Source organism: Elusimicrobiota bacterium (genome assembly GCA_016706425.1).
Taxonomy (GTDB): Bacteria; Elusimicrobiota; Elusimicrobia; order FEN-1173; family FEN-1173; genus JADJJR01.
Genome location: JADJJR010000001.1, coordinates 921,067 through 978,737, shown reverse-complemented (window position 1 = coordinate 978,737; position 57,671 = coordinate 921,067). Strand labels below are relative to the sequence as shown.

Sequence of the window (57,671 nt, the reverse complement as noted above, 5' to 3'; positions counted from 1 at the left end):
TCCGGCCCAACACCGCCCGTCCCGGGTCGCTGAACAAAAGTCCCAACACACCGCGCCCCAAACCCGTTGAGAGATCCAGTTTTGTGAATCCCGTGATCGTCCCGGACTCCACGCCACCCGCGATCCCCTCCGCGAACGCCATCGCGTCTTCCGTGTTCAGCCCGTTCAACAGATCGATCGCCCGACTGACCCCCCGCTCGCCCGAGATCGCCTCGTTGGACAATCCCACCCCGAAGAAATCTTTTCCCCCGCGGACCACCGTAAGCTCGATGCCCGGGGTGCCGTCCTTCCCTCGCCCCCCCTCCAACACCATCCCGTTTTGGGCGTCGTGATCGTACCCGGGCATATAAAACCGGAACCCCTCGATCGCGCCGCCCGCGATCTGGTTGGCGCCCCACGTCCCCAACGCGTCCGGATCCGTCAGCGGCGCCTCGGAGAACATCGCCATCCCCGCGTCCACACTCGTCGTTTCCGACAACGTCAAAGTTCCCGCGGGCACCATCCCCGTTTTCGCGTTGCCGTCCTTATCCAATTCCCCGGTGGGGGTCTTGACGCTCAGGCTCAAATGCGTGGCCGTCCCGCCGCTCCCGTCATCCGCCAACGTCATCGTGTAGACCCTGTCCCCTTCTCCGATCTGCATCGAGACCGAGTCCAACCACGTGTTCCCGCCGGCCCGGAGAGCCGTCGTCATCGCCCGCGTCCCCTCGTAGTCGCCCGCCCGGATCAGCGACGTCAAGTCCTGGATCACCGATGTCGCGTTGGAGGGAAGAACCACGTTCACTTCGCCCGAATCCTCTTCGGACAACCCCAACGCCACCCCGATCGTTCCAACCGCCCGAGGCAGATTGATTTCCGGCGCCTCCTGCCCCGACCACGTCACGGTAACGCTCAGAGCCTCTCCCACCTTCACGGGCACGTCGAACACTTGAATGTCCGCCACCAATTGTCCGGCCCCGTTTATGGATATTCCCCCGACCCACCCGCCGGCCGTTTCGGCCAATTTATTAACAGTCGCCACCGCGTCCGCGCTCAAGGCCTGCCCGTTCAGACGCGCCCCGCCCTGCAACGACCCGTTCGTGATCGTGTAGTCCGTCATCGCGTTCCCTTTCGCGTCCTTCTGGTCCGACCACACGTGCGTGCTCGTGTTCATGATCACCGACACCGTTCCCCCGCTGGTCCAGTTGTCGGCGTTGTCCTCCGTGTGCAACAAAACCCCTGTGTCCGAATACGTGTTCACGGTCCGGCTCACGCCGCCGCCGTTGACCGTGCTGGTCGATTGCGTCGTCGATTCCGTGCGGCTGTTCATGGGCACTATTTTCCCGTTCGCGTCCTTTTCTCCCCAGACAGCGTCCGTCGTTGAATTCGTCGTCGAATCCTGTGTGCTCGTGTAACTTGAATCGCTCACGGACCTCAACACCTTGGCTTCGCCGGAATAAATCCCGTACCACACTTCCGAACGCCAAGTGGATGTCGTGTTTGTTGTCGTGGTGGTGGTGGTCGTCGTCGTTTCTTGTTTGCCCCCCGTCCCCGTTGTCGTCTCCGTCGTCGTCTCCGTCGTCGTTTCCGACGTGTTGCTGCTCCCGGACCCGCTCGCGTGCGCCCCGATCAACCGGTTCTCCGCGTCATACCGGTAGGTCGTCGTCACGCCTTCAAGAACGGAGGTGAGGAGGACCGCGTCGCCCCGGCGTATTTCATAGGTTTGCGTGCCCGAGCTCCCGCTCCCCGCCGCCGCGATCAAACGGCCCAGGGCGTCGTAACTGTAGACGATGTCTTGGGTTTCGGACTCGCTCCCGCTAAACTCGGTTTGTGAAATATCGGCCGTGGCCCCGACCAAAGGTCCCGACCGGCTCGTTGTCGTGTTTCGAATCAACGACAGTTGTCCTCCGATAATTGAGTAAACCTGATGGATCACACCCAAAGTCAACAGGGCGCCCTTCCCGCTGCCGTCTTGCGCCCCAGGGGTTTGTGTCCTGAACGAGCCTTCTCCCACGGCCCCGATCAAATCGCCATTGTCGTTGTATTGGTAAGTCATCTTCATGGTCTGTTGTTCTTGGGACCCGTCGGGTTTCGTTTCGTCCGTGGTTGTGGTCTGAGACTCCAGGCGCGCTTCCCCTTTGACCACCCCATATTCCTGCTGAATAACGGTGCCCGTGTGGTGGATCAATTGGTATTCGCCGACCCCATCCCCGTCCGGATCGTGCATCACGGTGTTCCAGGACTCCGACCAACCTTTCCCTTCCGCGTCCAGAAGTTCTCCCGTTTCGCTGTAGATGTAATTAACCTCCAGATGCGTGTGGCCGGAGTCCTCGCCGAGTTCCCCTCCCCGCGGGCCGTTGAATTCATCCGAGACCTCCGACCACAACACCGTCCGTCCCCCCACTTCTCGAAAGACCTTGTCGGTGGTTTTTTGTGCCGTTGTTGTATTTTCCAAATACTTTTGGCTGGGCTCATCCCAAACGCTTTGAGTGGTCGTCGTATTGTATTCCTGATGGGAGCCGATTAATTTCCCGGCTTCGTCGTAAATAAAATCCTCCCAACTGGTGAATTGCGTCGTGACCGCCCCCGTCACCGTTGTCCCATTCAATTCGGTCCGCGTCGCGACGTCTTTCCCATTGATTTGCCGATACCATGTGGTCGACTGGAGGGTGGTTGTGGAAATGGTTTTGGAGCCGTCCGTGTTGACGACTTCTTTTCGGGTCTCGCTGGTCCCCTCCCCGCGGATCAAATGGCCTTCCCCGTCGTAGAAATAATGCATCGTGTCCGTGCCGCCCTGCCCGTTGTCCCACACCACAAGCGCGTGCGCGATCGTGTCGTCGTTGTAAACCTGCATCGAAGCCGACTTTAACCACGATTCGCTCAGCCGGCGAAGATCCATCGCCAAGGCGCGGAACCCGTCCAGGTTCCCCGCTTGGCCCAGGGCAATCAAGGATTTCATCGCGCTCACGATCGAATCGGCGTCCGACGTGTCCAACATTGACGAGACGCCGTTCAAGTCGTTCGGTGTCAACAACACGCTCACACTTCCGATCGCACGGGGAAGATCCACCTCGTCGTCACCGGTCCCGCTCCAAGTCAAAGGGGCGCCCGCCGTCACGGCCCGGTCAAAATATTGGAAATCAACCACCAACCGTCCGTCCTCCCACCCCCCCAAACCCGACACCCATCCGCCCACTCCCGCCGCCAATCGATTGATTTGTTGAACCTGGGGCGAGGTCAATCCCACCCCATCAATTCGAGCTCCCGGTTGAAGAGACCCGTTCACCAGGGTGTAATCCGTTAACCGCGCCCCCGAGGAGTCGACCTCATCGGAGAAAGTGCGTGAAGTCACGGACAGCGATACGTTCACGCTCGAACCTTCCCAGGAATTGGAGGATTCGGTTTGGCGCAACAATCGGCCCGTTTCTTCATAGGCGTAAACGGTTGAACTGTGGCTCCCCCCCCACCCGGAGGAACTTGCCGTCAACACGGAAACCTCGGTTTTGGTTAAGTGTTGGGTCTCTCCCGATTCCTTGTCGGTCTCTTCCCACTTCGACACCGCGTTGGTGGTTGTTTCTGTGTTCGAGTAACTGCTGTAGGATGAACTAATTTCCGATCTAAGCGTCTTGGCGTTTCCATCGTAAATCCCATAGGTTGTTGTTCCGGACCAGCTGGAGGACCACGAACTGTTGTGAACCGTCGTCACGGTCGTGGTCGTCTCTTTACCGTTCTCGTCTTTTTCGGTTTTCGTATCGCTGGTGGTCCAGGAATCCCCGCCCGAACTCCCCCCCGCCCCCACGCTTCTCATCCCCACCAAGCGTCCGTTTTTGTCGTACGTGTACGTCGTCGTCCATTCCCCATCAACCGATTTCAGCACCAGGGCTTGCCCTTTGACGATCACAAAGGTTTTCCCGGCCGAACTCGCCCCGATCAAACGGCCCAAACTGTCGTAGGTATAGCTCGTGGTGACCGCGGGATCGCTCCCCGAAGCGGTCGTCGAGGTTGACATGAGCAGTTTCCCGTGAAGCACCGTGAACGTCTGCCGGCTCGTGCCCGTGGTGGTTTTCGCCGCCGCGCTTCCGTCCGCCGCCGCCGGTTCCGTCGTTGTAAAAGTCCCCGTCGATTCCCCCCCCGTCAACCGACCTTTCTCGTCATAAAAATACCGCATCGTCGTCGTCTGTTGTTCGCGAACCCCGTCCCTCCGCGTTTCGTCCGTCACCGTCGTTTGGGATGTGATCACCCCGCGGCCCTGCATCACTTTATAGGTCTGTGTGAAGCGCGTCCCATCCCGGTGGATCACCCGGTACTCCCCTTGGCCGTTTCCGTCCGGATCGTGAAACACCGTCGTCCACGATTCGGTCCACCCTTCGCCCCGCGCTCCGATCAATTGCCCTTTTTCGTTGTAGTCATAATACGTGGTGGTCCGCGTGTGAACCCCGTCCTCCCCGAGGATTCCACCTTGCGTTCCCGTATAGGTGTCCGTCACCGAGCGAACGATCACAGCCTGTCCGCCGATCACGGCGTAATCGTTTACGGTGATGTTGTGGGTCTTTTCCGTTTCAATGGATTGAGCCCAGTTTTCGCCGGCCGTGGTCGAGGTCGTCCATCCCCCCTTCCGCCAGTCGTAAGTGCGATTGCTTGTCGGGCCATCCTGGATCTGATTATTGTTGGCGTCTCCCACGATCGACCCATTGTCGTTCAGCGCCGTCGTTAGAACTTGGTCGGTTTGAAAAGATTCGGTCTGCCCCGTTGCTCCGACCAAGCGCCCCAGTGCGTCGTAGCTGTAATTCACCCAGGACCGCGAATAGGTATACCCGTGGGCGTTGGAATCCGTGATCAGCCTTCCATTCGCGTCCAGGGACCAGGCTTCCGTGACGGACCGCACGACCAGGGTTTGTCCCGCCACCACCGCGTAAACATGGCTGGTTAGGCTGTAGGTTTTTTGGCTTTCCCACGTGTTCCCGGATTTGACCTGAGTGGTTTCCCAGGTCTCCGCTCCCCCCTGGGCCCCCACCAAGATTCCCTGCCCGTTGTACTGAAACGTCGTCCAACTGGTTTGTTTGAAATACCCGTCCAACGCGTCGTTCCGGATCACATTCCCGTTGGCGTCCACCGCCAGGATCGTCGAATCCGCCCTGGACACCATCGCTTGCCCGTTCAAGACGATGTATTGATTCTCCGTGCGGGTGTACGTCGTTTTTCGTTCCCAGGAAAACACCGAAGAAGCCGGGTTGGCCGAGTCGTTCCGCACTTCTTGCGTCTGCCAGGTTTCGATCCATCCCTCCGCGCCTGTCACCTGCCCCAAATCGTTCAACGTATACAGGACAACGCTCCGGGACAAACTGTATCCATGTGTCCCTTCGGGGATCACCCGGCCCGCGTCGTCCAAAGCCCGCGTTTCCGTCTCCGATCGCACCACCACCGCCTGCCCATGGATCACGACCATTTGGTTCGTCCCGGTCACCGACACCGCTCGTATTTCCCACTTGCCTTCTTCATCCTCCGTGTTCGAGGGCGTCGTGTCCGTCCACACCGTCGTCACCTGCCGCCCGGTTACCGTCCCGGAAGCCCCCGTCATCCGACCCAGCGCGTCATAAAAATAATTAATTGTCGTCGTCATTACGCTGTAGCCGTGTTCGTTACTCCCGTACGCGGTCCCATCCCCCTTGACCGCGGTGCTCGTCGTCACGGACGTCACCACCACCGCCTGCCCATGGATCACCGCGTAGGTGTTCGTCCCGTTTACGAGCGTTCTTTGCGGCAACAATTGCCCCTTAGGGGAACCGTCCGGGTTTGTCACCACCCGTTCCTCCCCGTCCACTTCCTCCGTCTCCGCTGTAAACACATTCTGAACCTGGACACCCGTCACGCTGCCCACGGCCCCCGTCAATCGCCCCAGCGCGTCATAGGTGTTGTTCACCGTCGTCGTCATCACGCTGTAGCCGTGCTCGTTAATCCCATACGCCGTCCCATCCGCCTTCACCGCCGTGCTCGTCGTCACGGACGTCACCACGACCGCCTGCCCGTGGATCACCGCGTACGTGTTCGTCCCGCTCACCAACACCGGCGTCAGAACGGTTTCGTCCGCGTCCCAGGTGTTGTTCCGGTTTTTATCCGTCCACACCGTCGTCACCTGCCGCCCCGTCACCGTCCCCGTCGCGCCCGTCAATCGCCCCAGCGCGTCATAGGCGTTGTTCACCGTCGTCGTCATCACGCTGTACCCGTGCTCGTTAATCCCGTACGCCGTCCCATCCGCCTTCACCGCCGTGCTCGTCGTCACGGACGTCACCACGACCGCCTGCCCGTGGATCACCGCGTACGTGTTCGTCCCGCTCACCAACACCGGCGTCAGAACGGTTTCGTCCGCGTCCCAGGTGTTGTTCCGGTTTTTATCCGTCCACACCGTCGTCACCTGCCGCCCCGTCACCGTCCCCGTCGCGCCCGTCAATCGCCCCAGCGCGTCATAGGCGTTGTTCACCGTCGTCGTCATCACGCTGTAGCCGTGCTCGTTAATCCCGTACGCCGTCCCATCCGCCTTCACCGCCGTGCTCGTCGTCACGGACGTCACCACGACCGCCTGCCCGTGGATCACCGCGTACGTGTTCGTCCCGCTCACCAACACCGGCGTCAGAACGGTTTCGTCCGCGTCCCAGGTGTTGTTCCGGTTTTTATCCGTCCACACCGTCGTCACCTGCCGCCCCGTCACCGTCCCCGTCGCGCCCGTCAATCGCCCCAGCGCGTCATAGGCGTTGTTCACCGTCGTCGTCATCACGCTGTACCCGTGCTCGTTAATCCCGTACGCCGTCCCATCCGCCTTCACCGCCGTGCTCGTCGTCACGGACGTCACCACGACCGCCTGCCCGTGGATCACCGCGTACGTGTTCGTCCCGCTCACCAACACCGGCGTCAGAACGGTTTCGTCCGCGTCCCAGGTGTTGTTCCGGTTTTTATCCGTCCACACCGTCGTCACCTGCCGCCCCGTCACCGTCCCCGTCGCGCCCGTCAATCGCCCCAGCGCGTCATAGGCGTTGTTCACCGTCGTCGTCATCACGCTGTAGCCGTGCTCGTTAATCCCGTACGCCGTCCCATCCGCCTTCACCGCCGTGCTCGTCGTCACGGACGTCACCACGACCGCCTGCCCGTGGATCACCGCGTACGTGTTCGTCCCGCTCACCAACACCGGCGTCAGAACGGTTTCGTCCGCGTCCCAGGTGTTGTTCCGGTTTTTATCCGTCCACACCGTCGTCACCTGCCGCCCCGTCACCGTCCCCGTCGCGCCCGTCAATCGCCCCAGCGCGTCATAGGCGTTGTTCACCGTCGTCGTCATCACGCTGTACCCGTGCTCGTTAATTCCGTACGCCGTCCCATCCGCCTTCACCGCCGTGCTCGTCGTCACGGACGCCATCACCACCGCCTGACCCTGGATCACCGCGTACGTGTTCGTCGCCCGGACTTCCACTCTTTGGAGGGAATAATTACCCCGCGCGCTACCGTCGGCCGCCCCCGGTTTTACCTGTTCGATCCAATAAGTCTTGCCTCCCGCGTCAGGCGTTCTCCCCAGCGCGCTTTGATAAAGGGCATCGATCTTTTTTCCGATCACCGTGGCGTATTCGGGCGAAGCGACAAAATGGCCCAAAACCGTTTCCAAAGTCATCCCTTTCCCCATTTCCCCCACCCAATATTCCACTTCCGATGTACCCGCCGGCCTCCCTAAAAGGACCTCATAGGCCGCCCGCACTTGAAAGGAAGCGGGTTTCGATTTAAATTCCTCTGACCCCATGATTCCCGCGATAACCGCCCGCAGGCCCCCGGGTCCCGCCAACACCCCCATCCAAAACGCCCGTCCTTCCACATCCGCCGTGGCGTCCCGTCCCAGCAGAACGCGGTAAAGCGCGTCCACTTTCTTCCCCATCAGGTCCGAATATTCCCGCGAACCGTAAAACCCCGCCACCACGTTCGCCAGCGTCCCGCCGTTCTTGAGTTGGCCCACCCAAAACGCGAACCCCTCCGTGTCGGGTTCCCTCTCCAACACCGTACGGTACAAGGCCGCCACCTGCTCTTCGGGGGCCAGCGCCTTAAATTCCGCGGAATCAACAAACGACTTCTTCACATCTTCCAAGGACATCGTGGATTGGCCGGCGGTTGTGTCTGTGAAAACCTCTTGAACAAGGCTGCCTGTCGTCCATCCCGTCGCTCCCACCAGCCGGCCCAGAGCGTCATAGGAGTAATTCACCGTTGTCGTCATCATGCTGTACCCGTGCTCGTTGATCCCGTAGGCCGTCCCGTCCGCCTTCACCGCCGTGCTCGTTGTCTCGGATGTCACCACCACCGCCTGACCCTGGATCACCGCGTACGTGTTCGTCCCGCTCACCAGCACCGGTGTTATCACCGTCTCGTCCGCGTCCCAGGTGTTGTTCCGGTTTTTGTCCGTCCAAACCGTCGTCACCTGCCGCCCTTCGACAATGCCCGCCGCCGCCACCAGCCGCCCCAGGGCGTCATAGGTGAAATTCATTATGGTCGTCATCACGCTGTAGCCGTGCTCGTTCATCCCGTACGCCGTCCCGTCCGCCTTCACCGCCGTGCTCGTCGTCACGGACAGCTTCACCACCGCTTGCCCGTGAATCACCACATAGGTGTTCGAGCCCTTCACCTCCACCGGTGTCACCACCCATTCCCCTTCCTGGTCGTCCGCGATTTCGGGTGTCGTGTCCGTCCAAACGGTCGTCACCTGCCTGCCTTCCACGGTCCCCGCCGCCCCCACCAGCCGGCCCAGGGCGTCATATGTGTAATTCACCGTTGTTGTCATTACGCTGTACCCGTGCTCGTTCATCCCGTACGCCGTTCCGATCGACTTCACCGCCCTGGTCGTCGTTACAGACTGCTTCACCACCGCCTGCCCCTGGATCACGACGTACCTGTTCGTCCCCTTCACCTCCACCGGCGTCACCACCCATTCCCCTTCCTGGTCGTCCGAGATCTCGGGTGTCGTGTCCGTCCAAACGGTCGTCACCTGCCGCCCCTCCACGCTGCCTTCCACGCCCACCAGCCGCCCCAGATTGTCATAGGCGTTGTTCACAATCGTCGTCATCACGCTGTAACCGTGTTCGTTATACCCGTACGCCGTTCCGTCCGCCTTCACCGCCGTGCTCGTCGTCACGGATTGCGTCACCATCGCTTGCCCGTGGATCACCGCGTAGGTGTTCGTCCCGCTCACCAACACCGGCGTCACCACCCATTTTCCAACGGCATCGGTCGTGTTTTTCGGCGTCGTGTCCGTCCACACCGTCGTCACCTGCCGGCCGCTCAGCGTTCCGACGGCGCCCGTCAGAAGGCCGCCCGCGTCATACCGGTATTTCACCTCCGTCGTCATAAAGCTATACCCGTGCTCGTTGATCCCGTAGGCCGACCCGTCCGCCTTCACCGCCGTGCTGGTCGTCGAAGACCAGGTCACCACCGCTTGGCCTTGGATGATTCGATACCGGTTCTTGGTTTGAAAAGTTGTGGTTTGGTTGGACATTTCCGCGGCGTCCAATACCCCGTCTTGATTTTCGTCGTTCCAAACCATACCGCTGGTGGTGCCCGAAGCCCCGCCGATCGCCCCCACCAGGATGCCGCCCGCGTCGTACTCATACCGCATCCAACTGTCCATCAGGTTTTCCGACGCCCCCGACGTCGATTCCGCGTGGGTGAAGGATTCATACACCATGGCCTGACCGTAAATAATCCGGTAGGTGTTGGTGGTTGAAAAAGTCGAGGTCTGCTCAACCATTTCCCCCGCCCCCAACACCCCGTCTTGGTTCGCGTCGTTCCAGACGGTGGTGTCGGTGGTCCCGACGGTTCCCCCGGCGGCGCCCACCAGCAACCCGTCTTTGTTGTACTGGTATTTCACCCAACTGTCGGTCACCGTGGTGCCGGTGGCTCCCGCCGCTACCGCGTGGGTGGAGGACTCCACCACGACGGCTTGCCCGTGGAATATGCGGTAGGTGTTGGTGGTGGTGAAACTCGAGGTTTGGGACACCAATTCCCCGGGGTCCACCATCCCGTCCCGGTTGGCGTCGTTCCAGACTTGCTGGGTCGAAGTGCCCTTGGCTCCGCCCGTCGCGCCCACCAAAAGGCCTTCTTCGTTATACCGGTAATCCACCCACGAATCCGTCACGGTGGTTTTCGGTTGCGTGGTGATGGAGGACGTGGTCACATCGTCCAAGGCCCCGAAACCGTTGTCAATGGGCGACAAATTAACGTTTTCCGACGCGATGGTCGTGACCAAACCGGTGGTGATTCCGTCATCGATGCCTTTTCCAACCAATTCCCCAAGCCCGGCCGCATCCGCCGACTCCATATCTTTCAATAGCACCAAAACCGTGGTCACGGGTGCGCCTTTGGGTTCGCCTATCTTGGACAGCGGGACCCCCAACCCTTTGATTTCATCTCCGTCCACCATCTGCAAGACCGTGATGTGGGGGGAGCCGTTCCCGTCCAAAGATCCGCCCAAAGCGAACCCCGACCCCGTTTTCTTATCAAAGCCGGGGAGATTAAACCGGAATCCCAAAATTGCGCCGTCCTCCATCAAGTCTTTTCCCCAAGCCGCCAAGTTATCGGGGTTGACGACGGGCACCGCCTTTAACAAAGCCAAACCGCGCGCCACCGAAGCTTCACCGCCCAGGACCAGGTGGCCCAAGGTGTTGGCCAGGGTCGACTGCGCCGCCCCGGTCGCTGCACGATCGACTGTCAAGGAAAACGCTTTGTTATCCGAAAATACGGTCATCTGGGTGGATTCCAGCCATCCCCCCTCTTGATTAACCAACATCTCCGCCTGATTCCGGAATCCTTCGGCGTTTTTTGACCGCATCAACCCGGCCAACGTCCGGACCCCGGTGAGCGCCCCCTCCACGCGGTTGACGTAATCGTCGGCGGACAGCCCGATGGTGATGGACCCCAAAGCTTTGGGATCCATGTATTGCTGGCCCGGATTGATTTTCCAGGACAGCCCTTTTCCGGGCGTCAACACCTTGTCAAAAACGGAAAGGGTCACCTCGACTTCACCCCGGCTGTTCACCGCCAATTGGGAAATCCATCCGCCGGCGTTCGTTGAAAGGCGATTGATTGAAGCGGTTGATCCGGCGCTCAGGGAAACCCCCCAGACCCGGGCGCCGCTTTGCAGCGCTCCGTCCGTGATGGTGTAATTCGTGATTGGCCGCCCGTCTTTTCCTCTTTCCAAGGAGGTCACGGTGGTGGACGTATTCATGCCACCTTCCACAATTGCCGGGTTGTCCCAGGACTCCTCGTGTCGCCGTTCGCCGACCAATTGCCCCTGCGCGTCATACAGGAAGGTTTGGCTGCTGGTCCCGCCTCCGGAATAGTAAACGGACGACCAGGCCGTGGTTTTGGTGGTTCCCGTCATGTGGTATGTTTTTTCCACCATCACCGTTTCGGTCACAGTTGTGGTTGTTGTTTTGCCATCTTTTCCAGTGGTTGTGACGGTTTTGGTTCGGCTTTCCGGTTCCATTCGCTTCTCGATCCAGGACTCCGTCTTGTTGGTGACCACGTTGGTGGTCGTCTGGCTGGAATAGGACGAACGGGTGTCGGTCTTTGTCGGTTTCGCGGTTCCGTTGAAAATGATGTATGTCGAATTGGCCGTCCACCGCATTTCGTAATAAGAGTTGGTCGTGGAGGTCGTCACGCTGGTGAAACTCTTGACGATGCCGCCGGAGGTCGTGCTGCCGGATTCCGACCAAGAGGACGTGTAACTGGAGGACCAATAACGGCGCCCGGAAGCTCCCCCTGTCGCGCCGATCAACATCCCGCGGGCGTCATAACGGAATTCCATCCAGTTGTCGACTTCGGTGGTCGTCCCCCCCACCACCTCCACCGTGTGGGTCGTGGACCGCGAAACCACCGCTTGCCCCTGAAGGATCCGGTAGGTGGAAGCGGAGGTGAAGGTCGATGTGGTGGACGTCAACTCCCCGGCGTCCATGACGCCGTCGCGGTCCCGGTCGTTCCAGACGGTGGTGCTGGTCGTGCCCGACCCGCCGCCCGAGGCGCCCACCAGGAGGCCCTGCGCGTTGTATTGATAACGAACCCAATTGTCCGACACGGTGGTCGTCAACCCGGAGCTGGTGACGGTGTGGCTTCGGGCTTCCCAGACCACCGCCTGCCCCTGGACGATGCGGTAGGTGTTGGTGGTGGTCGTGGTGCTGGTCTCGGTCACCCGTTCCCCGGGGTCGATCGTTCCGTTTTGATTCGCGTCGTTCCACACGGGCTTGGTGGCGCGCGACGTGGCCCCCCCGGTGGCCCCCCACAAAATGCCCTGGGCGTTGTATTGGTACCGCACCCAACTGTCCGTCACAGTGGTGGTGTTGTCAAAGACCGATTCCGTGTGGGTGAACGATTCGTACACCACGGCCTGCCCCTGAACCACGCGGTAGGTGTTTCGCGCGCTGAAGGTTTGGGTTTGTAAGACGATCTCCCCGGCGTCGATTTGCCGGTCCTGGTCGGCGTCGTTCCACACCTCCGTCTTTGACGAACCGCTGGAAGCCCCGTCCGCCCCGATCAACATGCCCTGGTTGTCGTAGCGATAGGTCATCCAACTGTCCGTGACCGTCGAGGTTGTTCCCGCCACGCTTTCCGTGTGGGTGGTCGACGCCGTGACCACCGATTGCCCCTGCAAGACCCGGTACGTGTTTTGGGACGAAAAAGTCCCGGTTTGCACGACCATTTCCCCGCCGTCCTGTACGCCGTCCATGTCCACGTCGTTCCAGACCGTCGTGGCCGACGTGCCCGACGACCCGCCCGTCGTTCCGGTCAGGAGACCGTCCCGGTCGTAGGTGTTGGTCGTCCAACTGTCCGTGGTGGTCGTTGTCGTCCCGGCGACCGCCACCGTGTGGGTGGTGGACCGCAACACCACCGCCTGCCCTTGGGAAATCCGGTAAACGTTGCTCGTCGTAAACGTGCTCGTTTGGGACACCAACCCGCCCGATCCCCCGTCCGGTTCGTTTTTGACGAGGGTCGTCGTGGTGCCTTGGGTGCTTCCCGTCGCCCCGATCAGCACGCCCAACGCGTTGTATTGGTAATTCATCCGCGTGTCGGTCACCGTGGTGGCGGCCCCCGCCACCGCCACCGAATGGGTGTCCGACCGCACCACCATCGCTTGGCCCTGGAGAATCCGGTATTCGCTTTGGGTGGTGAACGTCGTGGTTTGGCCCACGCGTTCCCCGGCGTCCATGACGCCGTCAAGGTCCGCGTCGTTCCAAACGGTCGTGATGGTCGTGCCCGTGGACGTTCCGGTCGCGCCGATTAAAACCCCGTCGGCGCTGTATCGATACTGGGTGATATTCAGGGTTTCCGTCCGCACGTTCCCGTTGGCGGAAAGGGAACTTGTCCGCGCTTCCGACACCATCGCCTGGCCGGCCATGATGCGGTACGCGTTGGTGGTGTTGAAGGTCGTCGTTTGGGGAACCCGTTCACCCGGTTCCATCACCCCGTCCTGGTCCGCGTCGTTCCAGACCACGGTGGTCGTTGACCCCGTGGCCGTTCCGCCCGCCCCGATCAACTGGCCCCGCGCGTTGTACTGATACGACGTGACGCTCGTTGTGGTCGTTTGCGTCAAGGGGGTCCGGGTCGCCGATTCGGACCGGGACACCGACAACATCGCCTGACCGAGAAGGATTTGGTAAGAGTTAAAGGTCTCAAAAGTCGTGGTTTGGACAACCATCTCGTCCGCGTCCACCACGCCGTCCATGTCGTTGTCGTTCCAGAATTGGGTGGTGCTCGTCCCGGTCGCCCCCCCCGTCGCCCCCACCAAACGCCCCGCCGCATCGTACCGGTTCCGGGTCCAGGAAACGGTTTGACTCTCCCCCAGCGCCGTCGTGATCGACGAATTCGATCTCGACTCCAGCAGCACCGCCTGCCCGCGAATAATCCGAAACACGTTCGATGTCTCCGCGTGGGTCACCTGGTCGAGCATCTCGCCGTTGTCGACGACCCCGTCCGCATCGGCGTCGTTCCAGAATTTGGTGGTCGTTGTGCCAAAAGAATCCCCCACCGCCCCCACCAATCGACCCAACCGGTCGTATTCGAAAGCCATGGCGTTCACGGACGTCGAGCGGCTCGCCCCCACCGTCATGGACGACTGTGTCACCGACCGCACCACCTGCGCCGACCCCTGAATGACCACGTAATCGTTCTCCGTGGCCACCTCCGTCACCTGATCCATCATTTCGCCGGCGTCGATCACCCCGTCCATGTCCGCGTCGGACCAGACCTCGACATTGCTGCGCCCCTCCGACCGTCCGTCCGCCGCCGTCAACCGCCCCACGGCGTCATAAACAAATTCCACCCGGGTCAGCACCCGGCTGTACCCGTGTTCCCCTTCGGAGAGAACGCGCCCGGTCACCGGGTCCACCCCGCGCGTGGTCGTGTCGGAGCGTATCACCCGCGCCTGGTTGTTGATAATGGCGTAGGTTTGGCGTATTTCGGACAGCGTGCGGCCCGCGACCTCGAGCGTGTCGACCGTGCCGTCGTTGTTCGTGTCCGACCAACCCCTTTCAACGGAGTCCACCGTCCCCGTCCCTTGCGCCCAGGCCAGGTTCCCCACCGCGTCGTACCCGTAACGCACCGTCATGTCCGACGTGGAGACGCTTCCCGTTTCCGCGCGCAGGATTTGACGGGTCTTGTTCTCCTTGACCAACGCCGTCCCGTTCATCACAACATAAGTTTGCGTGCCGGAGATTTCCATGGTTCCCGCCGTTTCCCAGGCGTCCATGTCCCCGTCTTCGTCCAGGTCGGTCCAACCGTAATTGGTGCCCGTCCCGCTCACCACCGCCGACGCTCCCGTCAATCGCCCCGCGGCGTCGTAAAGATACGTTATGACGGTTGTCTGGTCCAAAACGCTCCCCTGCGCAATTTCGGAGTGGGTTTGGGTGGTGGAAATCGAAACCCGGGCTTCGTTCATCACGATCTGATATTCCTGCGTGATTCGACCGCGGACAAGGGAGGTTTCCACCACCTCCCGGACACCGTCCAGAATCGTCAAGCCCATCTCCGTCCCGTTAAAATGTCCCACACCGCGCGCGTTCAGCAGGGTTCCCGATCCGTCGTAGTTGAAAGCGGTGCTCAACACCGTGTGGTTGCTTCCACCGTCCGCCCCCAGCGTGACGGTCTCCGTCACCGACGACAACAGCTTCAAAGAAGACCCCGGCGCCCCGAACAGCTGCACCACCGCGCCCCCCGTTCGATTGCCGAACCCGTCGTCCGATCGGGTGTCCATCACGCCCAACGCCCCCATCAATCGGCCGTGGGCCCCGTATTGGAACACCATCGAAGACACCGACGCGGACGTCCCCCCGCCCACGTTCGCCGATTCTTGACGCGAGGATTGCCAGAGAGCTTGCGCCTGCCCGTTGAACACACCGTATTCCTGCACCGAAGACGCCCGGCTTTCCGGCAGGGTGGTCAACCGGTCCACCCGACCGTCTTGGTTCGTGTCCGTCCACACCGCCGTGACCGTCCGGGACGCCGTGCTGGAGGTTCCCCCCTGCAGCCGTCCAGCCGCGTCATACCGATATGTGAGCACGGTCTGGGATTCCGTCCAAGACCCATCCACATTGTCCAACCGGACATCGGAGGTTTGACGCGACGCTTGCCCCGCCCGGTTGTACTCAATGGCCACGGTCGACACCTGGAGGGCGATGTTGTTCGCCGGGTCCCGCCCGGTCTCCCGGTATCCCACCACCTGGCCGTTTTGGTTGTAGCGCATGTTTTCCCGCAGGGTCGTGATCGTCACGTCTTGCACCTTGGTCACCGCCAGCGTCGTCAAACGCCCCGACGTCAACCACTCCGTCATCAACCGCGCCGCCGTCCGCCCGCTGGATTGTTCTTGTTGGGCCAGAAGGGCGTCCAACGCCTCGGGGGTCAAAGTCGTTCCGTCCAAAACATACTCCGTCACCGGCACCACCCCGCCCAGGTGGATCGTCATCGTCATCCCGGCCGGCCGTCCCCATTGATCGTAACCGATGTCGCTCAACGTGCTGGTCGTGATCGAACCGTCCGCCCCGAAGGTGGTTTCCACCGACCGGATCACCCGGTTCAAATCGTCGTACACCAACCCCGACGTCACGGAAAGGGTCGTTTCGTCCAAAGCCTCCATGCGCGTTTCCTGGGTCAACACCCCGGACGCCAGCAACTCTTCCAACGTTTTTCCGGGATGCGCCATCAACAGCGCCGCCACTTCCGCGCTCGTCAACGTTCGACCGCCTTGCAAATAATAGACCCGCGATTCCATCCCGAATTGTCGTGTCAGCGTCCTCGACCCCGTCAGGCGTTCCTGATCATCGTAGGTCAAACCCGTCACGAATCGCTCCACGTTCAACCCGTTCAACACCGTCCGGTCAAAATATCCCGCCATTTGTCCGAATCGGTTGTATACCACACCGCTTCGCTCCAACGTCTCCAAAACGTCGAGGTCGAAACCCATTTTGCGGGTGAGAGCGTCAAAGCCGGCCGTTTGCCCGGCGGCGTTGTAGACCAGGCTCGTCACCTCCGAAAGGCGCACCACTTCCGGTTCGCTCGTGCTCGAGGCGGCCTCCTTATATCCCAGGGCCTGCTGGTTGGCGTTGAAAGACGTTCCCGCTCGCACCAAATGGGTCTCTTCCATTAACGCGGTGGTCCCGGACACCCCCGGCGCCATTTCGCTCTCCCCCCACCGCCGCGTCACCCGCGCAAACCCCGATTGGCGATCCGTCGCCGTGTAGGCTACCCCCGCCACCCGCGACACCTCCACCGTTTGTCCCGTCGGCGTTAAACTCCCCCCCAGAATCGATGCCCGCTCGCCCGCGCTCAAAGAATCCCACGTCCGCTCCGCCCCGCCGATCTTCAACGTGGTCCCGCCGAAACGCACCTCGTCATAGGCCGCCGCCCGGTCGAACCCGTCGTAAAGGTAATTCCCCAGCCAGATCGTCGTCGTCGTGTCCACCGCCCCATCCGGCCCGGTCCCGTTTTTCTTGATCGCCTGTTGCGTCCACACGGTCCGCTTCAACGCGTCGTGGCCGATTATCGTTTCCGTCACCGTCACTAAATCCGGCGCCGCCCCGTCCCGCACCGTTTCCGTATACGCCACCGCCAACGACCGGGCGTCGTACACGGTGCCGGCTCGATCCGTCACCACCAGCGCCTGGGTTTCTTTTTTCATCTCCTCGTGAAAACCCAAAACCCGGTCGTGGACGTCAAACCCCGTGCTCGTCCAATCCTGAACATACCCCACGCCGTTCTCGTCCCCCGAACGCTCGTAATGCTGAAGGGCCCCGTAACGCGAATACGTCATTTGATTTTGATCAAAGGAATGGGCCGTGGATTTTTCCCAGACAATCGTGGCCCCCGCCAACCGGAACGTTTCGCCGTTCAGCGTGGTTTGACCGCTCGACAACAACTGCACTTTTTGGGCCGAGCTTAAATCCGCCCAAGAAACGGCCATCCCGTTCGTCAGGCTCAGGCCCAGCTCGTCCAAGGCCATCTCCGCGCCCCCCACCAAGAACGTCAGGTTTTCCAACCACAACAGCCTTTCCTCCGGATGCAACCCCAATTCTTCCCAATTCGACGGAAGCACCAGCGTTTCCACGCTCCGCCCTTCTTCCGTCTCCTCTTTATGATAAGAGGCCATTTGCCCCAACCGGTTGTAGGTGGCTCCATTCAGGACCGACCGTTCGCTCTCCGTCAATCGGCCGTCCGGGCTGCGTCGGTCAATCAATGTCTCGTGGCTCACCGCCTGGCCCAGCCGGTTGTAAAGCGCGTTCGCGAAGGTTTCCGACTCCACTGTCTCCCGCGCCAAAGACCCATCCGTATCGTAAATCCGTTTGACCCGCTCCTCCTGCCGCAAAAACACACGTCCGGCCAGGTCGTACAAAATGGGCCCCTGCGTTAGAGTCCACTCCGTTCGAACACCCCCGCCGTCAACTTGGGTCCCTTTCTCGTCCATCCCACTCGCCAGGCCCGCGCGGTCGTAATGAATCCCTGTACGTTCGCTCACCGTCACCGTGTTCAACGGATCGTGCTCAATATCAACGACCGCGATCACCCGACCGGCAAAATCGTATTCAATGCCCTCTTGATTATGGTGAGTCGGGTTCCCTCGATCGTCAATTTCGATTTCCTCATACCCCGTCACCAGCCCACGCCCCCCGTAGACGGCCGTCCACACCCTTTCGTTCCGGTTCCCCAATTTGTCCAGCGTCTTTTCCGTGTAGCCCACCAGGTGGTTGCTGCCGTCATACGCCATCGACAGACGGTCGTTTTCTTCGTAGGTGGACAAAACCTGCCCCCCCGTCCCCAGGTCCGTGCTCCGCACCTTTTCCAAATAACGCGCCATCCGCCCCAGCGCGTCATAGGCCCCGTCCCATTCCGTCCCCGTCCAAAGATCCGGCCGGTCCGTTCCATTCTCCGTTTGGGTGTAGTGAAGCAGGTTCCCGGCAAGGTCGTACAACATGTTCGTCCGGGTCGTTCGCGTCTCCACATTGTACAGAGCCCCCGGCGTCTCGCAGATTTTGCTCCGCACTTCCTCGGACCCGTTGATCAGACCCGCCCCGTTGTACCCCGTGGCCGTCCACGTGAGCGTCTCCTCCGTATCGTCCGCGTTCCCCGTTGTCCGGTCCTCGTAGGCGACCATCCGCCCCACCGCGTCGTATTTCATCCCCGATCGGGTCGTCCGTGTTTCGTGTTCCCCCGCCTCGCTGATCCCCACCCAGGTTTCATTGAAACCGATCAATTGATCGTTCGTGTTGTATCCCGCCGCCGTCCAGACATGTTTTGTCTCCATATCCGGTTTGTCCGACGCCACGGTCGTTTCGGTATACCCCGCCGAACGACCGTGGTCGTCATAATAGACGTCCGTCTTCGTCGTTTTCGTTGAGATCCGGTATACTTCTTCTCCCGTTTTATTAAACCCGCGTTCCTCTATGGCCGTCTCATCCCCGGTTTCATTTCCAAACCCGTTGTAGCCGCTCACGACGCGTTCTTTTTCCTCCACGATCCCGTTGTCCGCCTTCGAAAGCGTCTTTTCCTCAAGAAGCCGTCCTTGATCGTCGTATTTCACCCACCGGTCCGTCTCCACACGGCTCTCCAACAGCCCCGTTTGGGTCTTCACTTCATGCCCGTACACCAACCGACCCGCCGCGTTGTATGTGACACCTGTTATCTCCACCCGCTCGGACACCCCGGGCGTTCTGTTGTCCACCCAGGAATCCGTGTACCCCGTCAGTTGATGCAAGTTGTTGTGACGGACCCCGTTACGCGTCATGGTTCGTCGATGGTCCAACGTCGTGGATATTTCCCGTCGTTCCTCTTGATACCCGACGGCCAATCCCCAGCCGTTGTAGACCATGTTGCTCCGCCGCGTGACCGTCACCGCTTCCCCGGCGCGGACCTCGCCGTTCATCACCCGCGCCCGCTCCGACCCCGTCAGCCCCACCCACGCCCGCTCCACCCCGCCCACATTCAGCGTCGTCCCGTCAAACGTCGCCTCCACATACCCCGTCGTCAATCCCGCCTCGTTAAACGTCCGCCCCGTCTGCACCACCGTCGTCCACTTGTTCATCGTCTCCATCAACCGCTCGCCCGTCTCCAACACCCGCTCCGCCCGCCCCGCCTCGTGCCGCAGATTCACAGACCCCGTCTCCCGCCCCATCAAATCGTACGTCGTCTCCCGCCGCTCCGTCCGCGTCATCAGTTCCGCCGACGCCGTGTCCTGCACCGTCTCCACGTACGTCCGCAGCAACCCCTGCCGGTCGTACGCCGCCCCGCTCCGCTCCACCACACGCGTGTTCGACTCCCCCGCCCCCACGCGTCCGCGTCGTCTCCCGGTACCCCGTTTGATTGCCGAACGTGTCGTACGTCGCGTTCTCCACCGTCACCGTCGTCACCACGTCCGGCGCGTCACTGCTCCGCCGCGTCCGCTCGTACGCTTCCACCTGCGCCAACCCGTTGTACACCAGCCCCGTCCGCGCTTCCACGCTCCGCGGCCCCAACGTCCCGTTCCCGTGGTGGTCCTGCCGAATCTCCACATATCCCGCCGACCGGTTGAACGCGTCCACACTCCCGCTCCATTCCACCGCCGTCATCAAATCCGGGCTCTCCGCCTTCCGCTCCTCCGCCTCGTAAGCCACCATCTGCCCCAGCGGATGGAACTTGATGTCGTGCCGCACCGTTTCCGTCCATCCCCCAGCCACCCCAGTCCCGTCACGCGTCTCCGTCCGCTCCTTATATCCCGTCAAAGCCCCCTTCCCGTCAAAAACCGCCTCCGTCCGGCCCGTCACCGTCACCTCATGCAAAGTCGCCTTCCCCTCGTCAAACACGAACGCCCCGTTCACCACCCCCGCCGCCTCCGCCGTCACCCGATGCGACGTCTGATTGAACGTCGCCAACCGGTTATAAGCATCGTACGTCGCCCCCGTCACTTCCAGGAAATTCACCAGATCCGGCGTCGCCGAAGACCCCGTCCGCTCCTTATACTGCCTCACCCCCACCCCGTCCTTCGTGTACCGCATCCCCCACGTCTCCGTCAGAACGGTTTCATCAAGGGCCTTCGTCACGCCCTCCTCAACCACCGCCCCCCCCCGCCGCGTCTCGTCACGCGACGTCTTCACCTGCCCCAACACGTTGTACGTCCCGCTCCACATCCCCGTCTCCACCACCGCCGTCCCCAGTCGCTCCACACGCTCCCCGTACCGCGTCACGTCGCTCAACCCGTTGTATTTGATCCCCGTCCGGTGCGTCTGGCTTCCCACCGTCGCCCCTTCAGCGCTCGACACCTGCTCCATATGGTATTCCGACAGCCGGTTCTGCTGGTCGTACAGCATCCCCGTCCGCGTCACTTCCCCCACCACCCCCAACGAATTCAACGTCGCCTCGTGGCTCGCCGTCAGGTTCCCATCGACGTTGTAGCTCATCCGGTCCACCACACGCGACATCCAACTCGCCGGATTGTTGTTCTGAACCGTCTCCTCACGGTACGTCACCGCACGCCCAAACCCGTCCAGCACCGTCCCCGTCCGGATCGTCTCCGCCACGCTGTCCAGCTCGTCTTCCCCGTCCTTCCCCTCCGTCCGCCGCACCTCTTTGAAATCCCCCGCCACCGTCACCTGGCTCCGTTCCACCGTTTCCTTCAAATCCCGCAACAGCTCCCCCGTCACCGCGTCCGTCCCCCGCGTCCGCACCTCCGTCCGCCCGCCCACCACGTTCACGATGTTCATGCTCCGCGGATCCGTCGACCCCACCGCCCGCACGCTCCGCGCCTCGTCGCTCCGCATCACACGCGTGTCTTCCACCAAAACAATGTCCACCGCCCCACCGTCCGTCTCCACCCCTTTGATCCGCTTCGTCGTCGCGTTCCCGTCCTGCCGCCGCAACGCGTCGTAATGAATGTTCCGCACCTCCGACGTCACCACCAGCGCCCCGTAATTCACCACCTCGTCGTACCCCTGCAACTCGCCCAGCACATACCCCTTCCCCGCCCCCACCGCGTTCCATTCCTTTATGGAAGTTCGACCCTTCGAATCCGTCGCCTCCTCCCGGTAGCTCATCATGTTGTGTTTCGTGTCGAACACCCCGTTCGTGAATACGCGCGACTTCGTTTCCCCGTTCTCCGTCGTCTTCTCCGTGTACGCCAACAAATCGTCGTACACGTTGTATTCCCCACCGCTAAACTCCAACACCTGCGTGTGCCCAAACGCGTCCGTCGTCGTCTGCTTGTACGCCGCCGCTCGGTCAAATTTGTCGTACTCCCCGTCCCACACCACGTTCATCACTTTCCCTTGGAAATCCGTCGCCTCCCGGTCGTAATGAATCATGTTCTCAAACTCGTCATACCCCAGGTTCGTGAACACGTCCAACTCCACCTTCCCGTCCGGCCCCGTCGTCGTCTTCTTGTACCCCGTCAAATGGTGCGAACTTCGCCCCCAACTGTCCGTTTCCCCCGCTTCCTTCCGCGCGTCCCACCGCTCGTTCACTTCGTAATCCGTCGCCTCCCACGTCACGTGCGTGTCCAAACCTCGGCTCCGCGTCAATTCGTCGTACTTCAACAGGTTCTTGTCCCCGTCGTACTCGCCCCCCACCACCACTTCTCCGTCTTCACCCCGTTCTCGTCAATCCGAAACTCGTCGAACTTCTTCATGTTCCCAGCACCGTCGTACTGGATGTCCCACCGGTGCAACTCCGTCTTCTCCCCCTGCGGCGTCACCGTCCACTCGTCCAACTTCTTCACCAACTGCGTCTTCGGCACCATCGCCTTCGCCCCATCGTGATAATCCATCTTCCGGTGCGTATAACTCGTCAGCCCCTTCACGTCCTTGTGCTCGATATCCATCGAAATCAACACGTGCGACCGGTTGTACCGCATGTTCGTGATGTTCTGCGTCACCAACTGACCGTGCGGATTCCGCGTCTTCGAATTGTAGATCCGGCTCGCCCGCCCATCGATCAGGTACGTCCGCTGGTACGTCCCGTCGTAGTTCTTCTTCACGTCCATCTTGAATTCCACCATCGCGCCAAACAACGACTTCATCTTCACCTTGATCGCTTCCATCACTTCCTTCACCGTCGCCGCCGCCAGATCCCCAGGCGTCAGAGCGCCTTCCAGACCGTCCATTTGCTGGTTCGCGACCAGCTCCCCGGCCGACCGCTTGTACTGCTCCCGGTACTTCTCCAACTCCTGGTACCCCCGGTTGTGCCGGTTTTGGTTCTCGATGTCCCGCCGCGCCTCTTGGTTCGCCACCATCTTCTCCAGCGACTTCGGGTCCAGCCCCGGCTCCGTCCCCTCCCCCGTCAGCTTCCGACGGTCGTTCCACACGTTGTCGTGGAATTTATACGCGCTCCCTTTCTTGTCCGCGCCCACAAACTTCATCAATCGATCCAACAATCCAAGCTGCCCGGCAACAACCGGCCGCTTCGACACAGGCAAGAGGGGGAGGCTTGCCGTGCCGGCGCACACCGATTGCGTATAGAACACCACCACCGCCATCGCCACCGCCGCTCCGCGGCGCACGGCGTCCAGGCTCGGTGTGTGTTTAACGAAATTCGGCGTATTGGCGATCGGCGTCGTCAAAAGACGCCAGAATTTCTTTGGTCTATCTTGCATAAGCCCCCCTTGGGCGTGGATTCTGGTACTCACATTGTAAGGGGAGAACCCTTAAATTCCTGTAAAGGATTGGTAAAAACCATGTAAAGTCGATGAAAATTATTTGAAACGGAGATGCGAAGAAGTTGTAACGGAGGGGTTTTCCCTTAAATTACCGTCGGGAATGAAGTGGCAGGGTTAAATATTTGGGCCCGGGTGGATTTGAACCACCGACCAACCCGTTATGAGCGGGGCGCTCTAACCCCTGAGCTACGGGCCCGTCCGGTCAACAACCGACCGTGAAAGAGGCAACCGCGCCGACCAACGCCCGGCGCCGGGCGGCGCCGGACAACCACAGGGCGCGCGGGAGGGACGAATATTTTCGGGCGAAGGTCGCCACCAAATCCAGGCGTCCGTCCCCGTCCAAATCCCCGGCCCAATGCACACGAAATTGCGGTTCATCCCCTTCCGATTCGTCAAAAAGGATCTGCTCCCGCCCCCCCTCGCGGATCACAACGCGTCGTCCGGACATGGCCTCGTTGTTGATTTCCAAAACAAGCGTGTAGAGCCTTTTTCCCAATTGATACGTAAGCGGGGATTCGGGCGTGAGGTCCTGGTCGCGGCCCGCGGAGACCACGGGTCCCGCACGCAAACGTGGGACGTTGCGGAGCAACAGGTCGGGGCGGTCGGGGGAAGAGTCGAGGGCGAAGCCGTCGTCCACGGGAGGCTCGGTGTCGCGAACGGCAACGGTGGCCCGGGCCAGCCGGTCACCGTAAAGGCCCATCCAACGGTCCTGAGGACCGTCTTCCGGGAAAATCTCCCCGGGGGAACGGTAGAAAACGTTGGCGGCTAAATCTTCGGCGACGAAAACCAGCGCGTCCCCGGGGCCCCACAGCGCGTCCGCCGACGCCGCCCCGGCCAAAACCAACACCGCCGCACCGCCCAAAAACGATCGTGCTCGGGCGCGCGGGGGCGGAGTCATTCCACGTATTCCCGAAGGAGTTTGCTGCGCGAAGGGTGACGCAGTTTGCGGATTGCCTTGGCCTCGATCTGCCGCACACGCTCGCGCGTGACGCTGAAAATACGGCCGAGCTCTTCGAGTGTGCGGGGGTAGCCGGTGCCGATGCCGAAACGCAGCTTGATGATCTCCGCCTCTCGGTCGCTCAGGGTCGCGAGCGCCTTCTCCACTTCCTGAGAGCGCAACGCGTCGTTGGCCGCGTGGGCCGGGGAGAGGTCGCCCTTGTCCTCCAGAAAATCTTCGAGGACCGAGTCTTCCTCCTCGCCCACCGGCGTGGTCAGGGAGATCGGCTCCTGCATGATCTTGAGCACCTGGCGCACTTTGTCCGCCGAAAGGCGCAGGGCCTTGCCGTACTCTTCCACCGACGGGTCGCGGCCGTTTTCCTGGCGGAACTTGCGCGCCACCTTGGTGAGCTTGGAAATCACTTCCTTCATGTGCACGGGGATCCGGATCGTGCGGGCTTGGTCGGCGATGGCGCGGTTGATGCTTTGGCGGATCCACCAGGTGGCATAGGTCGAGAACTTGAACCCCCGGCGCCATTCAAATTTCTCGACGGCTTTGATGAGCCCCAGGCCGCCCTCCTGAATGAGGTCCGACAGTTCCAGGTTGGAGCCCACGTGCTTTTTGGCGATGGAAACCACCAGGCGCAGGTTGGCCTTGATCAGCTGGAGCTTGTCTTTGAGAATCGCTTCTTCCAACTGGCGGATGCGGGCGTCGAGCACCAACAATTCGTCGGTGGGAATGGGCAGGAGGCGGCCCATGCGGAGCAACCGAGCCTGGATGGCCTCGATGTTCTGCATGGTGCTCTCAATGCCGCTGACGGTGTAACCCGTCAAGCGCAAAAACTGGGCCGCGGGCATCTGTTTGCCCAGGGCCTTCTGATAAATTTTCTTCAACTCCGGGTACGGCAGCTTGAAGCGCTTTTCGTAGCGGTGGATTTCGTCCTGAAACTCCCGCACTTTGTGGCCGATGTTTTTGATCTTGTTCACCAGGCGCTTAATTTTCTCCTGGTTGAGGTTCAGACCGATGATGCGGTCGACGATGTCCTTGCGCTCTTTCTCGACCTGGGCCTTCAGCGCCTCGGCCTTCTCGGCCGCCATTTTCTGTTCCAGCTTGTGCTTCAGCTTGTCGATACGGAGTTCCGCCTGCTCGATGTATTCGACCACCGTTTTCACGCGGCGGCGCATGCCCGACAGTTCGGAAGCCGTGCGACGGCCCCGGGGCATGAGCTCCTTGGGGGTCATCTCGTCGGCCTCAAGCAGCTGTTCCCAGTTCTGGATTTCCCGGTGGGTGATGGGCGACTCAAGGACCACCAGCTTCAGGACTTTCTCGTTTTCCTTGATGTTGCGCGCAAGGGAGACTTCCTGCTCGCGGGTCAGGAGGGGCACCTTGCCCATCTCGGACAGGTACATGCGGATGGAATTTTGGGTGTCGAGCTCAAGCTCAGGGACGCCCATTTCCTCGTGGGTTTCGGCCTTGGGACGGCTGTGGTCTTCGCCGCGTTCGACGACGTCGATGCCCATCTCCTCGAGCTTGCCGAAGAGGGTGTCGAGCTCGTCGGTGGTGAAATTGGTTTCCGGCAGTTTTTGGCTGATTTCCTCGTACGTCAGGAACCCCGCCTCTTTGCCGTGCTCGATGAGGCCCCGCACCACGTCTTTGTAATTTAGCGTTTCGCGTCGTTCCAAGGTCATGTCACCGTTCCGTTGGGCCCGGGGTTTCGGGCGTCGCCGCCTTCAACCGTCGGGTCAGTGTCAAATGCCTGTCAAATTTTTCCCCAAACCGCGGATCCGACCGGGCCAGGGCGCGCAACTCCCCCTCCAACCCCTTCATTTCCCTCTGCGTGGCCTGCCGTTCCAGCCCCGCCAAGGCCCGATCCAGGGCAACCCCCGGGTCCTCAAATTGTTTTCCTTCCAGCAACAGGGCCGTCAACCAGGGCCCGTCGGCTGCGCCCAGGACGGCCACGGCGGCGGCCGGTTCCACCGCGTCGCCGGCCTTCCACTGGTCGCGCCAATGGCGAAACACCGCCAAACACCGCGTGTCGGCGAACCACCCGTCGGCCTTTTCCGCCCGGGGCCACAGCGCCGGGTGCGCGCCCAAGACCTGCAAAAGTTCCTCTTCGGCGGTGCGCATCGCCGGGGCGAGTGCGGCCGGTCGCCGTTCGGCGGCCGTCGTCGAAGCCGGCGTTTCCGTCCGACCGGGCCCGCGCTCGCCCTTACGAAACATTTCCCGCTTAAGCGCCGCGGCGTCCAAATCGAGCCGCGCGGCGGCGCGCTTGACCCACTCTTCCCGCAACACCTCGTTGGGCACGCCGCCAATGAAGCGCAACAACTCCTCGGCTTTCCGCAACCGGCCGTGCAAATCGCTGAACCCGCTCAACGACGGGGCCAACAAATCCAGCCAAAAATCGACAACGTCCCGGGCGTCGGTCAAAATTTTTTCCAGGGCCGCGGCGCCCTTCGCCTGAACGTACTCGTCCGGGTCCAACCCGTCGGGCACCTGCGCCACCCGGACAAACACATCGTCCTTGAGCAACACGTCGGCCGTCCGCCAACTGGCGCGTTGACCGGCGGGGTCCGGGTCGAACAACATCACCGCTTCCTGGGCGTAACGCCGCAACAGCTTGGACTGCTCGGCCGTGAACCCCGTGCCGAGGGGCGCGACCGCGCGTTCGACGCCGGCCTGATGCAGCCCCACGACGTCCATGTAGCCCTCGACCACGACCCCCTGGCCGCGGTCCCGGAGGGCGGTGCGCCCTTCGTAGAGGCCGTAGAGATGGCGCCCCTTCGTGTAGACCGGGGTTTCCGGCGAATTGATGTACTTGGGCCCCGCGTCCTCTTCCAAAACCCGTCCGCCGAAAGCCACCACCTGGCCGTAGGCGTCCCGAATGGGAAAGATCAAACGGCCGGACAGGGTGTCTTGATAGCGACCCGTGCGGTCCGAGCGGGCCGCCAAGCCCGCTTTCAAAAGCAACTCGATGGCGACGCCGCGCTTTAAAGCGCGGTCCAAAAACCCTTCGCGCCGGGGCGCGTACCCGAGGCGGAAGCGCTCCACCGTCTCCGGGCGGACGCCGCGCTGGGCCAACGTGCGCCGGGCGACCTCGGCCTCGGCCAATCCGCGCAGGCTGTCGCGGTAAAAACCGGCCGCCTCTTCCACCAACCCCAACAGCGCGTCGCGCTCTTTGGCGCGGCGGCTGGCGGCGTCGTCCGTTTTGTCCCAATCCAGAACGATGCCGGTGCGATGGGCCAATTCCCGAAGCGCCTCGGGGAACGACAACCCCTCCAACTTCATGACGAAAGCGAGGATGTCGCCGCCTTCCTGGCAGGCGCCGAAACAATGCCAAAGACCCTTTTCGGGTTGAAAATAAAACGACGGGGTCCGCTCGTTGTGAAAGGGGCAATTGCCCTTCCACCGGACGCCCGACTGCTTGAGGCTGGGCACGGCCTCCCGCACGACCTCCAGGGGGTCGAGCGCGGCCTTGATCCGTTCCAACGTGTCTCGCGATACGCCCATGGGAGACCTCGACGCGGGGCGCCGCGCGGGCGGACAAACCGCCCGCGCGACCCCGGCATCAAGACTTATCCGCGGTTGGCGCGCGCCATACGTCGGCGCATTTTCCGTCGGGATTCAGCCAGCTTGCGCTTGCGTTTCACGGACGGGGGTTCGTAGAACTCCCGCCGGCGGATCTCCTGCATGATGCCGTTCCGCTCGCACTCGCGTTTGAAGCGACGGAGAGCCTCTTCGATGGACTCCCCATCGCGCACTTTGACGAAAACCATGATCTCAACACCACCTTTCCGGTCGACCGGAAAAAATAAAAAAGATCACGACCGGTCTGGGGACCGGCTTCGTGAATATAACGTTTTAAAATCCGAAAAGTTCCGCGCTTAACCCGGCGGCCAGCTCAAAAGCCGTCCGGCCAGGAAATGGTAATGGAGATGGGCCACCGCCTGTCCGGCGGCGGACCCGTTGTTGACGACGATCCGGAACCCTTTTTTTTCGGGGTCCACGGTTTTCGCCAAATCCCGAATGGCGCGATGCACAGCCGCCACAAGCCCGTCGTCCTCGTCGGTCAATTCCGAGACGCGCGCCACGTGTTTTTTCGGCACAATCAAAAGATGCGTGGGCGCTTGCGGGTGGATATCTTTAAAAACAATGATTTCGTTGTTTTCCAAAACAACCTGGGCAGGAATCGTTTTGGCCGCTATTTGGCAGAACAGACAATCCATCGCGGGGGCCATTATACTCCACTGGAGAGCCCAAAACAAGGTAAAACCTTAAAACAAGGAATTCCGGGGTTTTCCTCCCCCAAAGGAGGCGTCGCGCGAAAAGGAGCGGATTCGGGAAAAATCGGTCAGGTGGGCCTCGAGGTCCCCCAGGCGCAACAAGACGGGTTGTCGGTGGTCTTTGGTTTCGTCCACCGGGCCCAACAACTCGGGTCGCAGCCCCTGTCGCTCCAAAAGGGCGATCGTCTCGCCGTGGGCCAACAAAACCCACCCCGACAAGCGCAATTTTTTGCTGATGCGATAAAGCATTCGAAACAACCCCAGCGTGATCACGGCCCCGCGACGGCGGTCTCCGGGACCGGGCCGCACCGCGCCCGAAGGGATCAAAGGCACCGAAAGCAGGTACGAGAGGACGTCGGCGAAAGCGTGGCCGTAGGGGGACGCCAACGCGAGCCGGGACAATTCGGCCACTTTTTTCGACGACAAAAGGCGATTTCTTTCCTCCGCCCCCGCTTTCTCCAGGCAGGGAAGACCCAACGGGGAGTTGAGCACGAGGCGGACCGTCCCGACCACGCGGCCCACGCCGTCCTCGGCCGTGACATGGACCGACCAGGCGTCGTGGGCATCGCGGTCGCGCGCATCGGCCTGGGCGGCGGCCGGGATGAGTTTAAAGTCTTCCGCGTAGGCCTGGTGGCGCAAAACGAACACCCGGTCCACCGAACCCGGGGTGGACGCCACGTTGAAGGAAAGACCCCCCAACCGAAACGTGCCCGCTTCGGCCAAATCTTTCTCCTGCACCCCCACCGGAATCGCGCCGGATTCCCGGGCCAACATAGTCACCACCCGCGTTTGGACCGCTTGCGTGGATTGGAACATGTCCTCGTTTTGGCCCGCGTAGGGCGTGCGGCGGCCGTGATACTCGACTTCCGGCCCGATGGGCTCGAAACGCATGCCGTTCCTTTTCAAGAGGATCCAAAGGGACCGCTCGGCGGCCATCAAATGCCAGCTGGCGCCAAGCGCCCGGGCGCTGGCGATGGTGGCGTGGCTGAGACCCAAGAAAATAAGAACCCGGGCGGAGAGATCCCCCGACGCGGGGGCGGGCGCCGGACCGGCCGACGAGGGGGCCCCCAAATTTCTTCGAAAAAAAGCCATTTCCCTTTTGAAGTCCAAAGCCGAAAGACGGAAATCGCGGCTCATGGCAAACCGGGACGATTCGACCAAATGGGGGTCGGTCCGATGCCGTTCGCGCCATTCCGGCGCGGCCAGATCGAAAGTCGGCAACGGGAAAGGGCAATGGTGGATCAACCGGGCCGTCCCCACCAGGTTGCCCCGTCGGTCCAGGGCGGCGATGGACACCGCGTGGGGATCGAAACGGTCGCGTTCAAGCCCGCCGGGGTGGTCCTCCGGTTTTTCAAACCCATATTCCTCAACGTAAATCCGATAACGCAACCGGTGGATGGCTTCAAGCAGTCCGCGGTCCTCGGTGGCGAGGAAGGTGAACTCCCCCAGGCGAAATTCGACCCCGCTCATGCGTTGAGGAACGTGGGGAGGGGGCGTCGGAACGTGCCCTCCGGCAGGCCCGGCGCGTGGCCGACCCGAAAGAGCATCACCAACCCCCCGCGGTCAAAATCCTCCCCTGGAAAAACCGCGCGTAACTTTTCCATGGCCCGCGCCACGTGCCCCCGGGCCTCCGGCGGAAACGCCTCTTCCCCCAAGGATTTCCACCGGGCCCAAAAGAACGGCAAGCTGGCCATGGGTTGGAAGGCCAGCCCCGAAAGAGCCGCCGTCAACCACACCCGTTCGAAAGCCTCCCCCCCGCGAAACACCGAAGCCACCGTTTCGTCTGGAACCGTCAAGAGGCCCACCGCCGCGGAGGCGGCCATGGAATCCCGCGAGGCGTTCGCCACAACATTCCCGGCGCCGAGGGCGTTCAACGCCCGCATGACCGACCACGGTCGCGTGGCTTTCAAAAACAGTTTTTGATCCCAACGAACGAGCAAATTCCCGTAGGAAAAACCGTCGCCCGAGCGGCGGGCGTCGTCGATGTTGGAACGGAAGGCCTTGTACAAGGTTTCATGGCATTCGCGAAGGAGCACCCGGGCGCGGTCGGCCCAATAGGCCATATCGGCCAACGTGGCGATTTCCTTCCGCTCCACGCTCCACCGCAACCGCGCCCCCCGCGCCGCCGCGGCGTCGACCATGGCGGACAGGTCTTCCGGGTCCAGCGGCGTCTTGCCGTGCGGGCGCCGGTTCGTTTCCCTCTCCCACAGGATCGAGGCAAGCGGGTCTTCGGCCACGCGCCTTTGTTCGAAGAAAATCCGCGCGGGCCGGGACACATCCACCGGAGGCTCGAGACGGGTCGCCAACCCGTAAACGGACGCCGCCACGCGGATGTTTTCCGACACGGCGCCGAGCGAAATCAAGGCCGCGCGTTCCTCAAAATTGAAAAAAGAGGGGTCCGAATTTTGTTTGACCGCGATCTCCACCCCCCCCTCCCGGACGCTCATCGCCCAAGGTTGGATATTGTCGCCGGAGGGAGCCTGGAGTCCCGCATTCAATATATGTTCCATCACCGGCGGAGGCACCGCGCCCTCGCCGTTCCAGGCGGGCGCGGCCGGGGCCGAGCGGAAAAGCGGCTTCGCCCCGCGCAGTTTTTTCCGTGCCACCCAAAGTTTCAACCGCTGGAGGGGCCCCCGATTCCCCCAGCGCAGCCGCCTCAAAATCATGCCCCGGACATAGGGGTCGAATTGGAGGCACCAGGGCGCCGGCTTCAGGCCGGGCCGCCCCGTCAAAATCCGAACGATCTCGGTGGCCGCCAAGGCCGACGCCAACAAACACCCCATGGGGGTCGATGGCCCCGACTTATTGGCCAGGTCCACGCCAAACCGCCGCACCGTGTAGGCGGTCAGCCAATATTTCGGCAGCAACCCGATGTAAAAGCGCAACATCTGTTCAAAGGGGTCCATCCCGTCGTGCATGTCGAAATATTCGTCGAAACTCATGCCCCGGGGATCGAACACCAACGCCACCGTGCCGAACCCGATGGGCCCCGCCGTGACGACGGGGATTCCCTTTTCCCGCGCCCGGCCGTACACCAGCCGCCGCACTTCCGGTACGAAGAAATCCAACCCGTCCAAAAACAAATCCACGCCGTCCAAAAAAGCGTCCACGTTCTCCGCGTTGATGCCCCGATCGAAAGACCGGATGTCGAGGAACGGGTTCACCGCCAACGCGTCGGCCCGCAACACGTCGGTTTTGGGTCGGCCCAGGGTCGGGATCCGCGCGCCGTATTGGCGGTTGAAGTTGGCCGGCTCGAATCGATCGAAATCGGAAATATGGAAGGCCCCCACGCCCGCCCGCGCCAAGGTGATGAGGTGCAACCCGCCCACCCCGCCCATGCCGGCGATGGCCACGCGCCGCCGGGCCAGCCGGGCCTGGTCGTTCCGCGAAAGCACGCCCAGATTTCTCGGCAACGCTTTCAAAACGTAGTTCTCGGGGGTCAAACCCCATTTTTTAAGGGTGTCCGACCATTCGATATTATGGGGATCCATGGCGTCCTCGCTTTCTTTAGCCCGGTAAGCATACCCCCGGGGCACGCGTTTTTCCACCCGCGCCCCGCGGTTGACACCGCCCCGTTGGGGCGTTATCCTTGGGTTCGCACACTCTATTTGGATTTGGAGCGCCCATGCCACAGCGTCTTTCGCCCGCGGCCCCCCGTCCCCGACGGGATTTCGATTTCGACAGTTTTTCCCTGATCGCCCAGGGGCACAGCGCCTTTCAATTGATGTGGGCGGGGGTTTCCCTCGGGGTGTTCGATCTTCTCCACCGCCGCCCGCGTCTGCCTCTCCCCAAAATCGCCGCCGCCCTGGGCCTCGCGGCCCAACCGGCCCGCGTGCTGGTGGTCGGGCTGACGGCCCTCGGCATTCTGATCAAGAAGGGGCCCCGCTTTTCCAACGCGCCCCTGGCCGACCGCATTTTGGTTTCCACCGCGCCGCGCAGCGCGGTGCCCATCCTGGGCTGGCAAGCCCACATCGTCTACCCCGGCCTCACCGATTTCGTCGCGTCTTTAAAAAAGAACACCAACATCGGTCTCGCCCGCTTCCCCGGCCCGGGGAAAACGCTTTACGAAAGGCTCACCGCCCACCCCGCCCTGGAAAAAGTTTTCGAGACCGCCATGAGCGGCCTCTCCCGCCAGGCGAACAAAGACCTGATCGGCGCCATCGATTTCAGCCACACCCGCCACCTGGTCGACGCCGGCGGGGGCGACGGGACCAACGCCATCGCCATCGCCCGGGCGCACCCGCGCCTGCGCCTGACGGTGTTCGAATCCCCCTCCGTCTGCCGCATGGTGAGGCGGAACGCCGCCGCGGCCGGCCTGGCCGGGCGGGTGAGCGCCTGGCCGGGGGACCTGTTCAAAACGCCCTTCCCCCCCGGCACCGACGCCGTTCTCTTCGCGCACATTTTTTCCATCTGGTCCCCCGAAAAGGGGATCCGGCTTCTCAAGCGCGCCCACGCCGCCCTGCCGTCCGGCGGCGAGGTCCTGGTGTTCAACACCATGGCCCTGGGGGAAGAAACGGATTGTTTGTTGACGGCCCTGGGCTCGCCCTATTTCCAAGCCATCGCCACAGGTCAAGGCATGGTCTACCCGCGAACGGACTACGCGGCTTGGTTAAAAACCGCCGGATTTTCCTTGCGGGGCCGTGTCATCCCCCTGCCCTTCGAGCACGGCGTTCTGGTGGGACGAAAAATTTAAAGACAAGAAGACGGATTGATTTACGCTTCGGGAAGGGTCAAACCGCCCCGGGCCATCAGTCCTTCGATCACGGCCAACGCCGCCCGGGACTTCTCGTTCAAGGTTGTGTAATCGGCCCGTCGAAATCCCTCGGCGGCCCCGGCCAAGGGCTTTAACCCGGTGGCGACCACGTGCGTCACCGGGAACCCCGCCGCCGACCACAACCGCGCCTTCGGCAAATGGCGCTCCACCCCCGGCGCCATCTCCTCCCGACGAAACGCCGCCCTCAAGCTTGTTTCGTAATCTTTGATGAAGATCTCCCCCGCCTCCCGCCCGACGGTGCGCGCCATGGCGGCCATGGCTCGAGTGGTTTTGAGTCGCCCCAAGTCCACCAGGCACACCGCCCCGCCCGGCCGCAACACCCGCGCCAACGATTCAAAGCAACGGTCCAAGGCGGCGGCGTCGGGCAGATGGTGCAGCGCCACGCTGCTGATCACCCCGTCCACCGACCCATCGGCAAACCCGTCCAACCGGGTCATGTCCCCCCGCTCAAAGCGCACGTTCGCGGGCCGCCCCGCCCTTTGGTTCGCCAGGGCGAGCATGCCCTCCGACAGGTCCACCCCCACAAATTCCGTCCCCGGGTTCCACGCCGCAATCCGGCCCAACAGCACCCCCGGCCCGCACCCCAAGTCGATCACCCGCCGACACCCCGCGATCGCCTGCGACGCCAGCCGCGTGTTGAAATGGTGAATGGCCCGCAACTGGCCTTGGCCCTCGGCCTGCCGCTCGAAGGCCGCCAACGACTCCGCGCTTTCCATGACGGTTTCCGGCTCGGGTTCCCGCTCCACCACCCGTCGGCCCCAGGTTTCCAAGGCCCACAGCCAGGGCATGCCCGGGTTTGTCCGAAACATGTCTATCGATGTTTTGAGAATGGAAATCCACCCCGGTCCCGGGGCGGCCTGGCCGAGCGAATCCGTCATGGGTTTATTTACCAGGGGAACCCCGTCCTGTCAATGCGGGGGCAATGACGCGTCGGGAGGACACGCCCAAGAAGTCTTCGGGGGGGGCCTTCGGGCGTTCGTGGTCGGTCACCGGCCGGCCCCTTTTTGGCTGCTTTCAGGAGACTCGCAACATAGGCAGCCGGGGCCGGGGTGGCGCCCCCCCCCATCTGGGGATAAACTTAAAGTATGAGGCCCTTACCCGGCCATCGTTCGAAAAAAGGCTTCACGCTCATCGAGCTCATGCTCGTGGTGGCCATCATTTCTCTGTTGGCGGCCATCGCCATCCCCAAATTCGCGGACATGATTATCAAAGCCAAAGAAGCGGCCGTGCTTGGAAAACTGGCCTCGGTCCGCTCGGCGGCGCTGATCTATTACGCCGACAACCCCGAAATCGAAAACGTTTTTTCCTGGTACGTCACAGTCAATCACAATTTCAATTATCTCGTGCCGAGATACATCGACCAAATCCCCCCGCTCAAACACCCCACCGTCAGCGACCACATGGAGGGGAACGGTGTTTCCACGGCGCTCGTCGACGGGTTGTGGAACTCCGGCTGGGCCTACACCTGGAATTCCTTAGGTGGCTCCTCCAACGCTCTACCCCGCATCTACATCAATTGCACACACACCAACAGTCGGGGCGTCACTTGGAGCACATTTTAGGGTAAGAACTCCTTTCCGACGCTGTTTTGTTAAGCGTCTTCCGTGTCCCCCACCCGCGCTTTCACCAGCCCCTCCATCGCCCCCGCCGGCACCCGCACGCGGATGTAATTGTCCGTCCAACCCCGGCCGTCGTCTTCGGCCAGGGCGGTCCGTTCGGTGCCGACGAACCGCGCCCGAAAATCCGCCTTCAACTTCTCCGACAGATCCACCAGCCGCCGCGTGCGCTCTTTTAGGACGGCGGCGGGCCAAGGTTTTAATCCGGCGGCCGTCGTCCCCGGCCGCGGCGAATACGGGAAGGCGTGCAGACCGGACAGGGCCATCCCCTCAATCCGTCGGAAGGTTTCGTCGTAGGCCGCCTCGTCCTCGGTCGGGAAACCCGTGAGCACGTCCGCCGTGATCGCCGCGTGGGGCAGTCGTTCGCGGATGGCCCGCACCCGGTCGCGGTAATCGGCGTAACGGTACCACCGGCCCATGTCCGCCAGCACGCGGTCCGAGGCGGACTGGAGCGGGATGTGAAAATGGGGACAGACGCGGTCGGTCTCCGCCGCCAGGGCGATGAGCCGGTCCGGCGTTTCGGTGACTTCCAGCGATGAAAGGCGGATTCGGAACCGGCCCGGCAAATCCGCCAGTCGCCGCAAAAGTCCCGTGAGATCCGCCGACCGCCCGGATTCGCTTCTCCCGCGGTAGAGCCCCAGGCGGATGCCCGTGAAAACGATTTCGCCGTGCCCCCCCTCCACCAACCGCCGGACTTCCTCGACGACCTGTTCGACGGGTTTCGACCAATACGTGGGGCGGGTTTGGGGAATGATGCAGTAGCGGCAGGGGGCCTTGCAGCCGTCTTGGATTTTAACGAAGGCGCGCGCGCGGTGGGTAAACCGAGACAGCCCCCACACCTCGGGCGCCGCCTCGAACCCGACGCAGGCCGGGAGCGCGGCCTTTTCCGCGTTGGAATAGGCTTCCACCCGGGGCGAGAGCGCGCGCAGGTCCTCGGGCGCGTGCGTGGCGTAACAGCCCGTGACGATGATGCGGGCCCGCGCGTTCTCGCGCAACAGGCGCCGCACGAACTGGCGGCACTCCTGGTCCGCCTTGGCCGTCACCGAGCAGGAATTGACAAGGCAGAGGTCGGCGGCCTTGGGATCGTCGACGGCCACGCCGCCGCCCGCGACCATTTGGGCGCGCAGGAGTTCGGTGTCGTACTGGTTGGCCTTGCAGCCGAAGGTGTGGAAGTAAACCTTCGCGGCGGACGTCACCGGGTGTTGCGGACCCACGCCCCGGTCAGGGCGCCCACGATGGCCATGCCGGTGGCCGGCACGGCCACCAGGGGCACGAGGATCCAATAATCCGGCGTGCCGACGGCGCGTTCCAGGGCGCTCCACCGGGTGATCTGGGCGACCGTGAAGGGGATTCCGACGATGATGCCCGCCAACCAGGCCTGCCGCGCGCCCCAGAACCCGGCCACGGCGCCGAAAAAGAACAGCGCCGCCAGCAACCAGCCGGGCGAGAGCGCGACCCCGAACGAACCGAGGACGCAGACGGCCGAAACGACCGTCGCTTTGAGCGACAACGCCGACCACGGGATCGGGGATTTCAAGTTAGGAGTATTCATAAAGTATCGCCGCGGCCACAGCCATCCCCGCGGTCTCTGTGCGCAAAATTCGTTGGCCCAACGTCACGGGCACGGCCCCCCGCGCCTTGGCTCGCTCCACTTCCTGCGGGGCCAAGCCGCCTTCCGGCCCGATTATAACATGGATCGTCCTTCCCTCCGTCGATCCCTTTTCCCGCCACTCTTTCAAAGCGTCTTTGAGCGTCTTCCCCGCCTCGCTCTCCCAGGGCACCAACACCAAGTCGCCCGGGGCCACGGCTTCGAGGGCCCGGTCCAGCCCCACCGGGGCGGCCACGGCGGGCAGGCCGGCCCGTCCGCACTGCCGCGCCGCCGCCGTCATAATCTTTTTCCACCGTTCCAGCCGCGCCTCCAGCCGGTCCGCCGGCACGCGCCCCACCACCCGCTCCGTCGTCAAAGGGGCAAAGGCGTCCACGCCCAACTCCGTGCCTTTTTCCAATATCCATTCCAACGTGTCGCCCTTGGGCAACGCCTGCGCCAGCCGCAGGCGATAGGGCTTCGGCTCCGCCGGGGCCTGGGCCACCACGCGCCCTTCCACCCGCTCCGGACTCACGCTCTCCAGCACGCCCCGAAAAGCCCTGTCCTCCCCGTCAAAGAGGCCGATCTCGTCTCCCGGTTTATGGCGCAACACCACCGCCACATGCCGCGCCTCGTCGGGCGAAAGCCAAAACCGCCCGGCTTTGATCTGCTCCGGCGGCACAAAATGGTGAGGCACTAGCGCCTCCCCCGGCAAGTCATTCCAGGGGCCCTTCCGGCCTCCGGCCTGCGCCTTTGCGATCCTCGGCTTACATGCCGCAGAGAACATGCGCGCCTCGGCTCGCTTCGGCTCGGCTTCGGAATCCGATATTTCGTCATGAAAGCAACCACCGGGAGAGGCACTTATTTCCCGAAGGTTTTCTTGAAAAACCCTTCGTCGGCGATCCCGGTTTCGCCCAGGGATTGGCCCAGCTCGGCCAACATCCGCCGCTGGTCTTTCGTGAGCTTGGTGGGCACGTCGACGATCACGCGGACGAACAGATCCCCGCGCTCGCCGCCCCGCAGGGCCGGCATGCCGGACCCGCGCAGCCGCAGTAGGGCCCCCGACTGGGTGCCCGCGGGCACGTGGATCTTGATGGGTTTTTCCAGGGTGGGAATTTCCACGTCGCCGCCCAGAGCCGCCAGGGGGGTGGACACGTGACGCTCGGTGACGAGGTTGTCGCCGTCGCGCTCAAAACGGGAATCGGGCCGGACGTGGATGACGACGTACAGGTCGCCGGGCGTGCTGCCCCGCTCGCCCGCCTCGCCGCCGCCCGTCACGCGCAAAACGGTGCCATCCTCCACCCCGGCGGGCACGCGCACCGTCACGTTTTCCGTGGTCCGCGTGCGGCCCTGGCCGCGGCAGTCCGGGCACGGGGTCTCCACGGCCTGGCCCGCGCCCTGGCACCGGGGGCACGTTTGCGCGAGGGTGAAAAACCCCCGGGTGACCCGTACTTGGCCCGCGCCCCGGCAATCGGGGCAGGTTTTAACGGAGGTGCCGGGCTTGGCGCCCGACCCGCGGCATTTGTCGCAGTTGACGGCCCGGGCGATCCGCACGGACGTCTGTGTGCCCGTGAACGCCTCGGTGAGGGAGACCGTGTGGTCGTGCTGGATGTCCGCGCCCTTGCGGGGTCCCCGGCGCGAGCGTCCGCCCCCGCCGAACATGTCCCCGAAGACGCTGGAAAACACGTCCCCAAAATCGCCGCTGGAAAACCCGCCGAACCCGCCCGCCCCCTGGGCCTGGGGTCCCGCGTGGCCGAACTGGTCGTAGGCCTGCCGCTTTTCCGCGTTCGACAGCGCGTCATAGGCCTCGTTGATTTCCTTCAGCCGCTCTTCGGCCCCTTTGTCGCCGGGGTTGCGGTCGGGGTGGTTCTGCAGCGCCAGCTTCCGGTAGGCCTGCTTCAGCTCCTCCGGGCTCGCGCTCTTCGACACGCCGAGAACTTCATAATAGTCGCGCTTCGAGGCCATGGATCTCTCTTTGGTATTCTAGTTTCCAGCTTTTCCCACCCCATTGGGGGGCTTCAAGCGCCCCGTTTTCGGGGCAGCGGCCGCCGGCCTATCTGGCGGATCTTTTGCCTTCCCATCCCCCTGGGCCGCCCATGAGCGAGGATTTTGCTCGGCCGCGGATGAGCTTTTCTTTCGCCTTTCCACCCCGTCGAGGCGCCTCAAGCGCCCCGTTTTCGGGGCAGCGCCCGCCGGCCTTTCCGGTGGTTCTTTTGCTTTCCCATCCCCCTGGGCCGCTCATGAGCGAGGATTTTGCTCGGCCGCGGATGGGCTTTTCTTTCGCCATTCCACCCCGTCGAGGCGCCTCAAGCGCCCCGTTTTCGGGGCAGCGGCCGCCGGCCTATCTGGCGGATCTTTTGCCTTCCCATCCCCCTGGGCCGCTCATGAGCGAGGAATTTGCTCGGTCGCGGGTCGGCCGGCTTTGTCCGACCGGCCGATGGGCCTTTGAGGCCGGGAGTTAACCGGCCGCCGACAAATTCCGAGCGAATGGCCCCCGGGGGCGCGTTTTTGGGTCCAGGGCCATTTTTGCGCGTCCAAAAATGGCCCTGGCCGGGTGCGGGCCGGGCAGGCCCGCGACTTTTCAAACTTTGAATCAAAGAGCAACCAGTTGCCGCCGGGCAACCCCCGGCGAATTTGCTTAAAGATGTTGCCTTTAGAAGTTACTTCTTCCCCTCATCCACCACTTCCGCATCAACGACATTCTCGCCGCCCTTCCCCGCCCCATTGCCCGGCTCGCCGCCCGCCGCGCCCGCCTCGGGCCCGGCCTTCGCGCTCGCGGCCTTGTACACTTCCTCCGCCAGCTTGTGCGACGCCTTCAGCAGGTCTTCCTTCGCCTTGTTGATCTTCTCCGTGTCGCCGGCTTTCAGGGCCTCTTTCGCGTCCGTGAGGGCGCGCTCAATGGCCATGCGGTCGTCCTGGGACACTTTGTCGCCGTAATCCTTGAGGGCCTTTTCGGTGGAATACACCACCGCGTCCGCCTCGTTCTTGGCCTCGATGTCCGCCCTTTTCTTTTTGTCTTCCGCGGCGAACTTCTCCGCGTCCTGGATGAACTTTTCCACCTCTTCCTTCGACAGCTTGTTCTTGGCGTGGATGCTGATGTGCTGTTTTTTCTGCGTCCCCTTGTCGAGCGCGGTGACGTTCAACAGCCCGTTGGCGTCGATGTCGAAGGTGACTTCGATTTGCGGAAGGCCGCGCGGCGCGGGCGGAATGCCGTCCAGGTCGAAGTGCCCCAGGGAGGTGTTGCCCGAGGCCATTTCCCGTTCGCCCTGCAAGACGTGCACGGTGACGGCGGGCTGGTTGTCCGCCGCCGTGGAGAACACCTGCGACGCCCGCGTGGGGATGGTGGTGTTTTTCTTAATCAGCGGGGTCATGATGCCGCCCAGGGTCTCAATGCCCAGCGTGAGGGGCGTGACGTCGAGGAGCAGGACGTCTTTCACGTCCTGGCTCAACACGCCCGCCTGCACGGCCGCGCCCAGGGCCACGCACTCCATGGGGTTGACGCCCCCCTCGATCTTCCGTCCGACGAAGGATTCGACGAACTTCAAAACCACCGGCATGCGCGTCGGCCCGCCGACCATGACCACCCGGCCGATGGCCGAAGCGGACAAGCCCGCGCCCTTCAGCGCCTCTTCCATGGGGTGCCGGCACCGGTCGATGATCGGCTGGACGAGGGACTCGAGTTTCGCCCGGGTCAGTTTCATCTGCAGGTGTTTGGGGCCGGCCGCGTCCGCCGTGATGAAGGGCAGGTTGATGTCGGTCTCCAACACCGTCGACAATTCGATCTTGGACTTTTCGGCGGCTTCTTTGAACCGCTGCATGGCCATCTTGTCCTTGCGCAGGTCGATGCCGTTTTCCTTGCGGAACTCCTCGGCGATGAAGTCGATCAGCACGTTGTCCATGTCGGTGCCGCCCAGCTGGGTGTCGCCGGAGGTGGCGAGGACTTTAAAGTCGGCCGCCTTGATCTCCTTGTCGTAGCCCATCTCCATGACCGTCACGTCGAGCGTTCCGCCGCCCAGGTCGAACACCAGGATCTTTTGCGCCTGGCCGATTTTATCGAGGCCGTAGGCGAGGGAGGCCGCCGTCGGCTCGTTGACAAGCCGAACGACTTCCAACCCGGCGATCTGGCCGGCGTCTTTGGTGGCCTGGCGCTGGTTGTCGTTGAAGTAGGCCGGCACGGTGATGACGGCCTTCTCCACCTTGTCGCCCAAATAAGCTTCGGCGTCCCGCTTGATCTTCTGCAGGACGAAGGCCGACAACTGCTGGGGCGTGTACTCTTTGCCGTGGATGGGGATCTTCACATCCTGGCCCATTTTGCGCTTGAAGGCGAACACGGTGCCCTCCGGGTTCGAAACGGCCTGCCGCCGGGCCGGTTCGCCGATCAACAATTGATCGTCCTTGGTGAAGGCCACGTAGCTGGGAAAGGCTTTCCCCCCCATCGTGGTGCCCTCGGCCGATGGGATGATGACGGGCTTGCCGCCCTCCATCACCGCCGCGGCGGAGTTGGACGTTCCTAAGTCGATGCCAATGATTTTAGCCATGGTTTGTTACCTCCTAAAATTATCCTTCGTTTGTCTTTCTTGCCGTTCTTCGAATATTTCAAATCTTTTGCCTCTCCCACCCCATTGAGGCGCTTCAAGCGCGCCGTTTTCGGGGCAGCGGCCGCCGGCCTTTCTAGCGGCCTTTTTGCCTTCCCCATCCCCCTGGGCCGCCCATGAGCGAGGAATTTGCTCGGTCGCGGGTCGGCCGGCTTTGTCCGACCGGCCGATGGGCCTTTGAGGCCGGGAGTTAACCGGCCGCCGACAAATTCCGAGCGAATGGCCCCCGGGGGTCCAGGGCCATTTTTGCGCGTCCAAAAATGGCCCTGGCCGGGTGCGGGCCGGGCAGGCCCGCGACTTTTCAAACTTTGAATCAAAGAGCAACCAGTTGCCGCCGGGCAACCCCCGGCGAATCCGATTTGAGCCTTTGTCGTTCCTCGGCCGTTTCTAATTTTCTTTTGCGGATCTGGCCGGGCAGGCCCGCAAAAACTCAAACCGCCGGCGCGTCGTCCTTCGACTTCTCCACCGGCTCCACTTTCTTCTTCGAAATCTTCACCCGCGCCGGGCGGAACAACCCACCCTGAAACCGATACCCCTTCTGCAGGACAGCCAAAATTTTCCCATCTTCCCCGTCGGCGGTCTCCACCGCCTCGTGGATCTGGTGGTCGTAAGCCCCGCCCACCGCGGCGACAACTTCCTCCAGGCCCTCTTCTTTCAACAGGCGCTTAAACTCGCCGTAAAGCATGTCCAGCCCCAACACGATCGATTTGACGTCCGTGCTTTTGTGGGCCACGGCCTCGGCCTGCTCCATGACGTCCATGAGCGACACCAGCCGCAGCACGATCTCTTCTTTGCCCCAACGCCGGGCGTCGATCTTTTCCCGCTCCACCCGTTTGCGATAGTTCTCAAACTCCGCCTTCAGGCGCAACAGCTGGTCAAAATAGTCCAGGGCCTTCGCCTCGGCGGCCGCCAGCGCGTCCTCGGGGGTGGCCGCTCCGGTGGGCGCGGCCTCTTCTTTGTGTTTCGTTTCTTCAGTCATGGCGGCTCCCCAACATTCGGTTCATGGCGGTGGTCACCGCGTGAGACATCTCCTGCACCAAGCTCATCATCTTCGAATATTCCATGCGTTTGGGCCCAATGATGCCCAACACCCCCACCCGCCGGTCCCCCAACGTGTAGGTCGACGAAATCAAACTCAAATTCTTCAGGTCCGGCGACCGGTTCTCCGCCCCAATCTTCACCCGCACCCCGGGAAATTTGTCCCCGCTCTTCCCCGCGTCCAAATCCTGGCGGATCATGTCCCCCAACGCCCGCTTCTCGTCCAACAGGTTCACCAAATGTCGCAGTTCTTCCTGCCCGCTAAAGTCCGGGAGCGACAAAATATTCCCCGCCCCTTCCAAAAAGAGGTCATCCCCCTGGTCCCAGGCAAAGGCCGCGTCCGTCACCCGCCGCGCAAAGTCCAACAGGTCCATCTGCCTCTGGTGAATGGCCTCAATGTGGTCCAGCAGGGTCTCCCGCGCCCGGGCAAAGGGCTGCCCCCGCAACCGTTCGTTCAACAGCCGCGCCAAAGGCTCCAACAGCTCCCTCGGGTACGCCGCTTCAAATAGAACCTGCCTGTGCCTCACCACCCCCGTGTCGCTCACCAACACCGCCAACAGCCGCCGGGGGTCCAAGGCAATCAGCTCAATGTGTTGCAAGTGCGACTGGTCAATCCCCGGCGCCGTCACAAACCCCGTGTAGTTGGACAGCACGGAAAGGGTCTTCGACGTCGCCTGCATCAGCTCCTGCACCTCGCGGATGCGCTCCTCATGGCTCTTCCGGATGCGCTCCTCTTCTTTCAAGGCCAGCCTCTGCAATTGCACCAGGCTGTCCACGTAAAAGCGATAGGCTTTGTCCGTCGGCACCCTCCCCGCCGACGTGTGCGGGTGGGTCAAAAAGCCTTCCTTCTCCAGCTCCCCCATCACGTTCCGGATGGTCGCCGGGGACAGGTCCAAATGTTTCTGCGAGGCAATAAAGGCGGACCCCACCGGCTTCCCGGTTTTGATGTGCTGGTGAATCACCGCCTGCAGAAGCTTCCGCTTCCGCTCTTCGTGGTCGCTGGGGGATAGGGTTCTCATTGATTTTAGCACTCACTCATGCCGAGTGCTAAAAGTATAACACACACCCCGAGGGGGTGTCAAACGGGGGGGGTAAGAAAAGCTTGTTTATTTTTTTTGGCGCTTCCTAGCCCTGCGTTGTCTCTTTGCATAATCGTACCGATCTCTGCGTTGCTTTCTGAGGGCTTCTAATTCTCTTCTATCTTGGGCTGTTAGAATTTTTACTTTTCTAACTTCCTTTTCTAGATAAGACTCAACTGTTTCGACAAACAATGGTTTATCCAACTCTGGGGCATCGACAAATTTCTCTTCGATATCCTTAGTGAATTCTTCTCCCCGTATTCGTTTGAGAAAATTCAACTGTGTTTCGAACTTCATCTTTGATTGCTTAATTGGAGCAGAAAAAAACCGTTTATATTTTTCCTCATTTACGATAGGGAACCCGTGTCGGAATGCATCGATTTCTAAGAACTCCTGCCAAGAGTAACTCCTAGCTTTAGGAGAGGCAAAACAACTCAAATACCAATAAAGCGTTTGTGGGGTCCAGACAAACTTTGTTTCCTCTCCTCGAAAACGATTTAATACTGGACTCTGCGAAACGAAAACGGCTTCTTTTGTTCCACAAAATACCTCCGGCATTCTCACACCCAGACCAATTGATTCCATAATCCGAAATATTTCTGCCTCGGCTCTACATTGATCATAGTGCCGGAAAGTCCCACGCTCCTCTCGATATTGCTGAATGGCAAGAGCATTTTTTTCCGTAGACTCATTGTCTAAGATTCCTAGACTGTCTGGATCTATGCAAACAACATCTGGCAAAAACTTGCCGGGATTATTCAACAATTTGTGTGGGACAAATCGCCCAAAGATATCTTCAATATATTCTGAGAATTCCAAAACCTCTTCATCAGATCTATTTATAAATCCATCAATGAAACGGTTTTGCTTATAACCTCCATACCCCAAAGCCAATCGCAGAAATTGTGTTGTTCGTACTTTCCCGGGTTCCGCATGTTCTATTGCAAATTGAGCATGATCTAAAACCTCTTTTAATATTCTCCGGGTTGTAAATAGTTTTGCGCCAGAATTTTTTGCTAAATCGAACAGATCTTTCGCTGTTTGATGGTTAAAGCTCCCCTTTGCAAGCAACGGTATAATAACGTTAGAATCAATGAAAAAAGCAGTTTGAGATAAAATCTCACTTTGTATTTTTTTACAATCCGGATCGAGATTGAGTGCATGATAAGAAAAGTATGCTTGAGCCAAATGAGACAAAAAATTAATCTGTGTTGATTGGGGGTAAGAAAAAACTTTAACTATGTAATGAGTGAAAAAAGCTCTTTCAGTTTCTGAGCTCAACCCTTCATTAAAACTCTTTATTTTCTGGAAAATATCACTAGAACCCTTCAGATCAAAGCTCCCCCCCGCAAACAAAACACCTGCAATTTCTGCCCCTCTACAGTGAAAAATCAACTCCACACAATCTTGAACTAATTTCACAAAATGCGTTTTATTTTGGGGAGGGACATCCCCGCTTCTTTCCACATCGAGCGCTACTTGGGCAAGAAATTTCTCTTTGTCATATTTCGCTTGGCTCTTAATTTCTTCGCAGTGCCGCTTCCCTTTCTCAGTTAAAGATATTTTGTTGTCTTGCTCAATAATGATAAGTTCGGTTTCTTTAAGGCTGTTGGCTGCGATGTGTAATAGAGACCCAAAATTCGGAGTTGTAACTGTAGGTTTGAATGGAATTGTTGTAATTAGATCTTCTAGGCTAATCGCTTTCGTTATATCCAGGAGTGAAAAGAGTAAAACTGCTTTGTAACTTTCCATTTTAAAATCTATCGAACCAGGTTTTAACTGAAAAGATGTAAACAAAAACAACTGCCCAGCTTTTTGAATATTATCTGGAATTTCAGGAGGTGCCTTTTCAGTTTGAGAGCGTTCCTCAACAAAAACTTGGATTTGTTTTAGTTTTGCAATTAGATCTTTATGAGAGTTTTTAACGGTTTTGTAAGGAATAATCTCAACGTTGTATTTTAGTCTCCAGTCTTTAATTTGAAAAGTTGTTGCATCTGGAACAAACGCAAATATGGGACGACTCCCTTTTAGAACATTTGATAATTCCTCCAACATCATCTCAAAATGCGAATCACTCAATCTGTAGCCAACAAATAAAACATCAAACATATGGAATACGGATTGAAGTTTCATTCGAAAATATTCAAAACTGGAATCAACCTTTATTTTTCGGTAATCATTACTGGTCAATATTAAAGTGGGAGGACGAGAAATATCACCATGAAGCTTAACCACTACATTTCGCGTATGGCTTGCAATTATATTTAAGCTTTCGGGATCGTTGTAAAGCGAAGTGACAGCAATTCCATTTTTCTCCAGCGATTTCTTAATGAGATTGTCATAATTCGTTGTAAGGTAAAAAACGAATGGGAACGAAGCAAGGAGATCAGTTAGTTCACTATGCGAATTCACTTTTTCAAATTGCTCTCGAATAAAAGCAACAAGATTTTCCCGTCCAACACAGTCACTCACAACCTGGAAAATCTCTGGGTATTTTTTCTGTTCAATCAAGGGGGAGCACTCAGGAGCAATATTGGGATTGTCTTTGCTAAAAAAAGTAAGGACATCGGTGGCTAACTTTTCCCAGTCTGGAAATCCCGCATCTATTGATGCGCCGGCCCCAACGAAAACCACACAATTTTTACGGTTTATTGCTTCTAATAAACGTTGATCCATAGTTTTTCACCAGAGGTTATTAAACTCCAAGGCCAGGGGCCAGGGGACGTGGACGAGGGGACGCGTGGACGAGGGGACGGAGGCAACTAATCAATTAAATAAGCTCCGCCATTCGGGGTTTTCATTCAGCAGTTGTTCACCGCGTTCCCGCGCCTTGCTGGCGGCCGCAGGGGTCATGCGCGTCGCCGCGCCCAACCCCTTCACCGTCCGACCGAAGTATTCCACCCCTAAGTATATGAACGCCGATTTCGCCCGGGATACCTCCGCCCTTCGCCCCCGTGAAAAAAGGGCCCGCTCCGGAATTCCGGCCTTCTTCGCCACCGTCAACGCCATGGTTCGAAGGTCCTTCCCCTCCCGCCTTATTGTGTTTTGCGCTTCAAGCTTGTTCTCCGCTTTTTGCAAAACCTGCGCGACAAAATCCCCTTCCCCCAAAACACGAGGATCCCCTTGTTGCCGGTCCCCTTCCCTCCGCGCCTCAATCACCGCCGACAGGCCGCCCCGGCTCCGCAAAAGACCCCCGCCCACCAGTTCGGGGCGACGTCCCTGGTTCTTCCCCTCTTCCATGAACCGACGATACCGTTGAAGCGACCCAAATCGTTCCAAAACCGGCCCGGTGGCCTGCCAGGGCCTTGAAACCTTCCCCATTAAAGCGCTGTGTCCGCAGTAGGGGTATTGATCCAAATCCGAAAGCGTTTTCACCATCCCCGCGCGAACGGGGTTTAAGTGAATGTATCGAACCAGCTCCGTGAAATAGGGATCCTCTTGGCAGACAATCGACTTATACCGGTTTTGAAAGAGATACCCCGAGCGCTTGTGCCGCGCGTTGAAGGCCACCGCATACCCGGACATCAGCCGCCGCATGAAACGAGAAAGCCCCCCGGAACCGGTCCGAATCAGGAAATGGAAGTGGTTGGGCATTAGCGCCCAGGCCAAGAGTTGATTCGGGCTTTTCTCTAACGATATCTCAACGCGGGTAAGAAAATCCTCGAAATCCGATTTTTGCGGGAAAATGACACGGCGCTCCAGCCCACGGGCAATCACATGGTGCAACAACCCAGGGACGTCCAATCGGGCCTGTCGGGGCATGGTCACAAGGTATAAAAAGCCAAGCCCCTGTTCAACTTAGCAGGGCCAGGGGACGGAGGCAACTAATCAATTAAGTAGGCTCCGCCATTCGGTGTTTTCATTCAGCAATTGTTCACCGCGTTCCCGCGCCTTGCTGGCCGCCGCAGGGGTCATGCGCGTCGCCGCGCCCAACCCCTTCACCGTCCGACCGAAGTATTCCACCCCTAAGTATATGAACGCCGATTTCGCCCGGGACACCTCCGCCCTTCGACCCCGCGAAAAAATCGCCCGCTCCGGAATTCCGGCCTTCTTCGCCACCGTCAACGCCATGGTTCGAAGATCCTTCCCCTCCCGCCTTATTGTGTTTTGCGCTTCAAGCTTGTTCTCCGCTTTTTGCAAAACCTGCGCGACAAAATCCCCTTCCCCCAAAACACGAGGATCCCCTTGTGGCCGGTCCCCTTCCCTCCGCGCCTCAATCACCGCCGACAGGCCGCCCAGGCTCCGCGAAAGACCCCCGCCCAGCAGTTCGGGGCGACGTCCCTGGTTCTTCCCCTCTTCCATGAACCGACGATACCGTTGAAGCGAACCAAATCGTTCCAAAACCGGCCCGGTGGCCTGCCAGGGCCTTGAAACCTTCCCCATTAAAGCGCTGTGTCCGCAGTAGGGATATTGATCCAAATCCGAAAGCGTTTTCACCATCCCCGCGCGAACGGGGTTTAAGTGAATGTATCGAACCAGCTCCGTGAAATAAGGATCCTCTTGGCAGACAATCGACTTATACCGGTTTTGAAAGAGATACCCCGAGCGCTTGTGCCGCGCGTTGAAGGCCACCGCATACCCGGACATCAGCCGCCGCATGAAACGGGAAAGCCCCCCGGAACCGGTCCGGATCAGGAAATGGAAGTGGTTGGGCATTAGCGCCCAGGCCAAGAGTTGATTCGGGCTTTTCTCTAACGATATCTCAACGCGGGTAAGAAAATCCTCGAAATCCGATTTTTGCGGGAAAATGACGCGGCGCTCCAGCCCACGGGCAATCACATGGTGCAACAACCCAGGGGCGTCCAATCGGGCCTGTCGGGGCATGGTCACAAGGTATAAAAAGCCAAGCCCCTGTTCAACTTAGGTGATTATTTGGCTCCGTCCCTTAGATCTCCCGCGCCCGGGTTGCCACACGCTATCCCCATCGGCGGCTTCGTCTCACCGGTCATCATTCCTCCCAGGTCGGCCCTCGCCGACCCGCTGTTTTTGTTGACGGATCACCCCTTGTTCGGGGGGGGCCCCGCCCCCCACACCCGTTTCTTGATCTGGTGCCACCCCGTCGCGATGAAAATAAACAACAGCCCCGCCGTGCCCACCAAGCCCACGTACCCAAAAATGTTCCTCAGGCTCGCCTTGTAGTGAAAAGCCAGGGTCTCCGGCTGGTGAAGAAACTCCCGCGCCTTCAGGATGAGCTCCCCCTCCTTCGATGACCCGCCCGCGTGCGTGATCACCACCTCGCCCCCCGCCGTGTCAAACACCAACGAGCTCGGGTGCACGGTGATGGTCCCTCCCCGGGCACTGCTTTGCTTGGCGCTCCCCGTCCGATAGCCCACCCGCATCACATCCGACACCACTTTCGTCTTTTTGTACAGCCCCATCGCAAAAGATTCCGTCACCCGGCACGCCGGCATCTCCCCGGCGGCCCCTCGCCGGCAGTCCAGCTCCACCGCCTTCCACCCGAAGGTGAAAAACGCCGCCGGGATCCCCACAATCACCATCCACCCCACGGTGTAAAGCAAAACCTTGCCGATTTTCTGGATCACGTTTTCACCCCGCGTTGAATTCCCCAGCGCCGAATTATATGGCCATTCCACGTCCACTATATCTATTTATGTCATTTTATTTCATATCGCAATTTGCGATATACGATATTATGCATTATAATAAGATTATGAGATCCCCCAACGGCATCAAACCTCAAGACATTCTTGTCCTCCTCGAGCTGGCCGCCCACCCCCGCAAAAAATGGCGCCTTGTGGATCTCGGCGGCCTTCTGGGCCTCTCCCAGTCCGAGGTCAGCATGGCCCTCCTGCGCGCCGCCCACAGCGGCCTGCTCGACGCCAAACGCGCCGTCCTCCGTTCCGCCCTCGCGGAATTTTTAATCCACGGCCTCCGCTACGTCTTCCCCGCCCGGCCCGGCCCTCTCGCGCGGGGCGTTCCCACGGCCCACTCCGCCCCCCCGCTGTCCGCCGATATCCGCGCCGCCGCCCACGACCACTACGTCTGGCCCGACGCGTCCGGCGCCCTGCGCGGTCAGACCATCGCCCCGCTTTACCCTTCGGCCCCCGCCGCGGCACAAAAAGACCCCATCCTCCACCAATGGCTCTCCCTGGTCGACGCCCTGCGCGTCGGCCGCGCCCGCGATAAGGCCCTCGCCGAGCGCCACATCCGGCGGCGCCTGGGGGTCTGATGGAGAATTGGAAAATGTTGTCCGTGGTCGCCCGCGGTCTGGCCGGGTTCGGCCGCGACACGGCCTTCGTTGGCGGGGCCGCCGTGGCCCTGCACGTGACCGACGCCGCCGCCCCGCCGCCTCGTCCCACCGATGACGTGGACGTCGTCGTTGAGATCGTCTCCCGCCTCGACTTTCACAAAAGCGAAGAGGCGCTCCGCTCCCTGGGTTTCCGCCGTTCCGTCGCGGCGGGCGGCTCCATCTGCCGTTGGCAATACAAAGGATTGAACGTCGACATCATGCCCACCGACGCCGCCGCCCTCGGCTTCCACAACCGCTGGTACGCCGACGGCCTTCGCGCCGCCGAAGATTTCCCCCTGCCCGACGGCACGGTCGTCCGCGCCTTCTCCCTCCCCCACATGCTCGCCTCCAAGATCGAGGCCTTTCTCGGTCGGGGCCGGGGCGACTTCACGGCCAGCCACGACATTGAAGACATTTTCGCCCTGTTGGACGGGGCCCCCCGCGCGCTCGATAAAATCCGCGCCGCCGCGCCTCCCGTCCGCTCCTATTTGGTCGACCGGTTCAGCCGCTTTCTCCAGGACCCCCGCTTCGTCCAAAGCGCCGAAGGCCACCTCCCCGAACCCGGCCGGGCCGACCGCGCCCTCACCCTCCTCCGCTCCCTCCGTTAGTCTTTTTCCCCATCGGCGCACCGTGCCGTCGTTTGTTTTCACGAAGACGATGTCATCCATCGTCCCTTCCGATCGTTAGAGTCTTTGTCTAAGCGTTCGCCCTGAAATCATCCGCCCAGCCCTTAACCTCTTGCTCATTGATCTCCCGCATAATGTAACTTTGGATCTCCAGCCCAAAATGCTCCGGTTTTAAGGCCTGGTGGTTGACCCCGGTCACAATGTTCTGTCCGGAGTCGAGCTGCACGGACAAGGTCCCCAGTTTCGTTTCCAGAATGGCCTCGCTGTAGTACTTCCCGCCGACGGCCCTGCTTTTTTTTTGGACCGCTTCATACTCCTTTGGGTCGATCGGAAACCGAGGCTTTGGTTTTTTTCTTCCCAGCTTCCCGGTTCGCACCTTCGGTTTCATCGGCTCCCCCTTCGACAAGGGGCGATTTCGTCCCGCCCCCCACGATCCAGACCCGACGGACTTCCCAAATTCGACCCTTCGTCCGCCCCCGGCCTCCGTGTCGGGGTCAAAAGTCCGCCAACCCCGAGGCGAATTCCACCAAACTTTGCGACAGATAACGCGCCATCAACCGGTCAAAGCTCATCAACGGGTTGTTGGCGTCCAAAAGGGCGTCCATCGCCTTTTGGGTGTCCGGGTGGTTGTCGTCCTGGTAGGTGAGATGCCCGAACCCGCCTTTCCGATTGAAGAAATAGTAGTCGCACGATTGGCCTTTGGGAGAGAACCCTGCAAAAACAAAGATCTCCTTTTCGAACAACGCCAACGCCGTTGAATCATAAAGCTCTTTCAAAGGCCGTTCGGTGAAATGGCTCGCGATCGCCCGAGGCAAAGGCAACACGTTGTCCCCCGCCTCCTCCCGCCGATAGAACTCGGAAACAAACCGGTTCTCCACGATCTCGGCGCCTTCGCCATTTTCCTTGGGGCGCGCTTGTCGGACCGACACCAACCCGACCTTTTTGATGAACGCCGCCAAAGGCTTCGGCAAGGACACCCCATATTCCTCCCCCATTTTTTCCACTTCGGAATCCGTCGCGCGCTCGATCGCCACCGCCTTTTCGAAAACATCCGACAGCCGAACCCGAAGGGCCGGGGCCCCTTTCCCGTCATAGGCGAACACCACGTTCTCAAAGAACCCGGTGAATTTCTTCCAAGACCTTTCCGCCGCGTCGTCCGCCCCGGGCAACAGCCGTTCAAAGCGCTCTTTCGTCTCCGGGCCGCTCGCCTCGCCAAAATAATTCCGGATCACGATCTCCCCCGCCTTGGCGGGGATCGCGCTCGGTTTCGGGCTGGGCGCGGTTTTTTTTCGGGGCGGTTCCTTTCCGGCCTCCCCGGTCAACCACAGGCCGAATTCCGCGTGTTTGGCCCGCGCTGGCTCCACGATTTCCGAACCGACGCGGGGCAGGGAGAGATTTAATTTTTTCAGCCACGCCAAATAGTCCGGGTTCAAATCCTCCATGTCGTTCTTGACCGGGGGTTTATTCAAATTCGGCTTCTCGGAATAATCGTACGGCAACGCCAACAGCCTCAAGAACTCCTCCAACGTGTCGGCCAACACGGCCCCCTCCCCTTCGGGGGAAAGAAAAACCACCGGTTTTTCTTGTTCGTTCTTTTTCCAAAAAGCGTACCAAGACCCGTCCGGGGCTTTCCCGAATACTTCAAGCTGCTTTTTTATCGCGGCCGCCCGGTTTTTATCCTTGGGAAGCCACCGCTGCCACAAAGGCGCCGGCGCCTCGTGAAGGCTGAATCCGTCGTGAATCATGCCGCTGTTGTTTTTGCACCACTTCCTGAAGTCATTGATCGTCGCCATACGCCCTCCCCGTTGTCGATCCACGGAGTTTTTTTCCCGTTCCTCCGGGCCCGGCCTTCCCATGGCGGCGCCCATCAACCGCCCGAGGCCACGAAACTATTGTCCTTCCCCCATCCGCCGCGCCGTGCCGATAAGATACGCCATCGACCGTTTGGGGTTCACCGGCAATTTCTTGCCCAGTTCTTTGAGAGCCGCGTCCACCCCCGCCCGCCCATAACGGTCTTCCAGGCGGATCAGTTCCGCCACGCCCGCCACGTCCCAATCCTCGTACACCAACGCCGCCGCCCGTCGCGCCCGGGCCGTTTTTTCGGGGCCGTGTTGGGCCGTCAGTTCGGCCAGCGCCCGCTCCCGGGCATCAAAGTCGTAGAGCGCTCCCGGCGCGTACACGCTCGGCCGCTCCGGCCCCTCGGGCCCCAGGGGCCCCCGGTCCACTTCCATCAGGTCATAGCGGTGCAGTTCCGTCATTCCCTTGCTCAAGAACCACGCGCTCGCCCCATACCGCTCGGCCAGTTCCTCCATCGACACCGACCATCGCGGCCCCAGGATCGACCGCGCCGCCTCCCGCCGGGAGATCAAATAGGCGCACGTCCCCGCCAGGCTCAGCCGCCGGTCCCACCCGTGAGCCCAAAAGTCCTCCGGCACGTCCACCGCCGTCCCCGTCGTCGGCGTCACGGTCACCGTCCCGGGCTCCGGCCCTTGGCGCGCCCGCCCGTAGCGCCGCTCCAGCTTCGCCAAGGTCTTGCGGATCTGCCTCCGCCGCGCCGTCGGCGTCTGGCCGTCCAGGCCCAGGGCCCGGCCCAATTCGGCCTCGTCCATCGTCCAGGCGCCCCGCCCCCCCGCTTTGTGAAAGAGAAAGAGCGCCGCCTTCAGCGCCCGCGCGTCCCCCGTGGTGATCATTCGCCCCATGAGGCTTTTGTTGAGAAGGAATTCCTCGCCCAGCCGCAACCCGGTTTCTTCCGTCGGCGGCGCCTCGCCGGGCACGGCGCGCAAGCGCGCCGCCAATTCCCGCGCCACCTTCGGGTCCCGCACCAGCAGGTCGGCCTCCCGGTTCCGCGTCAGCGCCGCCGCCGTCCAGTTGCTGGACCCCACCACCGCCGTCTCTTCGTCCACCACCAGCGCCTTCGCGTGCGTCACCGTCGCCAGGTCGTCGTAGCGCGCCGCCACCCCCCGCTCCCGCAAATAGCGGTAGGCCGCGCCGTTCTTGCCCTCCGGCCCGCCCTCCGCCGGGTCCCCGCCCTCGTGCCCCCGGTCCAAAATCACCTCCACCGCCACGCCCCGCTTTTGCGCCCGCGCCAGAGCCTCCGCCAGTTGTGTGGCCGGTGCGTCGCCGCGCCCCCCCGCCACGCGAAAGAGATACATCCCCACCACCACCGACTTTTTGGCCCCGTCGATCTCCCGCACCGCCGTGTCCACATAGGCCCCCGGCTCCACCAACTCCACGCTCGGCGCCGCCGCGGCCCTCACCGCGCCCAGCGCCCCCGCCAAAACCCACGCCGCCCGCTTCATTGTTCCGCCTTTCCATCAATTTCCAAAACCGCCGATGTCCTTGCCCGCTCAGGGTCCGGCCCCGCGGGCATTCCCACCAAACCCCCGGCGCTCCCCCCGCGTCCGATAAAATCCTACCCCATTTTCGCCATCACCAAAATGCCGTTTTCAACGCCAACAACAGCTTGTGAGAATTAGAGTGATGAGGGGCATGGGACAAAGGGCTCCCTGTTCCCCATCCCTGACGCGAAGACGGCAACTTACTACAATCTCCCCATTCATTACTTAGGAGGATGTCATGGGCAAATTGGCGAAGGGGTTGGGCATGCTGGCGGCCGCGGCGGCCGGGGCTTATTACGTTTACAAATCGAACCCCACAGCGCGAAAGCAGGTTCGAGGGTGGATGCTGAAAATGAAGGGCGACGTGCTGACCAAGTTGGAACGGCTCAAGGGCGTGAACGAATCGGCCTACAACGCCCTGGTGGACCAGACCGCGAAGCGCTATCGAACGTTGAAGGAAGTGAACGGCGCGGAACTCAAGGGGCTCGTGGCCGACATGAAAGCGGCCTGGGCGGACATTCGCAAAGAGCTGAAATCCGTCGGGAACGGTTCGAACTAAAAATCGACCCCGCCCTTCCGCCGATCTAGGACGCCGGCTTCCCCGGCGCCAACAGTTTCACGAACAACGCGTTCGACAGCCGCCAGCCTTTTCGACTGGGGAAATAGCGCCCCCCCTCTTTGCGCAACAGGCCCTCCGCCAGGGCCTCCTCCAGCGCCGCGCCGTAAAGCCGCGCCGCCGCCGCCGAGGGCGCCACGCCCTCGGCCAGCCGCAGACCCAGCATCAAGTCCTCGCCCAGACGCTCGGCCTCCGTCAGCGCCGTCTCTTCCACCACCGGCGTCTGCCCGCCCTCCATGGCCAATAGGTACACCGACAGGTTGTCCGTGTTCGTCCGCCGCGTACGGCCGTCGTACCGGGCGGCGGACACCCCCGCCCCCAGGCAGTCCTGGTTGCGCCAGTAGCGCAGGTTGTGGCGGCATTCCCGCCCGGGCTTGGCGAAATTGGAAATCTCGTAATGCCCGAACCCGGCCGCGATCAACGCGTCGGCGGCCTCCTCGTACATGTCCGCCTGCAAGTCGTCGTCGGGCACGACGCCCGACCGGTGGAAATACGTCTCCTCCTGCACGGTCAAAGCGTAGGCCGACACGTGCTCCGGGGCAAGGTCGATCACGCGCTTGACGGTGTCCATCCAACCCGTCCGGGTCTGGCCCGGCAGGCCGTACATCAAATCGATGTTGAGGTTGCCGAACCCCACGTCCCGGGCCGCGCGATAGGCGCCGTGGAAGGTCCGCAGGTCGTGGGACCGCCCCAGGGCCTTCAACAGCGGGTCCTCGGTCGTTTGCAATCCCAAACTGAGCCGGTTGACCCCCGCGCGGCGCAGGGCTTCCAGTTTTTCAACGGTCAAGGTTTCGGGGTTGCACTCCAGGCTGGATTCAAATTCCGGGGTTTTTGAAAAACGGCGGTCCACCTCGGCCAGCAGACGCTCGATTTCCTCCCCGGACAACAGCGAAGGCGTCCCCCCCCCGACGTAAAGGGTGTCCAGGGACCGGGGATTTTCTTCCGCGCGCTGGGCGATCTCCTTGGACAGGGATTCCAAATAACGGGAGATTTCCCCCCGCCGACCCGGGTAGGCGGCGAAATCGCAAAAGCGGCACTTGACGGAACAGAAGGGGACGTGCAGGTAAAGGCCGGTGGCGGCCTGCGCCCCGGTCCCTGGCTTTGGTGACATTCTGGGAGCCCCCTTTTGACTGGATTCGAGGCGCGACGAGGGCACGATGCGGGCCCATCGTAACCGAGGAGCAACGAAGAAGCCGGGCAAAAGAGGGCTCCCCCGAAGGGGCCGGGCGCCTTTGCGCGGCGAGCGGCGTCGCTCCTCAGTCACATAGTCCCGCTATGCTTCTTCGTCTCTCCTGGTCGCCCCGCAAATTCGCCCGGCCAGAATATCGCCAAAGCCAGGGACCGGGGAGCCGATCACTTGATGAGTTTTTTCCGCGCGAGCGGCCAGTACAGAACCCAAGCGCGGCCCTTTAGGTGGGTGTCGGGCAGGGGGCCCCAGAAACGGGAATCGTAGGAATGGTCCCGGTTGTCCCCCATGACCAGATAATGGTTTTCCGGAACGCGGACCGGGCCGAAGTTGTCCCGGAACCCGAAATTCTCCCAGCGGGCCAGGCGGCCGTTTTCCCAAATCGATTGAAAAGCCGCCGTCGCCCGCAGGACGGTGAACGCGTCGTCGTAAAAGAATTGGGACTCGTCCACCCGCCGCCCGTCCAAAAAGACCTCGCGGCCTTTCACCGCCACCCGTCCGCCGCCCGCGGCCGCCCGGGTCAACCAGGGGCGCGGGTACACGTTGGGGTCGGCGATATGGGTGTAGGCTTCGTCCAGGGGCCGGCCGTTGAGGATGACTTTTTTGTCCCGCACTTCCACCACGTCGCCCGGCAAACCGATGGCGCGCTTGATGAAATCCTTCCCGTAATGGGGGCTTTGTTTGTCATCGGTGGGAAAGCGGAAAACGACGACATCGCCGCGCTTGACCGGGCGGGGACGAAGGACGCGGCGGTCCGTGTAGGGGATCCGCCAACCGTAGATGAATTTATTGACGAAAAGGTGGTCCCCCTCCAACAACGTCAGGCGCATGGAACCCGAGGGAATCTTGAACGCCTGGACCGCGAAAAACATGATCGCCGCCGCGAGGAGGATGGCCGAAAAACCCGTGTCCGCCCATTCCAAGGTTTCCCGCAACACGCCGCCCACGGCTTCCCGATCGGCGCGGGCGAAGGGCCGCCAGCCGGCCCCCACCATGTAACCCAATCCCGCGGTGACCAACACCGTCGGCCAGGAAAGCCCCGCCGGGGTCGAGCCCAGCCACAACCCGGCGCGCGCGGCCTGGGCGACCAAAAGGGCCGTGACCATCCCCCGCGCCGCCGGCGACGACACCGACGCCAGAGCGCCGCCCACGCCGGCGCCCACCACGGCCAACACCGCCGCCCACACAAGGGTTTCCCAGCGCTCGGCCCCCAGAAGGGAACCGACGGCGAAAACGAAGGCCCCCGCTTGGAGGGCCCACAGGACCGCGCTCAAAATCCGCCCGCCGTCCTGACGGGGACGGGTCCAGAGGACGCCCAGGGCGGCCCCCGCCGCCAGGCACGCCGCGCCGGGCGCCGGGGACAGGGTCGGGAGTTCCTTGTAGGAAACCAGCAAATAGCCCGCCGCGCCCCCCACGAACGCCCAAAAGGCGCCGTTGGCGAACGCCGTCAAAACGGGGCGGTCCAGCCGGGCGGGCACGGCCAGGAAGCGCTTCAGCCCGAAGGCGAAGACGCCGCTGATCATCGAGATCCAAAACAGTTTTTCTTCCATGGGTTAGTCTTCCTTCTTGTTGTCGTCGCCGCGCCGCAGAACGGCGAGGAAAGCTTCCTGGGGGATTTCGACGGCGCCGAACTGGCGCATGCGTTTTTTGCCTTCCTTCTGCTTTTCCAAAAGTTTTCGTTTGCGCGAAATGTCGCCGCCGTAGCATTTGGCCAAGACGTCCTTGCGCATGGCCCGCACGGTTTCCCGGGCGAGGATGCGCCCGCCGATGCGGGCCTGGATGGGGATTTCGAACATCTGCCGGGGGATGAGCTCCCGCAGCCGCTCGCAGATTTCCCGGCCCCGCTGGTAGGCCGCCGCCTCGGGCACGACGAAGGAAAAGGCGTCGACCTCCTCGTTGTTGATCAGGATGTCCATGCGCAAAAGTTCGCCGGGCCGGTAGCCCGCGTGGTCGTAATCGAAGGAGGCGTACCCCTTGGAGATCGATTTCAGCGCGTCGTAAAAATCCACCACGATTTCGGAAAGGGGCATTTCGTACTTCAACACGACGCGCGTGGGCGTGAGGTAGCGCATGTCCAAAAAGCGGCCGCGGCGGTCCTGGCACAACTGCATGACGCTGCCGACGAATTCCGACGGCACGACCACGGTGGCCGACACGTAGGGTTCCTCGATGGTTTTGATGTCCCCGTGGGCCGGGAACTTGGCCGGGCTGTCGTATTCCGCCGTTTGACCCGCGTGGGACGTGACCCGGTAGATCACGGTCGGGGCCGTCACCAGCAGGTCGACGTTGAATTCCCGTCGGATCCGCTCCTGGATGATGTCCATGTGCAACAGCCCCAAAAAACCGCAGCGGAAGCCGAACCCCAACGCCACCGAGCTCTCCGCCTGGAAGTTGAGGGCGGCGTCCTCCAGGTGCAGTTTTTCGATGGCCTTTTTCAAATTTTCGTAGTCGGCCTGGGCCACGGGGTAAAGCCCGGCGAAAACGAAGGGCTTCATTTCGCGGTACCCCGGGTGCGGGGACGTGGTGGGCCGGGCGTCCTCGGTGAGGGTGTCGCCCGCCTTGACCATGTGAATGTCTTTGATGCCGCAGACCG

General features: G+C 61.3%; 32 protein-coding genes and 1 tRNA gene (2 of these 33 only partly in view). 5 read left to right on the top strand and 28 right to left on the bottom strand.

The window, feature by feature from the left end:
• The 10 genes from IPI56_04085 to IPI56_04040 all read right to left on the bottom strand — a co-directional run.
• Positions 1-19,777, bottom strand: partial view of a DUF4214 domain-containing protein gene (locus IPI56_04085; protein ID MBK7544921.1) — the 5' portion only. It extends 17,414 nt beyond the left edge of the window; only the first 19,777 of its 37,191 coding nucleotides appear in the window; its start codon is at positions 19,775-19,777; the stop codon falls past the left edge of the window.
• A 2,259-nt stretch (positions 19,778-22,036) separates the two neighbouring features.
• Positions 22,037-23,095 (bottom strand): hypothetical protein, encoded by a 1,059-nt coding sequence (locus tag IPI56_04080; GenBank protein MBK7544920.1) that lies wholly within the window; start codon positions 23,093-23,095, stop codon positions 22,037-22,039.
• 186 nt (positions 23,096-23,281) lie between these two features.
• Positions 23,282-23,354, bottom strand: a tRNA-Ile gene (locus IPI56_04075).
• Between the two features lie 6 nt (positions 23,355-23,360).
• Complete coding sequence (locus IPI56_04070; GenBank protein ID MBK7544919.1) at positions 23,361-24,056, bottom strand: hypothetical protein; 696 nt, start codon at positions 24,054-24,056, stop codon at positions 23,361-23,363.
• Positions 24,053-25,783, bottom strand: a complete 1,731-nt coding sequence (locus IPI56_04065) for a sigma-70 family RNA polymerase sigma factor (protein ID MBK7544918.1) — start codon at positions 25,781-25,783, stop codon at positions 24,053-24,055. The genes IPI56_04070 and IPI56_04065 overlap by 4 nt, the downstream gene beginning before the upstream one ends.
• Before the next feature lies 1 nt (position 25,784).
• The gene (dnaG, locus tag IPI56_04060) at positions 25,785-27,602 is read right to left on the bottom strand and encodes a DNA primase (protein MBK7544917.1); all 1,818 of its coding nucleotides are present in this window, start codon (positions 27,600-27,602) and stop codon (positions 25,785-25,787) included.
• Positions 27,603-27,667: 65 nt separating this feature from the next.
• A complete protein-coding gene (locus IPI56_04055) occupies positions 27,668-27,868 on the bottom strand; it encodes a 30S ribosomal protein S21 (GenBank protein ID MBK7544916.1) in 201 nt (66 codons plus the stop codon).
• Positions 27,869-27,976: 108 nt separating this feature from the next.
• A complete protein-coding gene (locus IPI56_04050) occupies positions 27,977-28,318 on the bottom strand; it encodes a histidine triad nucleotide-binding protein (protein ID MBK7544915.1) in 342 nt (113 codons plus the stop codon).
• A gap of 48 nt (positions 28,319-28,366) precedes the next feature.
• Complete coding sequence (locus IPI56_04045) at positions 28,367-29,845, bottom strand: GNAT family N-acetyltransferase (GenBank protein MBK7544914.1); 1,479 nt, start codon at positions 29,843-29,845, stop codon at positions 28,367-28,369.
• Complete coding sequence (locus IPI56_04040) at positions 29,842-31,866, bottom strand: ThiF family adenylyltransferase (GenBank protein MBK7544913.1); 2,025 nt, start codon at positions 31,864-31,866, stop codon at positions 29,842-29,844. The genes IPI56_04045 and IPI56_04040 overlap by 4 nt, the downstream gene beginning before the upstream one ends.
• Positions 31,867-32,000: 134 nt before the next feature.
• Between IPI56_04040 and IPI56_04035 the strand changes: the two genes are divergently transcribed.
• Complete coding sequence (locus tag IPI56_04035; protein ID MBK7544912.1) at positions 32,001-33,068, top strand: methyltransferase; 1,068 nt, start codon at positions 32,001-32,003, stop codon at positions 33,066-33,068.
• A gap of 20 nt (positions 33,069-33,088) precedes the next feature.
• Here the strand turns inward: IPI56_04035 and IPI56_04030 are convergent, their stop codons facing one another.
• A complete protein-coding gene (locus tag IPI56_04030) occupies positions 33,089-34,027 on the bottom strand; it encodes a class I SAM-dependent methyltransferase (GenBank protein MBK7544911.1) in 939 nt (312 codons plus the stop codon).
• A gap of 207 nt (positions 34,028-34,234) precedes the next feature.
• On the opposite strand from IPI56_04030, the gene IPI56_04025 reads away from it, so the two are divergent.
• Positions 34,235-34,711, top strand: coding sequence for a prepilin-type N-terminal cleavage/methylation domain-containing protein (locus IPI56_04025; GenBank protein ID MBK7544910.1), 477 nt, complete (start codon positions 34,235-34,237; stop codon positions 34,709-34,711).
• A gap of 29 nt (positions 34,712-34,740) precedes the next feature.
• On the opposite strand, the gene IPI56_04020 is transcribed toward IPI56_04025, so the two are convergent.
• The 11 genes from IPI56_04020 to IPI56_03970 form a co-directional block, all read right to left on the bottom strand.
• Positions 34,741-35,979, bottom strand: coding sequence for a MiaB/RimO family radical SAM methylthiotransferase (locus IPI56_04020; GenBank protein MBK7544909.1), 1,239 nt, complete (start codon positions 35,977-35,979; stop codon positions 34,741-34,743).
• The gene (locus IPI56_04015) at positions 35,958-36,302 is read right to left on the bottom strand and encodes a hypothetical protein (protein ID MBK7544908.1); all 345 of its coding nucleotides are present in this window, start codon (positions 36,300-36,302) and stop codon (positions 35,958-35,960) included. The genes IPI56_04020 and IPI56_04015 overlap by 22 nt, the downstream gene beginning before the upstream one ends.
• Position 36,303: 1 nt before the next feature.
• Entirely contained in the window at positions 36,304-37,047 is a 744-nt protein-coding gene (locus IPI56_04010) for a 16S rRNA (uracil(1498)-N(3))-methyltransferase (GenBank protein ID MBK7544907.1), read from the bottom strand.
• Positions 37,048-37,211: 164 nt separating this feature from the next.
• Entirely contained in the window at positions 37,212-38,315 is a 1,104-nt protein-coding gene (gene dnaJ, locus IPI56_04005) for a molecular chaperone DnaJ (GenBank protein ID MBK7544906.1), read from the bottom strand.
• Between the two features lie 695 nt (positions 38,316-39,010).
• On the bottom strand, positions 39,011-40,888 hold the full coding sequence (dnaK, locus tag IPI56_04000) for a molecular chaperone DnaK (GenBank protein ID MBK7544905.1): 1,878 nt from the start codon (positions 40,886-40,888) through the stop codon (positions 39,011-39,013).
• A gap of 487 nt (positions 40,889-41,375) precedes the next feature.
• Positions 41,376-41,924, bottom strand: a complete 549-nt coding sequence (locus IPI56_03995) for a nucleotide exchange factor GrpE (GenBank protein MBK7544904.1) — start codon at positions 41,922-41,924, stop codon at positions 41,376-41,378.
• Positions 41,917-43,002: a heat-inducible transcription repressor HrcA gene (gene hrcA / locus IPI56_03990; protein MBK7544903.1), complete on the bottom strand. Its 1,086-nt coding sequence runs from the start codon at positions 43,000-43,002 to the stop codon at positions 41,917-41,919. The genes IPI56_03995 and hrcA overlap by 8 nt, the downstream gene beginning before the upstream one ends.
• A gap of 87 nt (positions 43,003-43,089) precedes the next feature.
• A complete protein-coding gene (locus tag IPI56_03985; protein MBK7544902.1) occupies positions 43,090-45,738 on the bottom strand; it encodes an SIR2 family protein in 2,649 nt (882 codons plus the stop codon).
• A gap of 90 nt (positions 45,739-45,828) precedes the next feature.
• A complete protein-coding gene (locus IPI56_03980) occupies positions 45,829-46,824 on the bottom strand; it encodes a transposase (protein MBK7544901.1) in 996 nt (331 codons plus the stop codon).
• 66 nt (positions 46,825-46,890) lie between these two features.
• Positions 46,891-47,886 carry a transposase gene (locus IPI56_03975; GenBank protein MBK7544900.1) on the bottom strand — a complete coding sequence of 332 codons (996 nt, stop codon included), beginning with the start codon at positions 47,884-47,886 and terminating at the stop codon, positions 46,891-46,893.
• Between the two features lie 173 nt (positions 47,887-48,059).
• Positions 48,060-48,605, bottom strand: a complete 546-nt coding sequence (locus tag IPI56_03970) for a hypothetical protein (GenBank protein MBK7544899.1) — start codon at positions 48,603-48,605, stop codon at positions 48,060-48,062.
• A gap of 128 nt (positions 48,606-48,733) precedes the next feature.
• Between IPI56_03970 and IPI56_03965 the strand changes: the two genes are divergently transcribed.
• Together IPI56_03965 and IPI56_03960 are read left to right on the top strand one after the other, a co-directional pair.
• The gene (locus IPI56_03965) at positions 48,734-49,252 is read left to right on the top strand and encodes a hypothetical protein (GenBank protein ID MBK7544898.1); all 519 of its coding nucleotides are present in this window, start codon (positions 48,734-48,736) and stop codon (positions 49,250-49,252) included.
• Positions 49,252-49,920: a hypothetical protein gene (locus IPI56_03960; protein ID MBK7544897.1), complete on the top strand. Its 669-nt coding sequence runs from the start codon at positions 49,252-49,254 to the stop codon at positions 49,918-49,920. The genes IPI56_03965 and IPI56_03960 overlap by 1 nt, the downstream gene beginning before the upstream one ends.
• Before the next feature lie 88 nt (positions 49,921-50,008).
• Here IPI56_03960 and IPI56_03955 read toward each other — a convergent pair whose 3' ends face one another.
• The 3 genes from IPI56_03955 to IPI56_03945 form a co-directional block, all read right to left on the bottom strand.
• Entirely contained in the window at positions 50,009-50,326 is a 318-nt protein-coding gene (locus IPI56_03955; protein MBK7544896.1) for a hypothetical protein, read from the bottom strand.
• 106 nt (positions 50,327-50,432) lie between these two features.
• Complete coding sequence (locus IPI56_03950) at positions 50,433-51,731, bottom strand: hypothetical protein (GenBank protein MBK7544895.1); 1,299 nt, start codon at positions 51,729-51,731, stop codon at positions 50,433-50,435.
• Between the two features lie 96 nt (positions 51,732-51,827).
• Positions 51,828-53,237 (bottom strand): hypothetical protein, encoded by a 1,410-nt coding sequence (locus tag IPI56_03945; protein MBK7544894.1) that lies wholly within the window; start codon positions 53,235-53,237, stop codon positions 51,828-51,830.
• A 277-nt stretch (positions 53,238-53,514) separates the two neighbouring features.
• On the opposite strand from IPI56_03945, the gene IPI56_03940 reads away from it, so the two are divergent.
• Positions 53,515-53,835: a hypothetical protein gene (locus tag IPI56_03940; GenBank protein MBK7544893.1), complete on the top strand. Its 321-nt coding sequence runs from the start codon at positions 53,515-53,517 to the stop codon at positions 53,833-53,835.
• 25 nt (positions 53,836-53,860) lie between these two features.
• Here IPI56_03940 and hemW read toward each other — a convergent pair whose 3' ends face one another.
• The 3 genes from hemW to lepA all read right to left on the bottom strand — a co-directional run.
• Complete coding sequence (gene hemW, locus IPI56_03935; protein ID MBK7544892.1) at positions 53,861-55,003, bottom strand: radical SAM family heme chaperone HemW; 1,143 nt, start codon at positions 55,001-55,003, stop codon at positions 53,861-53,863.
• A gap of 242 nt (positions 55,004-55,245) precedes the next feature.
• Positions 55,246-56,628 carry a signal peptidase I gene (lepB, locus tag IPI56_03930; GenBank protein MBK7544891.1) on the bottom strand — a complete coding sequence of 461 codons (1,383 nt, stop codon included), beginning with the start codon at positions 56,626-56,628 and terminating at the stop codon, positions 55,246-55,248.
• Between the two features lie 3 nt (positions 56,629-56,631).
• Positions 56,632-57,671, bottom strand: the 3' portion of a protein-coding gene (gene lepA / locus IPI56_03925) for an elongation factor 4 (protein MBK7544890.1). The gene runs 772 nt beyond the window's last position; 1,040 of the gene's 1,812 nt are visible here — the last part of the coding sequence; its start codon lies off the right edge, out of view — the gene reads right to left on this strand; the stop codon is at positions 56,632-56,634.

Excerpts from the sequence above, each read along its gene's own strand:
- IPI56_04080 (MBK7544920.1), bottom strand. The coding sequence starts at position 23,095 with ATGCAAGATAGACCAAAGAAATTCTGGCGTCTTTTGACGACGCCGATC.
- IPI56_04070 (MBK7544919.1), bottom strand. The coding sequence starts at position 24,056 with ATGACTCCGCCCCCGCGCGCCCGAGCACGATCGTTTTTGGGCGGTGCG.
- IPI56_04065 (MBK7544918.1), bottom strand. The coding sequence starts at position 25,783 with ATGACCTTGGAACGACGCGAAACGCTAAATTACAAAGACGTGGTGCGG.
- dnaG (MBK7544917.1), bottom strand. The coding sequence starts at position 27,602 with ATGGGCGTATCGCGAGACACGTTGGAACGGATCAAGGCCGCGCTCGAC.
- IPI56_04055 (MBK7544916.1), bottom strand. The coding sequence starts at position 27,868 with ATGGTTTTCGTCAAAGTGCGCGATGGGGAGTCCATCGAAGAGGCTCTC.
- IPI56_04050 (MBK7544915.1), bottom strand. The coding sequence starts at position 28,318 with ATGGATTGTCTGTTCTGCCAAATAGCGGCCAAAACGATTCCTGCCCAG.
- IPI56_04045 (MBK7544914.1), bottom strand. The coding sequence starts at position 29,845 with ATGAGCGGGGTCGAATTTCGCCTGGGGGAGTTCACCTTCCTCGCCACC.
- IPI56_04040 (MBK7544913.1), bottom strand. The coding sequence starts at position 31,866 with ATGGATCCCCATAATATCGAATGGTCGGACACCCTTAAAAAATGGGGT.
- IPI56_04035 (MBK7544912.1), top strand. The coding sequence starts at position 32,001 with ATGCCACAGCGTCTTTCGCCCGCGGCCCCCCGTCCCCGACGGGATTTC.
- IPI56_04030 (MBK7544911.1), bottom strand. The coding sequence starts at position 34,027 with ATGACGGATTCGCTCGGCCAGGCCGCCCCGGGACCGGGGTGGATTTCC.
- IPI56_04025 (MBK7544910.1), top strand. The coding sequence starts at position 34,235 with ATGAGGCCCTTACCCGGCCATCGTTCGAAAAAAGGCTTCACGCTCATC.
- dnaJ (MBK7544906.1), bottom strand. The coding sequence starts at position 38,315 with ATGGCCTCGAAGCGCGACTATTATGAAGTTCTCGGCGTGTCGAAGAGC.
- dnaK (MBK7544905.1), bottom strand. The coding sequence starts at position 40,888 with ATGGCTAAAATCATTGGCATCGACTTAGGAACGTCCAACTCCGCCGCG.
- IPI56_03995 (MBK7544904.1), bottom strand. The coding sequence starts at position 41,924 with ATGACTGAAGAAACGAAACACAAAGAAGAGGCCGCGCCCACCGGAGCG.
- hrcA (MBK7544903.1), bottom strand. The coding sequence starts at position 43,002 with ATGAGAACCCTATCCCCCAGCGACCACGAAGAGCGGAAGCGGAAGCTT.
- IPI56_03985 (MBK7544902.1), bottom strand. The coding sequence starts at position 45,738 with ATGGATCAACGTTTATTAGAAGCAATAAACCGTAAAAATTGTGTGGTT.
- IPI56_03980 (MBK7544901.1), bottom strand. The coding sequence starts at position 46,824 with ATGCCCCGACAGGCCCGATTGGACGTCCCTGGGTTGTTGCACCATGTG.
- IPI56_03975 (MBK7544900.1), bottom strand. The coding sequence starts at position 47,886 with ATGCCCCGACAGGCCCGATTGGACGCCCCTGGGTTGTTGCACCATGTG.
- IPI56_03965 (MBK7544898.1), top strand. The coding sequence starts at position 48,734 with ATGAGATCCCCCAACGGCATCAAACCTCAAGACATTCTTGTCCTCCTC.
- IPI56_03960 (MBK7544897.1), top strand. The coding sequence starts at position 49,252 with ATGGAGAATTGGAAAATGTTGTCCGTGGTCGCCCGCGGTCTGGCCGGG.
- IPI56_03955 (MBK7544896.1), bottom strand. The coding sequence starts at position 50,326 with ATGAAACCGAAGGTGCGAACCGGGAAGCTGGGAAGAAAAAAACCAAAG.
- IPI56_03950 (MBK7544895.1), bottom strand. The coding sequence starts at position 51,731 with ATGGCGACGATCAATGACTTCAGGAAGTGGTGCAAAAACAACAGCGGC.
- IPI56_03945 (MBK7544894.1), bottom strand. The coding sequence starts at position 53,237 with ATGAAGCGGGCGGCGTGGGTTTTGGCGGGGGCGCTGGGCGCGGTGAGG.
- IPI56_03940 (MBK7544893.1), top strand. The coding sequence starts at position 53,515 with ATGGGCAAATTGGCGAAGGGGTTGGGCATGCTGGCGGCCGCGGCGGCC.
- hemW (MBK7544892.1), bottom strand. The coding sequence starts at position 55,003 with ATGTCACCAAAGCCAGGGACCGGGGCGCAGGCCGCCACCGGCCTTTAC.
- lepB (MBK7544891.1), bottom strand. The coding sequence starts at position 56,628 with ATGGAAGAAAAACTGTTTTGGATCTCGATGATCAGCGGCGTCTTCGCC.